Raw genomic sequence first — 57,671 nt, 5'->3', positions numbered from 1 at the left:
GTCAGTACCCAACGATCCCATTCCATCTGGTCTTGTGCATACAGGCCGGTTTGCTCCTGTTTGTTGAGATAGCGATACGGGAAAGGTGTGCCGATTAGCGCGTCATTGCCGTATTGCGGATTAACCGCATTCAACGGGAATGCTGAGCCAAAAGCCGCATTAATATCATTTCGCATGCGCTGATAATCAACGCCCAGCAGCAATGTATGATCAAGCTGGCCGGTGGCAAATTTAGCCTGAGCCTGATTATCTACCGCAAACTGATTCAGTTTCTCGTCTGAAGCCGCAGACCCGCGGGTGATTTGCTGAGTGGCTGCATCAAAGCCGTTACCATAAATACTGCGGTAATCCGTGGTTAATTCGGCATAACGCAGGTTCTGCCGCACCGTCCAGGTTTCATCAAAACGGTGCTCAAAGCTGTAGCCCAGCATTTTGGTATTGCGTGAGATGCGGTTGCTCTTCTCGCCCTCATCAAAGTTGGTCGGCAGTTTATACTGGCTGCCATCAGGCCGGGTGATCGGCACCACGGTCCCTTCACGCGGGAGCCAGCCGTAGTAGCCGGTATCCGGCTCGTTCTGGAAATAGGTCAGCAGATCAAGACGGGTGTTTTCATCTGGTCGCCAGCTGAATGAAGGCGCGATGGTATAACGCTTCTGCTTGTTATTCGCCTGCTGGGCATCCTGGCTACTGGCCAGGCCTGTCAGACGGTAGCTGTACACGCCTGCGTCGTCTATTGCGCCGCCAAAGTCGAAACCGGTGGAGTAAAGGTTATGGTTGCCCATCTGGAACTGGACTTCACGCAGCGTTTCCTGAGTGGGACGCTTGCTGACTAAAGCAACGACACCGCCGGGATTGCTTTTACCGTACAGCACGGAAACCGGACCGCGCAGCAGTTCAGCCCGCTCCAGAAAATAGGGATCGATAGCGAATTCAGAGTAGTTGTCACCCTGCAGCTTCAGCCCATCGAGATACTGATTGGTGTTGGTTTCGCTAAAGCCGCGAATCGACAGCGCGTCAATGACCGCGGAACTGCCGCGGTTGCCGGTCAGTACGCCAGGCGTATAGTTAAATGCCTGCTTGACGCTGCTGACGCTGCGCATGTCCATTTCTTCACGCGTGACCACGGAAACCGACTGCGGGTTCTTTTCAATCGGCGTATCCGTTTTGGTGCCGGTGGCGCTGCGTTTCGCGGCGACGGTCGGTGCCGGGCCCCACGGACTTTCCTGCGCAACAGCGGCACCGCCGTTTGCTGAAACCACCACCGTTTGTTCGGCGAAGGCCAGGGGAGTTGCGCCACTGGATATCAGCGCAATCATCAGTGCCAAAGGACGAGGGGTAAACGACCCTGGTGTGAAACCAAAAGTGGTGGTGCGCGCAGTCATGAAGGTGTCTCTCAAATGGGGATGATTAAGCGAATCGAAACGATAATGATTATTATAACGGTTCGATAATATGCGAAGTGCAACAATCTCTGCAAGCAGAATTCCCTACTGTGGCGCTGTTTGTAGCCTGTTTACAGCGTATTTATCAGGCATAAAAAAAGGCACCGAAGTGCCTTCTTTTCACTGCTTTTGACCCGTTACTTGCCGAACATGTCTTTTATCCAACCTGCAACGCCATCGCTGTCTTTTTGCTCCTGCTGTTGCTGCTGTTGCAATTGCTGCTGTTGCTGTTGCTGCTGCTGCTGCATTTGCTGAACCTGTTGCTGCTGTTGCTGACACAGTGCATTCGGGTCCAGTGCCCAAACCGGCAATGAGCGCCAGGTACTGCTGCCTGAGCCACAAACAAAGTTGCCCGCTGAGTCGATATTCATCATCGTCACGTCTTCCGGCGGCGTCAGTTGCAACGGCATCGGTGCCTGGTTATCAAGATAGCGACGGTAGATCTGCATCGCACCGCTGGCACCGTACAGCTTGGTCGGCTGGTTGTTATCACGCCCAACCCAGGTGATCGCCACCTCTTTACCATCGACACCGGCGAACCAGCTGTCTATCAGGTCGTTAGTGGTCCCTGTTTTGCCTGCCAGATGCGCATTAGGGAAGCGAGCGCCCAGGGCGCGTGCCGTACCGTGATCGGCAACCTGCTGCATCGTGTACAACGTTAAATAGGCAGCCTGCGCAGGCTCTACCCGTTGCGCCTGCGGGAAGCTCTGGTACAGCACCGTTCCGTCTTCGGCAATAACAGAACGCACAGCTGACAGGTCCGCACGATTCCCTCCGCTGGCAATCGACTGAAACGCCTGGGCCACTTCAATCGGCGTCAGGTTGAGTGCGCCCAGCAACATTGCCGGCACCGGGTTGAGCTGATCTTTAGGTACACCCAGTTTGGTCCAGGTATCCACCACCGCATTCAGCCCCAGCGTCATGCCAAGATTCACCGTCGGCACGTTCATGGAGTTGGTCAACGCATCCACCAGCATGACTTTGCCACTGAAGCGGCGGTCGTCATTCATGGGTTTCCAGATGCTGCCATTGGGCTGTTTCAGCGCAATAGGCTCATCGGCAATCCAGCTATTGAGTCGATATGTATTTGGCTGGCTCAGTGCGGTGAGATAGGTGGCCGGTTTTGCCAGTGAACCAATAGAACGGCGGGCCTGTAACGCACGGTTATACCCGGCGAACTGCGGATCGGCCCCGCCGACCATCGCGCGGACTTCACCGCTGAAACGGTCAACGACCACCATCGCGGTTTCCAGATCTTTCAGACCGCGCTGTTTTTTCAGGGTTGGAATGCCGTCGATAACCGCTTTTTCAGCGGCATCCTGCGAGACCGGATCTAAGGTGGTGAAAATTTTCACCCCCGACAGATCTTTAACCTTGTCGCCCAGTTTTGCCTGAAGTTCATTACGCACCATCTGCATAAACGCAGGCTGTGGCGTAATCACACCGCCTTTCGGCTGCACGCCTAACGGACGCGCCGACAGCATGTCATACAGTTCCTGGTCGATGACTTTCTGCTGCTGCAACAAGCGCAGCACCAGATTGCGTCTTTCCAGTGCCAGTTTCGGGTTACGCCATGGGTTATAGAGCGAAGCGCCTTTTACCATGCCGACCAGCATTGCCTGCTGATCCAGACTCAGCTCATCCACCGGACGGCCAAAGTAGTAAAGGCTGGCCAAAGGGAAACCACGAATCTGATCGTTACCTGCCTGACCGAGATACACTTCGTTAAGGTAAAGCTCCAGAATGCGATCTTTGCTGTAACGCGCGTCCATGATCACGGCCATATAGGCTTCACGCGCTTTACGCCACAGCGAACGCTCGTTGGTCAGGAACAGGTTTTTTACCAGCTGCTGAGTCAGCGTACTGCCACCCTGAACCGCCTTACCTGCCGTGATATTCGCGACAAAGGCACGGCCAATGGAGTACGGGCTGATACCATCATGCTCGTAAAAATGGCGATCCTCGGTGGCGATTAACGTATCGACCAGCAGATCCGGGAAGCCCGCACGGGGCACGAACAGGCGCTGTTCACCATTAGGCGACTGCAGCATGGTGATCAGACGCGGATCAAGACGGAAGAAACCAAAATCGCGCCCGGTTTCAACGTTTTTAATCTCGCTGAGTTCATCTTTGCTAAAGGTCATACGGGCATGAATCTGCCCCTCTTTGCTGTCCGGGAAATCAAATGGACGGCGCAACAGTTCGATAGTGTTGCCCTTAACCGAGAACTCACCCGGGCGCGTAATACGTGAAACTTCACGGTATTGCGTGCCTTCAAGCAGGGCGACCATTTCGCTTTTGTTGTAGGCCATGCCGGGTTCAAGGCTGACCATACGACCATATACGGTTGCGGGCAGTTGCCACACTTTACCGTCAATGCGGCTGCGAATTTCCGAGTCGAGGTATACGCCCCACGCGGCCATTACCACCACAAATACCAGGAACAGCTTAATTAACCATCCCAGCCAACGGCGTTTGCCGCGCGGCGGTTTTCCACCTTTACCTTTACGTGGCACCGGCGCTTCCTCCTCGTAGTCATCATCAAAATCGTCCTGAGCAACATCGTCATCGATGTCTCTGCGCCGCCCACGGCGGGCGCTGCTGCGCGGAGGCAGCGCTTTTCCTTTGCGCCCAATAGGTTCGCGATCGTTCCCAGACATTCGTTTTATTCTCCAGGCATAGCTTACGGCTGCGCCGCTACTCTAACTGCTTTCTTCACTGTCGCATGGCAGAACCCTCTGAATTAATCAGAGGTTCCACCCTGTGACGTCTTCTTTTTTGTCCGTCTTGTCGGCAAGGCGGAAGCCGGATCGTCAGGCCAGGGATGCTTGGGATAACGCCCTTTCATCTCTTTTTGCACGTCCTTATAGGCACCACGCCAGAAAGCGGCGAGGTCACGGGTAATCTGCAAGGGCCGCTGGGCGGGCGATAACAGCTCCAGTACCAGTGGAATGCGCCCTTCTGCCACGCTTGGGTTGCTGGCTTCGCCGAACATTTCCTGGATGCGCACCGCCAGCGCAGGCGGTTTATCTGCATCATAGCGAACAGGCAGCCGACTTCCGGTGGGCACAGTGTAATGAGTTGGCAGCACAGTATCCAGCCGCTGACGTTGTGACCATGTGAGCAAATGTAAGAGCGCGCTGACCAGATTCACCGCCTGTAAACTTTTCAGATCACGCACCGTGGTCATCTGGGGCAGAAGCCAGTGTTCAAGCGTCTCGATCAGGCTGGCGTCGTCAACCTCAGGCCAGTGTTCCTCTGGCAACCACTGTGCCGCACACTGGATGCGCAGACGCAACTGTTCTGCCTCCGGCGTCCAGCCCAACACCGATAGCCCTTTTTTGCCAATCCAGCGTAGCATTGCCGCCTGCAAGACTTTTGCGTCGGGACGGGCTAGCGGCTGGGTTTTCAGTATCAGTTCGCCAATCTGCTCGCGGCGCAACGTGCGTAACGTGCCCTTCTCCTCATCCCATTCCACCTCGGTGCGCTGTTCAATCAGCTGCGGACAGCGCTGCGTCAGTGCCTCGATATCAACGGGAATCGCCATCAGGATACGCGCGTCGGGCGCGCTACTGCCCTGTAACAAGGTGGGGGCAATTAACCATTCATAACGCGTCAGCGCCTGCTGTTCGTCCAGCATCGCGCCCAGGCCGTTAGCTAACTGATAGCGGCCGCTGTTATCGCGGCGACGTGCCAGACGGTCGCTGAAGCCGGCGGTCAGCAGGGCGGCAAAATGGTCTTCGTCTACCCGACCGCCCTTTACGCCGATGCGTTTTTGCCAGTGCTGTGCGCGGCGCTGCCACTGTGGCAATGGACGATAAAGCGCATCACGCAGATCGGCTCCGGCACTGCGAGGCGGATCTTCCAGAACCGCCACCAGCAAGGCCGCGCTGGCAACGGCGTCAGGGTCACTGCCTGCTGCACATAAAATAGCGCTGAGCCGGGCGTCGCTGCCCAGCTGCGCCATGCGTCGTCCCTGGGCATTGAGGTGGCCCTGCTCGTCCAGAGCCCCAAGCCGCACCAGCTGCTGCTGCGCCGCACGCAGGTGCTTTTCCGGCGGCAGATCTATCCACTGCAATTGTTCGATACGGGTACAGCCCCACTGCAGCAACTCCAGCCACAACGACGCGAGATCGCTGTGCAAAATTTCTGCTTCGCTTTGCGCGGGCGCGCGTGAGGCCTGTTCCTGTGGCGTCAGATGCAAACAAATACCGGGCATGACACGTCCGGCTCGTCCGGCTCGCTGGGTCATGGATGCCTGACTGATGCGCTGAGTCTGCAAGCGCGTAACGCCGCTGCGAGCGTCAAACTGGGCTTTTCGCTCCAGGGCGCTGTCCACGACCAGCCGGATGCCTTCAATGGTTAAGCTGGTTTCGGCAATGTTGGTCGCCAGCACCACTTTGCGGCGTCCGCTGGCGGCAGGCAGGATGGCCCGTTGCTGGGCCGCAAGAGGAAGTGCACCATACAGCGGCGTTAAATCCACGTCGTCGTCAACGCGCGTCTCCAGTTCCCGTTTTACCCGCTCAATTTCGGCGATGCCGGGCAGGAACAGGAGCAGCGAGCCCGTTTCGTCGCGCAGTAACTGTGCGACTTCACGCGCGACCGCATCATCAAAACGCAAGGTCTGGCTCAGCGCCGTATAGCGCCGTTCAACCGGATAGCTGCGCCCTTCAGAAGTAATCAAAGGAGCGTCCGGCAACAGTGCCGCCAGCCGCGCATTATCAAGCGTCGCCGACATCAGCAGGATTTTTAGATCTTCACGTAACCCCTGTTGCACATCCAGTAGCAGCGCCAGCGCCAGATCGGCCTGCAGGCTCCGCTCATGAAATTCATCCAGGATAACCAGCGACACGCCCTCCAGCATCGCATCCTGTTGCAGCATTCGGGTCAGAATGCCTTCGGTCACCACTTCAAGCCGGGTCATTGGCCCTGTGCAGTTTTCGCCGCGCATACGGTAGCCCACCGTCACGCCGGGTTGTTCACCCAACTGCTCGGCCAGACGTTGCGCCACGTTGCGCGCGGCTAAACGGCGCGGCTCCAGCATAATAATGCGTCCCGGCAAGGCCTTGTGCTGTAAAAGCTGAAGTGGCAGCCAGGTGGATTTACCTGCGCCCGTGGGCGCGGCCAGCAGGATGTTTGAGGCATCATTAAGCGCACTCAGAAGGTCAGGCAACACCGCGCTGACGGGTAAATCACTCACCGCAAACTCCGCGAATGGCTATGTTAAGATGGCGCGCATTGTAGCACTCATCCGTGAGGATTGCCGGAGACCGCCATGGCGTTACAACGCTTATTTTTTGCTATTACCCCGCCTGACACGCTGCAGCAGCAACTGGTGCACTGGCGGGCACAAACCTTTCATGCGGAGGCGGGCCGCCCGATTGCGGCAGCGAACCTTCACCTGACGCTGGCTTTTCTGGGCGATGTGTCGGCTGGAACGTCACAGCAGTTGCAGGCCCTGGCGTCACGTATAAACCAGCCAGCATTTGACGTTGCGTTAGACGATGCAGGTCACTGGCCGCGCCCCGGCGTCGTGTGGCTGGGTTGCCAGCGCCCCCCGCGCGGCTTGTTGCAGTTGGCAAGCCTGCTGCGCGCTCAGGCCGCGCGACATGGCTGCGAACAACCGGCTCAGCCCTTTCATCCCCACGTCAGCCTGTTGCGTGCGGCGACCCAGCCTGTCGCCCTGCCGCCACGTGGCTTTCACTGGCAATTTACGGTCAGTCAGTTTTCCCTTTTTGCCTCAGAGTACGCGCAAGGCCGGACACGCTACCGCACGCTGGCCAGTTGGCCGTTACTCTCTTAATCAGGAGCCTTATGCTTTTTTCTCCCGCTCTTAAACCCGCGCGTCTTATTACTCGCTATAAGCGTTTTCTGGCCGATGTTGTGACGCCCGAAGGCGAAACGCTGACGATACATTGCGCGAATACCGGCGCAATGACCGGCTGTGCCACGCCGGGCGATACCGTGTGGTACTCCACGTCTGACAGCCTGACGCGCAAATACCCGCACAGTTGGGAAATGACCGAGACGCAGCAAGGCCACTGGATCTGTGTCAATACGCTGCGCGCCAATCAACTGGTACGTGAAGCGCTGGACGAAAACCGACTTTTACCGCTGGCGGGCTACGCGAAATGTCAGGCGGAAGTTAAATACGGCAGTGAAAAAAGCCGAATTGATTTCCTGCTCAAAGCAGAGGAGCGACCTGAGTGCTATATTGAGGTGAAATCCGTAACGCTTTTACAGGAAGGTAAAGGCTATTTTCCGGATGCGGTGACGATTCGAGGGCAGAAACACCTGCGTGAGCTGAGTAAGGCTGCCGCAGAAGGTCATCGGGCCGTTTTGTTGTTTGCCGTTCTGCACTCGGGGATTGAGGACGTTTCCCCGGCGCGTCACATTGATGCTGCTTACGCAGAACAACTGGTACAGGCTCAGCTGAGTGGCGTGGAGATTTTGGCTTACCGGGCAGAACTGTCATCAGCAGGAATGTTTCTGACGACCGCCATTGACGTAACATTGTAATATCATTGGCATCGTTCTGTGATATGACTATCTTCTGTCAGGGGCTAACTACGCTGTTCCTCACAGGCTTGTCAAGATGCGATCAGGAATAATTGCCAACCTTGACTGCTTCTGTTATTTATAGCGGCCTGTTTTTTCCCCGTTGGGGGATCGATGTACCCAAGAGAGGGTCATCATTAAGGTTAGCGTGTATGCGCTTACCGATGGCAATCAAAGGGTATAGTGCGTGTTATCCAGGAGAGAAACAACATGCAAGAAGGGCAAAACCGTAAAACATCGTCCCTGAGTATTCTCGCCATCGCTGGGGTGGAGCCTTATCAGGAGAAGCCAGGCGAAGAGTATATGAATGACGCGCAACTGGACCATTTTCGCAAGATTCTGGAAGCCTGGCGCAATCAATTGCGGGACGAAGTCGATCGCACCGTTACACACATGCAGGATGAAGCTGCAAACTTCCCGGACCCGGTTGACCGTGCCGCTCAGGAAGAAGAGTTCAGCCTGGAACTGCGTAACCGCGACCGCGAGCGTAAGTTAATTAAGAAGATCGAAAAAACGCTGAAGAAAGTCGAAGACGACGACTTCGGCTATTGCGATTCCTGTGGCGTCGAGATCGGTATCCGCCGTCTTGAAGCGCGTCCTACTGCCGATCTGTGCATCGACTGTAAGACACTGGCAGAAATTCGTGAGAAGCAAATGGCGGGCTAATGTTGCCGTCTGACTGCAGCCACACGGCGGGAAAAGGCCATCTTTTTCCGCCGTCTGGTTCATAATGCCTATGTCATTCTCATCCTGCGTTGGGCGCTTTGCGCCATCCCCTTCCGGTGAACTCCATTTCGGCTCCCTGATTGCTGCGTTAGGCAGTTACCTCAGCGCTCGCGCACAGCATGGTCGCTGGCTGGTGCGTATTGAAGATATCGATCCGCCTCGTGAAGTCGCGGGTGCCGCAACGCGGATTCTGCAACAGCTGGAGCATTACGGCCTGAACTGGGATGGTGAGGTGATGTGGCAGTCACAGCGGCATAACGCCTATCGTGACGCACTACAGTGGTTGAGAACGCAGCGTCAAAGTTATTTCTGCACCTGTTCGCGAAGCCGCATTCAGCAAACTGGCGGCTTTTACGATGGTCACTGTCGGGACCGGCAACATGGCCCCGATAAGGCAGCCCTGCGCCTGCGCCAGCATGCACCTGTCTATCGTTTTCAGGATCGGCTCAGGGGCGAGGTCGTCGCCGACAGGCGACTGGCTGAAGAAGATTTTATTATTCATCGTCGTGATGGGCTGTTTGCTTACAATCTGGCGGTGGTCGTGGACGATCATCATCAGGGCATCACAGAAATTGTGCGTGGGGCTGATTTAATTGAGCCAACGGTACGGCAGATTGCGCTTTATCAGCAATTCGGCTGGATGCCGCCGGACTATCTGCATTTGCCCCTGGCGATCACCGCTGATGGTCACAAACTTTCTAAACAAAATCATGCGCCCGCGCTGCCTGATGGGGATACACGTCCCTGCCTGGTACAGGCTTTACGCTTTCTGGGGCAGCCGGTTGGCGAAGGTTGGAAGGACAAAACGCAGGAGAAACTGCTGTCTGAGGCTGTGAAGCAGTGGAATATCGCTTTGATACCTCATGATAACGCCCTGATAACGGATGCATAGACAACAGCATTCTCAAATGATTCACAACAGGCTATGATTAGCCGCTGATTTTACCTACACCCTAATTGTCACTGTCGAGGTGTCCCATTTTTACCCGAGTAGCTAATTTTTGCCGGAAAGTCCTGAAGCGTGATGACGAGGAAGCACCAGCAGAGGTTGAACCTGAGAGTCATATGACCATCATTCCTCGTGAAAGCCACACCATCTCACGTAAAGACATCAGCGAAAATGCCCTCAAGGTGCTATATCGCCTGAATAAAGCCGGTTATGAAGCCTATCTTGTTGGCGGTGGCGTACGCGATTTGCTGCTGGGGCAGAAGCCGAAAGACTTCGACGTGACCACAAACGCCACGCCGGAGCAGATGCGTAAACTGTTCCGCAACTGCCGTCTGGTTGGTCGTCGTTTCCGTCTGGCGCACGTGATGTTTGGCCCGGAAGTGATCGAAGTGGCAACGTTCCGCGGTCATCATCAGATTGAAGAGACCACCGACGATCAGAACAACTCTCAGCGTGCCCAGAGCGGTATGCTGCTGCGCGACAACATTTTTGGCAACATCGAAGATGATGCCCAGCGTCGCGATCTGACCATCAACAGCCTCTATTACAGCGTGGCCGATTTTTCGGTGCGCGACTATGTTGGTGGGCTGAACGATCTGCAACAAGGCATCATTCGCCTGATTGGCGACCCGGAAACCCGTTATCGCGAAGATCCTGTGCGGATGCTGCGTGTCGCGCGTTTCGCTGCCAAACTGAATATGCGCATTGCGCCTGAAACGGCCGAGCCGATTCCACGCCTGGCGTCGTTGCTACGTGACGTGCCCGCCGCGCGCCTGTTTGAAGAGTCGCTAAAGCTGCTGCAGGCCGGCTATGGCTACAGTACCTGGCTTAAACTGTGTGAATACCAGTTATTTCAGCCGCTGTTCCCGACGCTGGCGCGTAACTTTACCGAGAACGGCGACAGCCACATGGAACGCATGCTGGCGCAGGTGCTGAAGAACACCGATAACCGTATTCAGAATGATATGCGGGTTAATCCGGCGTTTCTGTTTGCCGCGATGTTCTGGTATCCCCAGCTTGAAGCCGCCGAACGCATTGCGCAGGAAAGTGGCCTGACCTATTACGATGCCTTTGCCCTGGCCATGAACGATACGCTGGATGAAGCCTGCCGTGCGCTGGCGATCCCTAAACGCATCACATCGTTAATTCGTGATATCTGGCAGTTGCAGTTACGCATGTCTCGTCGCCATGGTAAGCGAGCCTGGAAGCTGATGGAGCATCCGAAGTTCCGCGCCGCTTACGACCTGCTCTCTTTGCGGGCTGAGGTAGAAAACAACCCGGAACTGCTGCGTCTGAGTAAGTGGTGGGGCGAATTCCAGGTGGCCGCGCCGCCACAGCAGAAGACCATGCTGAATACGCTGGGAGACGATCCGGCACCACGCAGCCGCACGCGTCGCCCACGTCGCCGTTCAACGGCTCCGCGTCGTGATAACAATAGCGCGTCATGACACGTGTGTATCTGGCACTAGGCAGTAACCTTGCCGATCCGCTGCATCAGATTGATGCAGCGCTGTCAGCGCTGGATGCACTCCCTGATACACAGCGCGTGGCGACCTCCGCTTTTTACCGGACGCCGCCCTATGGCCCACCGGACCAGCCCGATTATCTCAATGCGGCCGTCGCTCTCGATACCGCGTTGTCTGCCGAGGCGCTGCTGGACCAGACGCAGCGCATTGAGCAGGAACACGGTCGCGTTCGCAAGGCCGAGCGCTGGGGACCACGCACGCTGGATATTGATATCATGTTGTTTGGTACAGCCAGCCTCAACAGCGACCGTCTCACCGTGCCGCATTATGATTTGCTTAATCGCGCATTTATGCTGGTTCCGTTGCTGGAGATTGCCCCCGATCTGAGCCTGCCAGACGGTCGGTCGCTCAAACCAATCCTGGCCCAGTTGGACCGTTCCAGCATCCGACCATGGCACAGCTAAGCACCTAATCACACTTCATGGATTCCGCTCTGCAACACTATCCAGTAAAATGCGCCAATCTGAATTTCTGAGTTGAGAGCACCATGAAACCCACCACCATTTCTCACCTGCGTCAGTGGAAAGAAAGCGGCAAAAAATTCGCCACCCTGACCGCCTACGAGTTTAGTTTTGCCCGACTGTTTGCCGATGAAGGCATTCAGGTCCTGCTGGTGGGCGATTCACTTGGAATGACCGTGCAAGGCCATGACTCAACGTTGCCCGTTACGGTAAATGACATTGCCTACCATACCGCTGCAGTGCGCCGTGGCGCGCCTCAGTCGCTTTTGCTGGCTGACCTGCCCTTTATGAGTTATGCCACGCCTCAGCAAACCTTTGATAACGCGGCGCAGTTGATGCGCGCCGGTGCCAATATGGTGAAACTGGAAGGCGGCGCATGGCTGGCGGACAGCGTACGAATGCTGACGGAGCGCGCCGTTCCGGTTTGCGGGCATCTGGGATTAACGCCGCAGTCCGTGAATATTTTTGGTGGCTATAAAGTGCAGGGCCGCGATGAAGCGAGCGCAGAGCAGCTTCTGGCTGATGCCCTGGCCCTGGAGGCGGCGGGTGCACAGCTGCTTGTGCTGGAGTGCGTCCCTGTTGCGCTGGCACAGCGCGTGACCCAGGCACTGGCGATTCCGGTTATTGGTATCGGCGCAGGCAATGTCACTGACGGTCAGATACTGGTCATGCATGACGCCCTGGGCATCACTGGCGGACATGTTCCCAAATTTGCTAAAAATTTCCTGGCGGAGACGGGCGATATTCGGGCGGCCATTCGCCAATATATTGCCGAAGTTGAAGCAGGACGCTACCCCGCCGTGGAACACAGTTTCCAGTAATTCAGGAGAATTGCCGTGCTGATCATCGAAACTCTGCCCATGTTACGCCGCGACGTTCGTCGCTGGCGCGAGCAAGGTAAACGCATCGCGTTGGTGCCGACTATGGGCAATCTGCACGAAGGACATTTGACGCTGGTCGACGAGGCACGTGAACGGGGTGATATCGTGATCGTGTCCATATTCGTTAACCCCATGCAGTTTGATCGTCCTGACGATTTGGCCCGCTATCCGCGCACGCTTCAGGAGGATTGCGAAAAGCTGAACCGCCATGCGGTCGATGTGGTGTTTGCCCCCTCACCTGCGGAGGTTTATCCTCAGGGATTGGCCAATCAGACGTTTGTGGACGTCCCGGTGTTGTCATCGCTGCTTGAAGGCGCGAGTCGTCCCGGCCATTTTCGCGGCGTCGCGACCATCGTCAGTAAATTATTCAATCTGGTTCAGCCCGATATTGCCTGCTTCGGTGAGAAAGATTTTCAGCAGTTAGCCATCATTCGTAAAATGGTGGCGGATATGGGTTTCGACATTGAGATTATTGGTGTGCCCACGGTGCGCGCCAAAGACGGTCTGGCACTCAGTTCACGCAATGGTTATCTCACTGATGATGAACGCAAGCTGGCCCCCGCGCTGAGCCAGGTGATGAATGAGATGGCAGCCCGACTGGCTAATGGCGAGCGGCAGATTGACGATATTATTGATGCCGCGAATCTGTCGCTGCAGGAAAAAGGCTTTCGCCCGGACGGTCTGGCAATCTGTGATGCAGAAACGCTACAGCCTCTGACGGTGGACAGCCAGCGTGCTGTGGTTTTAATGGCGGCCTGGCTGGGGAACGCACGGCTGATCGATAATCAACAGGTCGACCTCACGCAGTAAAGGCTGCGGGTTGCAGGTCGTATTTTTGGCTGTTTAACAAGGTTTCTGACTATGATTCGCACGGTTTTACAAGGCAAATTGCATCGCGTGAAAGTGACGCAGGCGGACCTGAACTATGAAGGCTCCTGCGCCATCGATCAGGATTTCCTTGATGCTTCTGGCATCCTGCAATATGAAGCCATTGATATTTATAACGTCACCAACGGTCAGCGTTTCTCCACCTATGCCATCGCGGCCGAACGTGGCTCGAAAATCATTTCGGTAAACGGTGCAGCGGCTCGCTGTGCCTGCGAAGGCGATATCCTGATTATTTGCTCCTATGTGCAGGTCGATGATGCACAAGCCCGCCAGTGGCAGCCCAACGTGGCCTACTTTGAAGGGGATAATCAGATGAAGCGCCTCGCAAAAGCGCTGCCGGTACAGCTGGCATAGGTCAGTTGGCTTAGATCAGTTGGCATAAAAAAAGCAGCGATATCGCTGCTTTTTTTTGCCCGTTACTGCATCAGGTGCGCAATCCACGCCCGCGCTGGATCAGGAAGTACACCGCGATATAGAACACCACGATAAAGGCAATCAGAACCGATAAGGTCAGGGCCAGTGGCACGTCGTGGATACCGAGAAAGCCAAAGCGGAAGCCGCTTATCATGTACACCACCGGGTTCAGCTTTGAAATCGCCTGCCACACTGGCGGTAACAACGTCAGCGAATAAAATACGCCGCCCAGGTAGGTTAATGGCGTCAGCACAAAGGTCGGAATCAGGCTGATATCGTCAAAGGTGCGGGCAAACACCGCATTGATCAGGCCCGCCAGCGAAAACAGCACGGCAGTGAGCAGCAGCGTGATGGCAACCATCATCCAGGAGTGCACATGGAACGGCACGAAAAACAGCGAGACGGCCGTGACCAGCACACCAACACAAACCCCGCGTGCCACACCGCCACCGACGTAGCCCGCAATAATGATGTGCGTCGGCACCGGTGCCACCAGCAGCTCTTCGATATTGCGCTGAAATTTGGCGCTAAAGAACGAGGAAGCCACGTTGGCATAGGCGTTGGTGATCACCGACATCATGATCAATCCAGGCACAATAAACTGCATGTAGCTGAACCCATTCATATCGCCGATGCGCGCACCGATAAGGTTACCAAAGATAATAAAATAAAGCGTCATGGTGATGACGGGCGGCACCAACGTCTGAATCCAGATACGGGCGAAACGGTTCACCTCCCTGGCCCAGATGCTCTTTAACGCCACCCAGTACAAATGTGTCATGCTTTAGCTCCTGTTTTTCCTTGCGTCAGGCCGACGAACAGCTCTTCCAGACGATTCGCTTTGTTGCGCATACTCAGTACCTGTACGCCCTGGGCGCTGAGCTGGCTAAATACACTGTTCAGCCCCTGCTCGCGTAGCACTTCCACTTCCAGCGTCGAGGTATCAACCAGCCGGTACTGGAAACCTTCCAGCGACGGCAACGGACTGCGCGGGGCCAGATCCAGGATGAACGTTTCTGATTTCAGCTTTGAAAGCAGAGATTTCATTGAGGTGTTTTCTACCAGTTCACCATTTTGAATAATGCCGATGTTGCGGCACAGCATTTCGGCCTCTTCAAGATAGTGGGTGGTCAGGATAATGGTGGTGCCCTGGGCATTAAGATCTTTCAGAAATACCCACATTGAGCGGCGCAGTTCAATATCAACCCCGGCAGTGGGTTCATCCAGAATCAGCAATTTAGGCGAATGCATCAAGGCACGGGCGATCATCAGGCGACGTTTCATCCCGCCGGACAGCATCCGTGCCCGCTCATTGCGTTTTTCCCACAGGTCGAGCTGTTTCAGATGCTTTTCCGCACGCTGAAGCGCTTCGCGGCGCTCAACGCCATAGTAACCGGCCTGATTCACCACGATCTGCATGACCGTCTCAAACGGGTTGAAGTTAAACTCCTGTGGAACAAGGCCCAACTGGCGTTTGGCATTGACCACGTTTTTTTCCAGATCGTAGCCGAAGACGCGTACGCTTCCCTCAGACTTATTCACCAGCGAACTGATAATGCCGATAGTGGTTGATTTACCCGCGCCGTTAGGTCCCAGTAGTGCATAAAAATCACCGGCTTCGACGTTGAGATCGATGCCCTTGAGCGCCTGTACGCCGCCGGGATAGGTCTTGGTCAGCCGGGAAAGTTCCAGTGCATAGGTCATTCTGAATACATACCCTGTTTTGTGGCATTGTAATGCCGTTTGAATTTAGGAAGCCTTCGCCTATAGTACGCGCACGCAAATGCGCAGTAACAGGTTGCTTAACGCCATGACAGATATTGATACCCTGATCAGTAATAACCGCGAATGGTCCACATTACTGGTCAAAGAAGATCCCGGCTTTTTTGAGCGACTGGCTCAGGCGCAAAAACCGCGTTTCCTTTGGATTGGCTGTTCAGACAGCCGCGTACCCGCCGAACGTCTCACCGGCCTTGAACCCGGCGAACTGTTTGTTCATCGCAACGTTGCCAACCTGGTGGTTCATACCGACCTTAACTGCCTTTCTGTCGTGCAATACGCCGTTGAAGTGCTGGAAGTTGAACACATCATCGTGTGCGGCCACTATGGTTGCGGCGGTGTGCAGGCCGCAATGGATAATCCAGAGCTCGGTCTTATTGATAACTGGCTGCTGCACATTCGCGATCTCTGGTACAAGCATAGCGTGTTGCTGGGAGAACTCCCGCCGGATAAACGCCTGGATAAACTCTGCGAAATCAACGTCGTTGAGCAGGTTTATAATCTGGGGCATTCCACTATTCTGCAATCCGCCTGGAAGCGCGGACGCAAAGTTTCGCTGCATGGCTGGGTTTACGGTATCCAGGATGGCTGCCTGCGTAACCTTGATGTTACGGCAAGCAGCCGGGAAAACCTTGAGCAACGCTATCGTCACGGCATGGCCAATCTGTTGGTTAAGGGCGATTTTTAGCGCCAGTAACCGCTGTGCGCGACAAGCCTACACGAAATGAAGGGCGCGGGCCTTGGAAGAATGTGCGGTAAACGGCATTCAGTCTTCGAGCGGCACCACTTTGCCAATGTAAGGCAGATGGCGATAATGCTGCGCATAGTCAATGCCAAAGCCCACGACAAACTCGTCAGGAATGGAAAAGCCCACGTATTCAACCCTGACGTCGACTTCACGGCGTTCAGGCTTGTCCAGCAGGGTACAAATCGCCAGTGATTTTGGCTCACGCAGACGCAGGATCTCGCGCACTTTGGAAAGCGTGTTACCGGAGTCGATGATGTCTTCGACAATTAATACGTCTTTACCCCGAATATCTTCATCCAGATCTTTGAGGATTTTAACATCCCGGGTCGTGGACATACCGCTGCCGTAACTGGATGCGGTCATAAAATCGACTTCGTGTGGCACGTCAATGACGCGGCATAAATCAGCCATAAACATGAACGAGCCACGAAGTAGCCCCACCAGCACCATATCACTGCCGCTGTCGCGGTAATGGGCGGTAATCTCTTTGCCCAGTTCAGCAATGCGCGCGGCGATTGCCTCTTCAGGGATCATTACGTCAACAGTATGTTTCATTGCCTTCTGCCTGGTAGCTCACAAAGCCACGCAGTTTATCATAGTAGAACTGAGTACTGACGCCGCACGGAAATAGCAAACGTTTACGTGCGGTAAAATTCTTCACCTGCGTTCAGGCAGTTGCATCATCAGCATTACCTTAGAACAATACGGCATTTAGCAGCATTAATTACTGCATGATACGATTTTAACAACATATCGTTATGCGGTTAACGACCTTATTGGGAGATCTCAATGGCCTCACCCTCAAGTAAGAAAACGCACGTTGGCGATCGTCAACTGCATCCTGAAACGCAGATGCTGAATTATGGCTACGATCCTCGCCTGTCTGAGGGGGCGGTTAAGCCGCCGGTGTTTCTTACCTCAACCTTTGTTTTTGACAGCGCAGAAGAAGGCCGCGACTTTTTCGATTACGTTTCAGGCCGCCGTCAGCCGCCAGAAGGCAAAAGCGGCGGACTGGTCTATTCCCGCTTTAATCATCCTAACAGTGAGATCGTTGAAGACAGGCTGGCAATCTATGAACAGGCAGAAAGCTGTGCCTTGTTCGCCTCCGGTATGGCAGCCATTTCGACAACGCTGTTAACCTTTGCAAGGCCCGGTGACGTCATTTTGCATTCTCAGCCGCTGTATGGTGGTACGGAAACGCTGCTGAGTAAGACACTGCATAATCTGAACATCAACGCGGTTGGCTTTAGTGACGGGCACGATGAGGCCAAAGTGCGCGATGCGGCACATAGCGCGATGGCGCTGGGACGTGTTGCGCTGATTCTGGTGGAAACACCGGCTAACCCGACTAACAGCCTGGTCAATATTGCCCTGATGGCACGCATCGCCGACGACATTGCGCGGCAACAGGGTTCACGTCCGGTGGTCGCCTGTGATAACACGCTGCTGGGCCCGATTTTTCAGCAGCCTTTGACGCTGGGTGCAGATCTCTCGCTTTATTCTCTGACCAAATACGTGGGCGGGCACTCCGATCTCATCGCTGGTGCGGTGATGGGTAACAAAACACTGATGACGCAAATTCGTGCCCTGCGTAGCGCGATTGGCACACAGTTGGACCCGCACTCAAGCTGGATGATTGGCCGTTCGCTGGAAACGCTGTCGTTGCGCATGGAGAAAGCGTTTCACAATGCCGAAGCCGTCGCCGCCTTTTTGCGCCCTCATCCCAAAGTCGCAGGGCTGCACTGGTTACCCTACCTGGATGCAGAAAGCCCTGCAGGCAGAACGTATCGTGAACAGTGCAGCGGCGCCGGATCAACGTTCTCTTTTGACATTGTTGGCGGACAGCCCGCGGCGTTTCGCTTTCTCAATGCGCTTTCACTGTTTAAACAGGCCGTCAGCCTGGGCGGCACCGAATCGCTTGCCAGCCATCCCGGCACCACCACCCATTCTGGCGTGCCTGATGCAGTGCGTCAGCGGATTGGCATCACCGACGCGACGATACGATTATCTATCGGCATCGAAAACGCCGGCGACCTGGTAGAGGATATCCGGCTGGCCCTTGAACGTGCCTGAGATCAGGTCACGGTAAAACCCAGCATCATTCCGGTATCTTCATGCTCCAGCAAATGACAATGGGCCATATACGCATGATCGGCGGCGGCAAGGTGGTTGAAACGGACCAGCACTTCGCTGCGCCAGCCGTCGACATTCACCATGTCTTTCCAACCCTGACGATGAGCGGCAGGCGGTTTACCGTTTTCTGAAAGAATGCGGAACTGTGTACCGTGAATATGGAAAGGATGCAGCATGCTGTCGCCTTCGCCAGAAATGGTCCATTTTTCGAGGGTGCCCTGCTTCACGTCAAAGGCTGGCCGGGTCATATCAAACGGCAGGCCGTTGATTTTATTTCCGTTGTGAAAATCATAGGTCGCCGCAGCCTTCTCACCCTGGTCCATATTCTGGTGATCCATCGTCTGCACATCGCCATCATGTTTCATCCCACTCGCATCGTTGCCCATCGCCATATCATGGTGCGCCCCTTTCCCCATGGCTTTCTCACCATAGCGCGCCATCAGCGCCTGCATCCCCTGTTGATCCAACTGCGGATCCATACTGAGCTGCAGCCAGCGCGTTGTCAGGTTTTCTGTTTTCGGCACGGCCGGCAGCGTCGCTAACTGGTCAGGTAAGGTTGCGCTGGCCATGATCCGCAGCGGCAAGATATTCACCAATGGTAAGGGGTGATCGAAAGGTGCCAGCGTCATGCCCATTTGCGTGACGGGCAGCGTAACGATATCAAAGGCGTTGCCGTCTGAGGTATCGATCATGATCTCAAAGCGTTCACCCGGCAGCAGCGGGAGCGAGTCTAGTTTGACCGGCTCAGACAGCAGTCCGCCGTCGCTGGCGATAACATACAAAGGGCGCTTGTCGCTGGCAGCAATATGCAGAGAACGGGCATTACAGCCGTTAAGCAGCCTCAGACGGAGCCAGCCACGCGGGACGGCATGCTGGGGATACTGCACGCCATTGGTGAGCATCATGTCGCCAAACCAGCCTACCGCCGCGCGCATGACATCCAGTTGGTAATCAATACGCTCGCCCGACGGCGTCAGCTGCTTGTCCTGAAAAATAAGCGGCAAATCGTCCGTGCCCCACTGGCTGGGCAGACGGAGCGTGCCTGACGCCTGATCGTCCAGCACGATTAACCCCGCCAGCCCTTGTGCGACCTGATGACCGGTTTTGCCATGCAGATGGGGATGATACCAGCAGGTTGCCGCTGGCTGATCCGGGGTGAACGTAACCTGACGCATCGCGCCCGGCGCAATAATGCCCTGTGGGCCGCCGTCGACCTCGCCGGGGATTTCCAGGCCGTGCCAGTGCAGCGTCGTCGCCTCCCTGAGCCGGTTATGGATGTTAATGGTGGCCGTCGTCCCCCTTTTCAGGCGAATAGCCGGCCCCAGCAGGCTGCCGTTGTAGCCCCAGGTGGGCACCGCTTTCCCCTGCCATTGCGTGGTGCCCTCCATCGCCGTCAGGCTGTACTGGCCTTTGGCATCCGCCTCCAGCAACGCGGGGATGGGAAGCGGCGGTCGGCTGGCTGCCATGAGCGAGCGGCTCCAGAGCGGTAGCGCACCCGCAGCGCCCAGTGCCGCGCTGAGTTTCAAAAAGTGGCGACGTTGCATAATCAGCATCCTTGTAACGAAATGACCTGAAGCCTAAACCCTGCCCTTATGGCAAGGTCAAGCCCTGCCACACAGAATGCCCCGAAAAACGTAAATTGATCGAAAATCTTTACATAACTGTGCTAACGTCTCTAAGACTCCTATCAGATGAGAATAACTATGAAGAAAAGCATCAAGATCCTGCTGCTGGCGGGACTCTTCGGCTTCTCCTCCACCAGCTTTGCCCTGAGCGAATCCGAAGCAGAAGATCTTGCCGATCTCACTGCCGTATTCGTTTATTTAAAAAATGATTGTGGCTACCAGGATTTGCCCGATGCGCAGATTCGTAAGGCGTTGGTGTTTTTTGCCCAGCAGAACCGCTGGGATTTAAGCAATTACAACAACTACAACATGAAGGCACTCGGCGAAGCCAGCTATCGTGATTTAAGCGGTATCGCTATTGCTAACGACAAAAAATGTAAGTCGTTGGCCCGAGACTCTCTCAGCCTGCTTGCCTATGTAAAATAGCGCGCCAGCCCGCTCTCCCGCCAGACATTTGCCCGTGCAACGACTATCATAGTTAGCTATGATGTCCCGCCGATTTTCAGGGTGATGTCACGAAAGGAGAGCCCCATCATGGCCCAAAATGAGATGTGGTATGAAACACTTCATACCGGCTTTGGCCAGTATTTTACCGTCGATAAGCAGCTTTATCGTGATAAAACGGCCCACCAGGATTTAATCATCTTTGAAAACGCGGCAATGGGTCGCGTCATGGCGCTGGATGGCGTGGTGCAAACCACTGAACGTGATGAGTTTATCTATCACGAAATGATGACGCACGTGCCGTTGCTGGCTCACGGTTCGGCGAAAAGCGTGCTGATCATTGGCGGCGGCGACGGTGCCATGCTGCGCGAAGTGTCCCGCCACTCTGCTATCCAAAAAATCACCATGGTCGAGATTGATGCTGGCGTGGTCACCTTTTGCCGCCAGTATTTGCCCAACCACAGTGCCGGGGCTTATGACGACCCGCGGCTGAATCTGGTGATTGATGACGGTGTTAATTTCGTTAATCACACGACTGAAAAGTTCGACGTTATTATCTCTGACTGCACCGATCCTATTGGTCCTGGCGAAAGTCTGTTTACCTCTGAATTTTATGCGGGCTGTAAAAACGCCCTGAATGAAAACGGTATTTTCGTTGCCCAAAACGGCGTGTGCTTCCTGCAGCAGGATGAGGCGGTTAACAGCCATCGCAAACTCAGTCACTATTTTCAGGACGTCAGCTTTTATCAGGCCGCTATCCCGACTTACTACGGCGGCATCATGACCTTTGCCTGGGCAAGCGACAATCCGGCGTTACGCCAGCCCGATCCTGCCATACTGCAAGCGCGTTTTGAGGCCTCTGGCCTGAACTGCCGTTACTATACACCGGCAATCCACACTGGCAGCTTTGCCCTGCCACAATATCTGTTGAATGCACTGGAAGACCCGCGCTGACTGGGCATTTATAAGGGGGTGAGTAAAATTGCAAAAGCTAAAACTACATGGCTTCAATAACCTGACCAAAAGCCTGAGTTTTTGTATCTACGATATTTGCTATGCAAATACTGAAGCTGAACGTGATGGTTATATTGCTTACATTGACGAGCAATACAATGCCAATCGCCTGACAGAAATTCTGACCGAAACCTGTTCGATCATTGGCGCGAATGTTCTCAATATCGCGCGTCAGGATTATGAGCCACAGGGTGCCAGCGTAACCATTCTCGTGAGTGAAGAGCCCATCGATCCCAAAGATATTGATACCTCTGAGCATCCGGGGCCGCTGCCAAATTCTGTGGTCGCGCATCTGGATAAAAGCCATATTTGTGTCCATACCTACCCAGAGAGCCACCCTGAAGGCGGCCTTTGCACCTTCCGTGCTGACATTGAAGTGTCGACCTGTGGCGTGATTTCCCCCCTTAAGGCACTCAATTATCTGATTCACCAGTTGGAGTCAGATATCGTCACTGTGGATTATCGCGTACGGGGTTTTACACGTGACGTGAACGGCGTGAAACATTTTATCGACCATGAGATTAATTCTATTCAGAACTTTATGTCTGAGGACATGAAGGGCATGTACGACATGGTTGATGTTAACGTTTACCAGGAAAATATCTTTCACACCAAGATGTTATTAAAAGAGTTCGATTTAAAACACTATCTTTTCAATACCCGTCCTGAAGATCTTACGCCTCAGGAACACAAGCGTATTACCGACCTGCTGTGGAAAGAAATGCGCGAGATTTACTACGGAAGAAATATTCCGTCAGTGGGATTAAAAACGTACTAATCAACATACCGCTGCAACGGCCCCGTGATTGGGGGCCATTTTCTCCCCTCTTGCCTGACCGTAACGCCTCCTGCCATTCGACTCAAACACGACTTATTTCTCGCCGAAAACCAGGTTAGCGCTGTTGTGACGGATTTTTCGTCATTTCACTGCCTTCATCGGGCTATCTGCTGCGGTGTGTACCGCTTCCTGTTCGCAGAACCTGTCTTATCTTTTCCTCTGTTTTATCGCGGTGAACCCTGCCACTCTCCGGCATCGCTTACCTTTTCCAGCGATAACGAATGAATTAATACAAACAGACAGGACTAAACACCAAATCTCATCGTTATCTCCGCCAGGAAACATTAATTTATTTAACCTTAAAAACTATCATGCCAATCGTTAAACTGAAGCCTTACGCATGTGCTTCGATCCCAGCCCCGCCTGAAATTCCTTGAACCTCGTCACAGTAAGGACGCGAAAAACATAAGCTTAATTTGTCATTAAAACTAAGCAACATCAGTAGGATTGCAAAAATTATGATAAAAAACCTTAACTATCATTAAGATAAAAAAAATCCTTTTAAAAACTAAAATAAAACATAAAAATCGCTTAATGATCACAACACCCTGTGCTATACATTAGAAAATTTTACGATTTGCAGGTACTTGTTGGTGAGGAGAGTGATATGAGTCACGAATGTTCCGTCCTAAACATAAATGAACTTAACGTTTATGTGGAGTTAACAAAATGCAGCGTTCCTACGCGTAACAGGACCATCCTGATCAATGGTGCGCTGGCAACGTCTTCTTCATTTCGCAACTGGAAACGGTTCCTGGCAGACAAATCCGATGTGATTACCTTCGATTTACCGTTTTCCGGCAAATCGAAGCCTTTCAACGAGCAGGACTGTAATATCGTCACGCTGGATGATGAAGTGGCCATCATCCGGGAAATTATTTCAATCTATAAGCCGAACATTATCGCTTCCGCCTCATGGGGCGGCGCATCCACGCTGAAGCTGTTACATAACGGCGAAGAGGGCCTGGAACACGCCATTATTGCGTCTTACTCTTTCGAATTTAACGATCGTATGCGCACCTACGTTAAGCAGGCAAACCTGTACTCGAAAGAGAAAAAGTTTGTCGATCTTGCCCATTTGATGAATGAGGAAGTGGGTGCGTATTTGCCGAATAAAATGAAATTCTGCAACTTCAGGCACCTGACCACGCTGGATGAGATTGAGTACCGGCAGGGGCGTTTCCACCTGGAGCAAATCTCTAACATTCGCAATCATGACTACAAGCGCATTATCGATAATTCGGCATGTCAGTTTCACTTCATCAATGGCGATCTGGATATTCATACTCCACAGAAAAACATTGAAGAGATATGCGGGGAATCAGATAAAACACGCTTTTATCAAATCAGAGATGCGGGACACTTTTTAGACCTGGAAGGAAAGGTCAGCCGGGAGCGAACCGCCGCCGCCTTTAATACCATTTTTAGTCAAATTGGTGTCTGAAATGAAAGTGATTATTGGCGCTCTGGGCTCGGCAGGTGATGTTTTTCCCTGTATTGAAGTGGGTTCGATCCTGAAAGAGAAACATCACGATGTTTACCTGCTCGCTAACGACTATTTCAGGTCAGAAGCGGTGTCTCGCGGACTTTCCTTTGTTGCCGTCGGCGATAAAGAAACCTACGTGAACGCAGTACAGGATCGATCCTTATGGGAAAAAAAGCATTCTCTAAAACGGATTTCGTACTATATGGCGGAACAGCAGGAAGCCATGTTCGATGCCATGAGCGCCCTTGTCGACGATGACTGCATCATCATTCATTCTTTATGGTGCTTTGCGGCGAAAGCCGTAAGCGATAAATATCAGATAAAGAAATACGCAATCAGCCTGACCAATTCAAATTTAAAATTGCAGCCCGGACGACTCATCAACTCGCTGGAAAAAAGCTTTAAGGTAAATTTGAACTGGAAGCTGGCCTTATTTCAACGAGCGCTGGTTTCACCCACGCTTCAGGACACGATAGATAAATTACGCCGCGACAATAACCTGCCCGCTTGTCGTAATATTTATGCCGATTGGGTAAGCAGCGAACAGCATACAATCGTGTTATATGAATCCTGGTTCTATCAAAAAAAGGCGCGCGACGGATTTTATGCGGGCTTTCTGCTTAACAAAAGTCGCGCATCCTCGGATGACGATCGCATTACTGCTTTTATCGACTCGCGCACGGTGGTCTTTTTTACCAGTTGGGCGCTGGCGGAGAAAAAATCGGTTGCCCCGATATTGCAGGATTTAAAGGATGAGGGACTGAAGTGCGTTCTTGTTACGCCAACGGCAAAAGCGTTATCGGTAAAAGATGACGTTATGACCGTGCCTCAGTTGAATATTGCGCTGGCAGAAACGTGCTTATTTGCCATTCATCATGGCGGTATTGGTACGACCGCGCAGTTACTCAAAAATGGCGTGCCCCAACTCATCTATCCTCGCGCGTTCGATCAGTTTGAAAATGCCCGTGCCCTGGAGCGGTTGGCCTGTGGACTGAAAGGAAAAGGGATCGGGGAGATCAGAAAAATGGCGGCGCTTTCACGTCAAAAGAAACACAATTGCGACTTTTATGCCGCGCAACTTGATCAACAAAACAATAAAGGCCAGGAACTGGAACGCTTTCTGACCCGTTAAACTATCTGGCTAATGCCGCCAACTTGCCAGACATCCGCTACGATGTCTGGCAAGCGGGAATCAGACCTGAAAGGCCGCCGTTAACACCCGCAGGCTTCTGGCCTGTTCTGTCAAAGACTGTGAGGCAGAAGCCGACTGCTCGACCAGTGCAGCATTACTTTGCGTGACGCTGTCCATCTGGGTGACCGCTACGCTGACCTGGGAAACGCCTTGCATCTGCTCTACCGATGCCAGCGCCAGGCCATCCATATATTGCGCCAGCGACGCGACCTCACTTGCGGCTTTCAGAATACTGTGTGCGGTATTATCCGCAGCCTTAACGCCTTTCTCTACACCATTGACCGCTTCTTCAATCAGGTTACCGATTTCACGTGAGGATGACGCGCTGCGTTGTGCCAGCGTGCGCACTTCGGTAGCCACGACGGCAAAACCGCGACCATGCTCGCCTGCCCTTGCTGCTTCAACGGCCGCATTCAGCGCCAGAATATTGGTCTGAAACGCAATGCTCTGAATCACCGCGGTAATCTCTTTGACTTTCGCGGCGCTGACCGAAATGCTGTGCATTGTCTGACTCATTTCATTGACCGCTTTCTCACTGGCGCGGGTCAGCGATTCTGTCTCACGAGCCGAAGAGGCCGTGGATTCAGCCACAGAGGTGTTATTACGAACGGTGGCGGTGATTTGCTCCATACTTGCTGCTGTCTGTTGTAATGCCGCCGCCTGCTCTTCGGTGCGGGAAGACAGCTCGGTATTTCCCTGGGCGATTTCGCTGGCCGCAAGCTCAACCGACGCGGCGGAGTCTTTGATCTGGGAAACCAGCGTACGCAGGTGATTTTGCATATTTGCCAGCGCCGCCAGCAGCTTGCCGGTTTCATCGTTGCGATCAACGGTGATAACGGAGGTCAGGTCACCTCGGGCAATCGTATCGGCTGTATTCACCGCCAGCGTCAGAGGGCGGGAAATGCTGCGTGAAATAAGCAAGCCCAGAATCAATGAAATGCCCGCCGAAAGAATTAACCCGCCAATCAAGGTCATTCTTGTCTTTGTGCGCTCATTCATCAATTCATCTTCACGTGATTGCAGCAGGGATTTTTCGGTGACAATCATTGACGCAATCACCGTGCGCATCGCATCCATTTGGATTTTTCCTTCACCGCTGGCAAAGATGTCGAAAAAGCTCTGCTGACTCATGCTGCCTTGATTAAGGCGTTCACGCGCATCAATCACCTTTTGCGCATACGTCTCCAGCCAGTTTCGTTGCCTGCTTTCCAAATCCGCTAAGCGCTTCTGCTGTTCAGGATTATCCTGAACCAGTTGATGAATACTCTCGATATATTGGCTGAAGGCCTGTTTCCCTTCATTAAACGGCGCCAGCATCGGTGTTTTCCCACTGAGCGAAAAACCGCGCACACCGGTTTCCATATTAAGCAGATTTTCGGTCGTTTTGTTCAATCCCTCAACGACTTGATAAGTATGAATATTGAGCTTACTGGCCTGCGTCACCCGACCAAAACCGGCATAAAACAGGCTGCAAACAACAATCATGACGAGCGTAATGGTGCCAAACGCAATATAGAGTCGTGTTCTGATAGATGTATTGCTGAGCATAATTTCTCCGCGAGTGGAAAAAAACAATTAAATTCCATTAATTAACTGAGACTAATGGCAAAACACATTAATAAAGCAGACGTATAAATTTAATGAAAAGCCTGCCCACTCAACCGGAGGCAGAGTGACGCTAACAGACGCGCATTAATGTTCAGTTGATTATTAACGCTGTTTCGGAAATTGCCACTGCGTTACAAATTTAATTTTCAACAACAGTAAAAATCACAAGAAAACTTATCTATTCGGGCTGTAGGGCAGTAAATAAATAAGCAGGCAAACAAAATAAAAAAACCATACAATCAAAAAGATAAAATCGAAACGATAATGAAAATCTTTTCGGATCAGGTCTTGCCGGGAATCGTCGAATTTAATTTGGCTTAAAGGAAGCGCATTATTAATCAATTTTTTGTTACAACCTGACAGTGGCGCATCAGCACACCAGACATATTTTTATAAACCGTTATTTTTAATAAAACACAGCATTGTGTAAGGCATTTAATATTGTCTGTCACCCTGACGTTAATACAAATAAGCCCTACCTTCTGCTCTCTAAAACCGATTTTAGCCTGCACATCGACTGTAAAGTCGCCGAGGTGCAGGTTGATACTCACTGTCTGCGATACAACTCCTCAATATAGTGGAGTGCTTCGCAAAGGGTGTTGTCGGTGCCAAATCCGCCCGCCTTGGTAATGACCGGCAAATCATCAATGTCACTGTTAACAAAGGTGCCGCAAGGAATACAGGGGGCAACCTCGCTCTGAATACGATAACCTTCTGCACCCAGGGCGTTAGCCACGGCAATAGCGATATCGCCGCCGGTGAGGAAAAGGCCGCCTGTGCGGGCACGGTCAAGGATAGCTAAGGTGATTTCGCCGATACGTCGGCTCAGCGTTTCACCTAACACTTCCCGGCTCATATCGTATTGCGCGGTCAGCGCGTCTATCTGGTTGCGATCGTCAACGTTACTGCTGGTCTGCAAAACACAATGCCTGTTCTGCATCAGTATCTGGCAGGCCTGCGTCACAATGTCATGACTCTCGTCTTCAGGTGCCAGAAGCGTTTTTACATCAATCCTGACAACCTCAACACGTCCCTGACGCTGTGCCTGCTCCACCTGACGTCGGGTCATTTCACTCATCGACCCCGCCACCACCAGCACCGGCAAGCTTTGATGCATATTCATGTAACTTTCCGCCGGAAGCGCATTTGCCAGTCCCGCCGCCCCCACTAACAGGGGACGTTTTTTCAGCGCTAAGGCCGCCTGGGCAATCAGATTCAGATCGTTATCACTTTCGGCATCCATGACCACTATGCTGTATTCCTGCCGGGCCACACGTTCAAGCAGAACGTTCAGGTTGCCGCTTCGTACCTCATCCAGCGATATTTCATTCACCGGCAGGCAGGTCTGTAAGCTGATAAGCGTACGAATGCGCGATGAGATAATCGGCGTGCGCGGATCGCTGGCAAACTCCGTCTCCAGTAACGGACGCTGGTGCACCAGACATTCGCCATTGCGCGTTGTCCGGCCTGCCGAAGGTATCGCAGCGGCAACTATCGCCAGCGTAGCACCACTTGCCGCCATGACCGCTGCAATCTCTGCCCCCGGATTCCCCCGAAAGGTTGAGTCGATTTTTTTATAGATCAGCACGTCATTTTGCGCCTCATCCTGCCTGGCAGAAAGCGCCTGGGTAACGGCCATCGTCGCCTGCTCAGCGCTGAGCGCACGACTATCTGTATTGATGACGAGTACGTCAGTCCGGCGCGACGGTTTCTGTTGTGGCGTCAGCATCACTTCCGTGCGCGCCCCTTTTTTTGCCAGTTGGACGCCCGTGTCGTTTGCGCCAGTAAAATCGTCGGCGATGACGATCATTTTCATAATGGTTTCTCCGTGGAAGACAGTGATCGTTGCTGATTACCCTTGGCCACCCATGAGGTCAGCATGGGCGTTAAAATTGCGGTAACAATGACAGAGGTGGCGACCAGCGGCGTCGCTGTGGCGACCACATGTGCCAAAGCGGGATCGGCCTGGGCGATGGCGATGGGCGTGGCAACAGCATTGCCAGCCGTGCTCGACGCCGCTGCGCCGGCAATGCCGCTGCCACCTAACAAACGATCAATCTTAATATTAAAGAAACCGCCGACGAGCGTGGTTAACCCACCCAGTAAAATGCCTGCCAGGCCACCTTTGAGCAACATGGCAAAATCAATACTGGCACCTAAAGCAAAGGCAAAGAAAGGAATTAACAGCGGGCCGCCCTTAGACAGGAAATCACGCATTTGCGGGTCGAGATTACCGAGCAACATGCCCAGCAGCATAGGGATGATCACCACCACCACCGACATCACCGGTATGTTTGCCATGCCTGCCGCGCCCAGGGCAATCATGGTTAATATCGGACCGTCATTAAGGGCGATCACGGGCGTCGCCCCGACTTCATTGTCGCGACCAAACTCACCCGCCAGCGCGGCATAAAGGCCGCCATTGCTGTTGCTCATCGCCGCAATAACAGCGACCGAGGTCAGTCCCCACAACCCATCAGCACCAAAACACTTATCGACAGCAAAGCCCATCGCCACAGCGACAAGAAACTTACTTGCCGTGACACCGACACCTGTCAGCAGGGCTTTTGGCGCAGCGTTGAGAGAGATTCCTGCGCCCATGCAAAACAAAAATGCGCCGATCAGGGCGGGCGCACCGTCTTTAAAAAGGGCACTGGTAAACCCCCCCACCTGTAAGGCTTCTGGGGCCAGTGTGTTAACCATCGCCCCCAGGACCAGGGGCACAACCATCATACCGCCGGGGATTTTCTCAATGGTTGCTTTAATATCCATATCATCACCAGAATGATTAATTATAATCATAATGATGATATTAAATCATTTAATGAAAAGATGTGGCGTGAGTCGCAGAATAAAATGCAGTTATTTGAGCATAATCAATCAATATAGCAGGAGGAGCGCGGGTAACAAGATGGACTCAGCGATCATGTGTTTTGCATAAACCGTCGCCAGGCGGCAATGACCGCCAGAAAATCTTCCATACCGCAAAAGCACAGGCTTTCCTCGTCGTAGTAATTCATGCCCTCTTCCATTTCATCACCTTCAAAATTCAACGTATTCGCACGGACGATGACCTCTTCGTCGTCCATCCAGAGCGTATATTCACGCCCGGTACGCTGCCACTGGCGCTGGCTGCCTTTAAGCTTCAGGGCTTCTGCTTCCACCTCATCAAGCACGCTGGCGTCATGCTCAACTTCTTCATTGAACCAGTGGCCCAGTGCTTCATGCCCCATCGACATCCGGACTTTTACCTTGCCCGTAACGTCCCGTAGAAATTCATACTCCATGATCTTATCTCTTTGTCAGTAACTCGCGCTGTTATACCGCTATTTTGATTGCTGTGCACCTGCTTAGCGCACACATCCTGATTCCTGATAATCGTCTTGTGAGACATAAAAAAAAGAGGAACGCCAGGGCGTCCCTCTTCGATGGATCAATAAATGTCAGCTATCAGACGGCAGTCTGGAAAATCACGCCATCTGCTTTGTCAGTGTACTGGCTCAACTGGTCAAAGTTGAGATAGCGATAGGTATCACTGGCTGTTTTATCCACCTGCGCCATAAACTGCTGATACTCGTCCGGCGTGGGTAGCTTACCTAACAGCGATGAGACCGCAGCCAGCTCGGCAGACGCCAGGTAGACGTTTGCTCCTGTTCCCAGACGGTTCGGGAAGTTACGGGTTGAGGTCGATACCACCGTTGCGCCATCGGCGACGCGTGCCTGGTTACCCATGCACAGTGAACAGCCGGGGATCTCGATACGCGCGCCACTCTTACCGAATACGCTGTAGTAGCCTTCTTCCGTCAGCTGTGCCGCATCCATTTTGGTCGGTGGAGCGACCCACAGACGGGTTGGCAGCTGGCCTTTATGGCTGTCCAGCAACTTACCTGCCGCACGGAAGTGACCAATGTTGGTCATGCACGAACCGATAAAGACTTCATCAATCTTTTCGCCCTGAACTTCAGACAGCAGACGCGCGTCATCAGGATCGTTTGGCGCACACAGAATCGGCTCTTTGATCTCAGCCAGATCGATGTCAATCACCGCAGCATATTCTGCATCGGCGTCGGCTTCGAGCAGCTGTGGATCGGCCAGCCATTTTTCCATGCCGTCAATACGACGCTCAAGCGTACGACGATCGCCGTAGCCTTCTGAGATCATCCATTTCAGCAGAACAATGTTGGACGTCAGATACTCTTTGATCGGCGCCTGATCCAGCTTGATAGTACAGCCTGCAGCGGAGCGCTCAGCAGAGGCATCCGTCAGTTCAAATGCCTGCTCGACTTTGAGATCCGGCAGACCTTCGATTTCAAGGATGCGGCCGGAGAAGATGTTTTTCTTACCTTTCTTCTCAACGGTCAACAGGCCCTGCTTGATGGCATACAGCGGAATGGCATGAACCAAATCGCGCAGCGTAATGCCTGGCTCCATTTTACCTTTGAAGCGGACCAGCACAGATTCAGGCATATCCAGTGGCATAACGCCGGTAGCCGCCGCGAAGGCAACCAGGCCAGAACCTGCCGGGAACGAAATACCGATAGGGAAGCGCGTGTGGGAATCCCCACCGGTGCCCACGGTATCTGGCAGCAGCATGCGGTTTAACCAGGAGTGAATAACGCCATCACCCGGACGCAGTGAAACACCGCCACGGTTCATGATGAAGTCTGGCAGCGTATGGTGAGTGCTTACATCCACAGGCTTAGGATAAGCCGCTGTGTGACAGAAGGACTGCATCACCAGGTCAGCAGAGAAGCCCAGGCACGCCAGGTCTTTCAGCTCATCGCGCGTCATTGGTCCGGTGGTATCCTGAGAACCCACCGACGTCATTTTAGGTTCGCAATAGGCACCCGGACGCACGCCATCCACGCCACAGGCACGGCCAACCATTTTCTGCGCCAGTGAGTAGCCACGTGAGCTTTCCGCGACGTCTTTCGCTACACGGAACACATCGCTGACAGGCAGGCCAAGCGATTCACGCGCTTTGCTGGTCAGGCCACGACCGATGATCAGTGGAATACGGCCGCCGGCACGCACTTCATCAATCAGAACGTCTGTTTTCAGTTCAAAGCTTGCCAGCAGATCGCCGGTTTCATGATGACGGACTTCGCCTTTAAACGGATAGATATCAATGACATCACCCATATTCAGGTCGTTAACGTCCACTTCAATTGGCAGCGCGCCGGCGTCTTCCATCGTGTTGAAGAAGATAGGGGCAATTTTGCCGCCTAAGACAACACCACCGCCTTTTTTGTTAGGCACGTTAGGGATGTCATCACCCATAAACCACAGCACCGAGTTGGTGGCAGATTTACGTGATGAACCCGTACCCACAACGTCACCTACATAAGCCAGAGGAAAACCTTTGGCCTGCAGCGCTTCGATCTGTTTAATCGGTCCGATATTACCCGCTTCATCCGGCTCAATACCTTCACGGGCATTTTTTAGCATCGCCAGGGCATGAAGAGGGATATCCGGACGTGACCAGGCATCAGGTGCCGGAGACAGGTCGTCGGTATTGGTTTCGCCAGTGACTTTGAAAACCGTAACGGTGATTTTTTCTGCCAGCTCAGGACGTGACAGATACCATTCGGCATTAGCCCAGGACTGCATCACCTGCTTCGCATGGGCATTGCCCGCTTTCGCTTTTTCTTCAACGTCGTAAAAGCTGTCAAACATCAGTAACGTATGAGAAAGCGCTTTTGCTGCAATCGGTGCCAGTCTGGCATCATCCAGTGCTTCAATCAGAGGATGGATGTTATAGCCGCCCTGCATGGTACCGAGCAGTTCGATGGCTTTTTCAGGAGATACCAGAGGAGAGGTTGTTTCGCCTTTGGCGACAGCAGCCAGGAAACCTGCTTTAACATACGCCGCTTCATCGACGCCGGGTGGTACGCGGTTGACCAACAAATCGGTCAAAAATTCTTCTTCACCCGCAGGTGGATTTTTTAGCAGTTCAACCAGCGCGGCCATCTGGGAAGCATCTAATGGCTTAGGTACAATCCCCAGGGCAGCACGCTCGGCAACGTGCTTACGGTATTCTTCTAGCACGACGTTCTCCTCGCTCTCATTGTATGGGTTTCCGGTGCACCCTGATGACAACGCATTCCATGAGTAGGGTAAGGTGCCCGGTTCCGCGTGGGGCAGCATAGCAGGATTTAGCCGCCTTGTTAATCTGTTTACAAAAAAGCAACATTAGTGTTTTCTTCAGCAGAATGAGCTGCCTAATGCGGTGTAAACGAAAAAAAGCAGGGCGTAAAGCCCTGCCTGTTAACAATGGAATGCCGCGCCCGGATTAGCGATCGATCATGCCAAATTCAGCGCTGGCATAGCGCGCTCCACTAACGTTTTCCGGCGCAAACAACCCATCCAGATAATCACTATCGGTGCCTTTCACGACGACTGCCGCAGCCGCGCAGTTTTCTTCAAGATGGTGGACCTTACTCGCTCCCGGAATCGGCACGATATCCTCGCCCTTGCCTAAAACCCACGCCAGCGCCAGCTGCGCCGCAGAAATACCATAACCCCGTGCGACCTCTGTCAATTGATCAACTAACTTTTGGTTATGTTCCTGTGCCTGCTGTTGAAAGCGCGGCAAACTGCGGCGGAAATCACTTTGGTCAAGATCCGCCACGGGTGCCAGCTTGCCGGTCAGGAAACCCCGTCCTAGTGGACTGTAAGGTACAAAACCCACATTCAGTTCACGACAGGTGGCAAGAATGCCCTGCTCGGGATCGCGAGTCCAAAGTGAGTACTCGCTTTGTAAAGCCGATATGGGATGTACCGCACAGGCACGGCGAAGCGTTGCTGCGGACACCTCTGACAGTCCGAGGTAACGCACTTTACCTTCTTGAATCAAATCCGCCATGGTGCCCACAACATCCTCAATCGGCACGGCAGGATCAAAACGATGTTGATAAAGCAGATCAATATGATCGGTGCCCAGACGCGTTAACGATCCCTCGACGGCTTCGCGAATATGCTGCGGCTGGCTGTTCACGCCGGTCATGTTCTCCCAGCCCTGACCTGCACCGGTAATATTGAAACCAAATTTCGTCGCAATCGTCACGCTATCACGGCGGCCTTTAATGGCTTTGGCAATCAGCGCTTCGTTGGTAAAGGGACCATAGATTTCGGCGGTATCCAGAAAGTTGACGCCCAGTTCAAACGCGCGGGACAACGTATTCAATGCCTGCTGCTCATCGGTGTTGCCGTAGGCAAAGGTCATTCCCATACAGCCCAGTCCGAGCGCCGATACCCGTAAACCCTGATTGCCTAATTGACGTTGTTGCATGACATCTTCCTCATTATTGTTGCGGTGTTATTGTTATAATCCTCAACAATCACAACAACAATTGCGCTATTTTTGCCGATTCAGTGAGGAAAACTCATCAATGACACTCTCGCGGGCAACCCTGCAGGAACTGGAAATGTTCAGCGCCATCGCGCACCACCGTAGCTTTCGTAAGGCTGCACAGGCGCGTAACGTTACGCCGTCGGCGCTGAGCCACGCCATGCGCCATTTTGAGCAACGACTCGGCGTAAGGCTGCTTAACCGCACCACACGCAGTGTCTCACTGACCGAAGCGGGCGAATATTTTCTGCAGCGTATTCAGCCCGCGCTGGTCGATCTGTCGCAGGCGGTAGATGAACTTAATGACTGGCGTGCCCGTCCGCATGGCACGCTAAAGCTCAATATGCCGCGTTCTGCAGAAGCGCTGTTTTTTGATAGCTTGATTCTGCCGTTTATCCAGCAGTACCCGGACATCACACTGGAAATTGACAGTAACGATGCGCTGGTCGATATCCTGGAAGCGGGTTTTGATGCAGGTATTCGCTACGGCGATGTGCTGGCACAGGACATGATCGCCCTGCCCTTTGGTCCGGCAATGCGCACCCTGGTGGTCGCAAGCCCGGCGTTTATCGAACGTCATGGTACACCGCAAACACCGGATGAACTGCTTCAGTTTCCCTGTATCGAACGGCGTTTTCCCAGTGGCCGACGCTATCGCTGGGAATTCTGGAATGCAGGAAAAAAACAGGAGATCGCCGTGCGTGGCCCATTGGTACTGGACAACAACACGCGGATTTTGCAGGCCACTGTCGCGGGCGCAGGCATCGCATTTCTGCAACAGGCAGCCGTGAATCCCAGCCTGCAACGTGGCGAACTCGTTGAGCTATTAAGTGACTTTACAGGCAATGCGGAAGGATTCTGGCTTTACTATCCCGGCAGGCGCTATGTCTCAGCACCTTTACGTCATTTTATTGACTGGCTACGTTTTAATAATAACGAAGTGAGTAATTAACCCAATTTCATGACAAGGTGATAACAGTGACGAGATTATTTTAAACCACTCACCAGGAAATTAATGTTAAGAATCACGTCAGGCATAATCAATTAAACATAGCGACTTTCATTAATCATTAAAGTAGAAAATAATAACCATAAATTAGTTAAAAGCACAGAGACAATAAAATAATCAATGCGTAGACTGCGGTTGGGCGCCTGAGGCTTTTTGCTTTGGGTGAGAACCTGAGGTGGAAAGAGGAAGGAACCGCTCACATTCACTATTCAACGAATGCAAGCGGGGGAACCACCCTAACACCTCAACACTGTCAGGGTAGTCCCTCACTCGATAAAAATCAAGAGAGGTGCCACCATGAAGTCGAAATACGGTTTACTTGTTATTAGCGGGTTAATTCTTTTAGGTTTGAGCTTATCGAACCGAAGTTCATTATGTGAACTTCGCCTCAGAATAATGAGCGCTGAACTTTCGGCTGTCTTGAATTACGAAACCAGGCAGTAAAAACTTCGTTAATGGCGGGGGTAACTCCGCCATTTTTGCCAGTGTGAATGTGTTAGCGCAGGCGCCCTTTCCTTTATTCGTTTACTTATCCGAATTAAAAGAAACCATAAAAAAACGGCCCCATAAGGGGCCGCTATTTCTGTCCTGAGACTTATTTCTTTTTCGCTTTCGCGTTAGGCAAATCAGTGATGCTGCCTTCAAAGATCTCAGCCGCCAGTCCTACTGACTCATGCAGGGTTGGGTGGGCATGAATGGTCAGTGCGATATCTTCTGCATCACAGCCCATTTCAATAGCCAGACCAATTTCACCCAGCAGCTCACCGCCGTTGGTGCCGACAATGGCACCACCGATAACGCGGTGGGTTTCTTTGTCGAAAATCAGTTTGGTGATGCCGTCTGCACAGTCAGAAGCAATCGCACGGCCTGATGCCGCCCACGGGAACGTAGCGGTTTCATAGCTGATGCCTTTCTCTTTCGCTTCTTTCTCGGTCAGACCGACCCAGGCAACTTCTGGCTCAGTATAGGCAATGGATGGGATCACTTTCGGATCGAAGTAGTGCTTCAGACCTGAAATGACTTCTGCAGCCACGTGGCCTTCATGCACGCCTTTGTGCGCCAGCATCGGCTGACCGACGATATCGCCGATCGCGTAGATGTGCGGCACGTTGGTACGCATTTGCTTGTCAACGCGGATAAAGCCACGGTCGTCGACTTCAACGCCAGCTTTGTCAGCGTCCATGCCTTTACCGTTTGGCACACGACCAATCGCCACCAGAACGGCATCATAACGCTGGGCTTCGCCTGGCGCTTTTTTGCCTTCCATTGAAACGTAGATACCGTCGTCTTTAGCTTCAACGGCGGTGACCTTGGTTTCCAGCATCAGGTTAAATTTCTTGCTGATACGCTTGGTGAAGACTTTAACCACGTCTTTATCCGCAGCCGGGATAACCTGGTCAAACATTTCAACCACGTCGATCTCTGAACCCAGCGCATGGTAAACGGTGGCCATTTCCAGACCGATAATGCCGCCGCCCATGACCAGAAGACGCTTAGGCACTTCTTTCAGCTCCAGCGCATCGGTAGAATCCCACACGCGTGGATCTTCATGAGGAATGAATGGCAGTTCGATTGGACGTGAACCTGCAGCGATGATGGCGTTATCGAAGTTAATCGTGGTTGCCCCACCTTCACCTTCGACGACCAGTGTATTCGCACCGGTAAATTTACCCAGGCCGTTAACCACAGTAACTTTACGACCTTTGGCCATGCCTGACAGGCCGCCAGTCAGCTGGTTAATGACTTTCTCTTTCCAGCTGCGGATTTTGTTGATATCCGTTTGCGGCTGACCAAACACAATGCCGTGTTCTTCCAGCGCTTTCGCTTCTTCAATCACTTTAGCAACGTGCAGCAGCGCTTTAGACGGGATACAGCCTACGTTCAGACAGACACCGCCGAGGGTGCTGTAGCGCTCAACCAGTACGGTTTCCAGACCTAAGTCAGCGCAACGAAAGGCTGCAGAGTAACCTGCAGGACCTGCCCCAAGTACCACGACCTGAGTTTTAATCTCTGTACTCATCATGACCTCTTATTGGATTTCCGGCGGGTCAGACGCTGAGCCTATCCCATTAGGCTAGTTAACTGGCCATATTGCGTATGCTGCTGCAAACCCACGGCTATCGGGTTTGCGCGGCAGTGACTCAATCTGACTACGCCAATTATGCCTAATGGAATAGGCTCATAATGTCCTTATTCCACCGGGACATGTTCACCGCAAGAGTTTACAGAATTGTTAATAAACTGCCAACCGCGGTGCCCTGAATGTTACAAAAAGGCCGGCATTTGCCGGCCTTTTGCGCGTTTTACATAACCAGACGACGAATATCTGACAGCATATTGCCAACAATGGTAATGAAACGTGCCCCATCTGCACCGTCAATAACCCGGTGATCGAAGGACAGAGAGATTGGCATCATCAGACGCGGTGCAAACTCTTTACCGTTCCATACTGGCTCCATCGCTGACTTCGACACGCCAAGGATGGCCACTTCTGGCGCGTTAACGATCGGCGCAAAGTGGGTGGTTCCCAGGCCGCCAAGGCTGGAGATGGTGAAACAGCCGCCCTGCATATCGCCAGCGGTCAGTTTGCCATCGCGCGCCTTTTTAGAGATCGCCATCAGCTCACGAGACAGCTCAGTGATGCCCTTTTTGTTCACGTCTTTAAACACCGGAACAACCAGGCCATTTGGCGTATCAACTGCCACACCGATGTTGATGTACTTTTTCAACGTCAGCTTCTGCGCATCTTCAGACAGTGAACTGTTGAAGCGTGGCATCTGCTCAAGCGCCGCAGCGACCGCTTTCATGATGAAGACAACAGGTGTGTATTTCACATCCAGTTTACGCTTCTCAGCTTCGGCGTTCTGCTGTTTACGGAAGGCTTCCAGCTCGGTGATATCGGTTTTATCGAAGTGCGTAACGTGCGGGATCATCACCCAGTTACGGCTCAGGTTCGCACCCGAGATTTTCTGGATACGGCCCAGTTCTACTTCTTCGATTTCACCAAACTTGCTGAAGTCAACCTTCGGCCATGGCAGCATGCCGGGCAGGCCACCACCGCTGGCAGCAGCTGGCGCGGCTTCTGCACGTTTCACCGCATCTTTCACGTAAGCCTGAACGTCTTCTTTCAGGATACGGCCCTTACGGCCCGTGCCTTTCACCTTCGCCAGATTCACGCCGAATTCACGTGCCAGACGACGAATGACCGGCGTGGCATGTACATAGGCATCGTTCTCGGCAAACTCACCTTTGCTGTCTGCTTTCGCAGCAGCAGGAGCCGCAGGCTTAGATTCCGCCGCCGCCGCTGGCGCAGGTGCTGCCTCTTTTTTGGCAGCCGGTGCAGCGGCTGGCGCTGCGCCTTCCACTTCAAACACCATAATCAGCGAGCCGGTGCTGACTTTATCGCCAGTAGCGACTTTCAGCGCTTTGACCGTACCGGCGAAAGGTGCAGGAACTTCCATCGATGCTTTATCGCCTTCCACCACAATCAGTGACTGCTCAGCCTCGACTTTATCGCCCACCTTCACCAGCACGTCGGTGACTTCGACTTCATCGCCACCGATATCCGGTACATTGACGTCTTTTGCGCCAGCCGCTGCTGCTGGCGCAGCCGCCGCGTCTTCTTTTACTTCTGGCTTAGCATCAGCAGCAGGCGCAGCGCCTTCTGCTTCAAATACCATGATGTGAGAACCGGTATTCACTTTATCGCCGGTGGTAATAATGATCTCTTTCACCACGCCCGCGAACGGCGCCGGAACTTCCATCGATGCTTTGTCGCCTTCAACCACAATCAGCGATTGCTCAGCTTCTACCTTGTCGCCCACTTTTACCAGGATCTCGGTGACTTCAACTTCGTCGCCGCCGATATCCGGTACGTTAACGTCTTTGCTGGCGCTGGCAGGTGCAGCGGCTGGCGCTGCGTCTGCTTTTTTCTCCTGCGCTGGCGCGGGTGCGGCTTCTGCAGCATCGTCTGCGTCAAACATCATGATCAGCGAGCCGGTTTCTACTTTGTCGCCGGTCGCGATTTTGATCTCTTTCACCACACCGGCCTGCGGCGAGGGAACTTCCATCGAGGCTTTATCGCCTTCCACGGTGATCAGCGACTGCTCGGCTTCCACCTTGTCGCCAACCTTGACCAGAATTTCGGTGACTTCAACTTCGTCTGACCCGATATCTGGTACCTTGATTTCAATAGCCATTACTCTGTTACCTCTTAAGCCAGACGCGGGTTAACTTTATCGGCATCGATCTTGAACTTCACGATCGCATCCGCCACGACTTTCTTATCGATTTCGCCACGTTTAGCCAGTTCACCCAGCGCGGCAACCACAACGTAAGATGCATCCACTTCAAAGTGGTGACGCAGATTTTCACGGCTGTCAGAGCGGCCAAAACCATCCGTACCCAGCACGCGGTAATCGCTTGACGGCACATAGCTGCGAACCTGCTCAGCAAACAGCTTCATGTAGTCGGTTGACGCCACGGCAGGTGCTTCGTTCATCACCTGAGCGATGTAAGGCACGCGAGGTGCTTCCGTTGGATGCAGCATGTTCCAGCGCTCACAATCCTGACCATCGCGGGCCAGTTCGGTGAACGAGGTAACGCTGTAAACGTCTGAACCGATGCCGTAATCGCTCGCCAGGATCTGGGCGGCTTCACGTACATGGCGCAGAATAGAGCCTGAGCCCAACAGCTGAACTTTACCTTTGCTACCGTCCACGGTTTCCAGCTTATAGATACCTTTACGGATACCTTCCTCGGCACCTTTCGGCATCGCTGGCATGTGGTAGTTTTCGTTCAGCGTGGTGATGTAGTAATAGATATTTTCCTGCGCTTCGCCGTACATACGGACCAGGCCATCATGCATGATGACGGCTACTTCGTAGGCATATGACGGATCGTAGGAGATACAGTTTGGAATCGTCAGAGACTGAATATGGCTGTGACCATCTTCATGCTGCAAACCTTCACCGTTCAATGTGGTACGGCCTGATGTACCGCCGACCAGGAAGCCGCGTGCCTGTTGGTCGCCCGCCAGCCACATCAGATCGCCAATACGCTGGAAGCCGAACATCGAATAATAGATGTAGAACGGAATCATCGGCAGGTTGTTGGTGCTGTAAGAGGTCGCCGCCGCCAGCCAGGATGAACCTGCGCCCAGCTCGTTGATCCCTTCCTGCAAAATCTGACCTTTCTCGTCTTCTTTATAGTAAGCCACCTGCTCGCGGTCCTGCGGCGTGTACTGCTGACCGTTCGGGCTGTAGATACCAATCTGACGGAACAGACCTTCCATACCGAAAGTACGTGCTTCATCAGCAAGAATCGGTACCAGGCGATCTTTGATCGACTTGTTCTTCAGCATCACATTCAGGGCACGCACAAATGCGATAGTGGTCGAGATCTCTTTATTCTGCTCTTCAAGCAGCGCACCGAACTCTTCCAGCGCTGGCATTTCCAGCTTTTCAGTGAACTTCGGCTGACGTGATGGCAGGTAACCGCCTAACTTCTCACGCTGGCCGTGCAGGTAGTTGTACTCTTCAGAGCCTTTATCGAAGGTGATGTAAGGCAGAGATTCGATCTTGTCGTCTTCTACCGGCACGTTGAAGCGATCGCGGATATAGCGAACGCCATCCATGTTCATCTTCTTGACCTGGTGCGCGATGTTTTTACCTTCGGCCGTGTCGCCCATACCATAACCTTTAATGGTATGTGCCAGAATCAGCACCGGCTTGCCCTTGGTGTCTTGCGCTTTTTTCAGGGCCGCATAGATTTTCTTCGGATCGTGACCGCCGCGGTTCAGTGACCAGATCTCATCGTCTGACCAGTCTTTCACCAGGGCTGCGGTTTCCGGATATTTGCCGAAGAAGTGCTCACGCACATAAGCGCCGTCGCGGGATTTAAAGGTCTGGTAGTCGCCATCAACGGTTTCGTTCATCAGCTGGATCAGCTTACCGCTGGTGTCATTGCGCAGCAGTTCATCCCAACGACCGCCCCAGATAACCTTGATCACTTCCCAGCCAGCACCGGCAAAAATGCCTTCCAGCTCATTGATGATCTTGCCGTTACCGGTTACCGGTCCATCCAGGCGCTGCAGGTTACAGTTGATGATGAAGACCAGGTTATCCAGTTTTTCACGGGTGGCGATGGTAATCGCACCTTTCGATTCTGGCTCATCCATCTCGCCGTCGCCCAGGAAGGCATAAACGGTTTGGCCCGACGTCTCTTTCAGGCCACGGTGTTCCAGATATTTCAGGAATTTAGCCTGATAAATTGCATTCAGTGGACCCAGGCCCATTGAGACGGTCGGGAACTGCCAGAATTCCGGCATCAGTTTTGGATGCGGATAAGAAGACAGACCTTTACCGTCAACTTCCTGACGGAAGTTATCCATCTGCTCTTCAGTCAGACGACCTTCAAGGAAGGCACGTGAGTAAATGCCTGGCGAAATGTGGCCCTGGAAGTAAACCAGATCACCGCCATCTTTTTCGCTGCGCGCCCGGAAGAAGTGGTTAAAGCACACTTCATAAATGGTGGCGGAAGACTGGAAGGAGGAGAGGTGACCACCCAGTTCCAAATCTTTTTTCGATGCACGCAGCACTGACACGATGGCGTTCCAGCGGATGGCGGAACGGATACGACGTTCAAGTGAGGTGTTGCCCGGATAGTCCGGTTCATCTTCAACGGCAATAGAGTTGATGTAGTTACTGATTGCGGCAGCACCGCCAGCAACTTTCACACCGCCTTTGCGGGCTGCACTCAGTACCTGATCAATCAGATACTGTGCACGTTCAACACCTTCTTCACGGATGACCGATTCGATCGCCTGTAGCCAGTCACGAGTTTCAATCGGATCCACGTCATTGTGTAAACGTTCTGACATGGGGGGTATTCCTTATCTGTGTCTAATACGTTGAAAAATCGGGAGCCTGTTAACGTCAGGGAGACAGGCTCGTCGCACATGTCCGCACGATCTTTGCCGCACGTTATTCCTTACGTTGCTGTAAACGACGCAGGGAGCGTTCTCGACGGCTCTGCTCCCGACTTCTGTCCAGCAAGATTTCCTCAATGAACGCCAGGTGACGGTGTGAAGCCTCGCGTGCTTGTTCCGGCTCACGAGCCACAATCGCCTCAAAAATTCTGGCGCGGTGACCGCTCACTTTCGCCAGCATTTCCCGGCGCGAGTAGAGCAATTCAAAATTCTGTCGAACGTTCTGTTCCAGCATAGGGCCCATTGATCGTAGCAAATGCAAAAGCACGACATTATGGGCGGCTTCTGTGACAGCGATCTGATACTTCATCACTGCGTCTGCTTCAGCGTCGAGATCGCCGCTGTCCTGCGCCTGCTGTATATGAAGATGACAGTCGCGAATACGCTGTAAATCTTCTTCTGTGCCACGCAGTGCGGCATAGTAAGCCGCGATACCTTCTAAAGCATGGCGCGTTTCCAACAGGTCAAACTGAGATTCCGGATGTTCTGCGAGAAGCTCAACGAGAGGATCGCTCATGCTCTGCCAGAGATGCTTCTGTACGAATGTTCCGCCGCCCTGACGGCGAAGTAACAATCCTTTCGCTTCTAAACGCTGGATTGCCTCGCGGAGAGACGGACGTGAAACATCGAATTGTTTGGCGAGTTCGCGCTCGGGAAGCAACTTCTCTCCCGGCTGAAGCGTCCCTTCCATGATCAGGGATTCAAGTTGCTGCTCAATTGCATCGCAGAGTTTGGGTTGACGAATCTTACTGTAAGCCATCTTCCCTTCTTAAATGTGCCTGTCTGACAAAGTAAATTGGTAATACCAATTCAAAAAAGGTGCCCGTAAAGTAACAAAGTATTCACCTTGTGTCTATACGGCATCTGTGACATTAAAGTGAAGGAATGCGGCGTGGCTGCCATAACTGTAGAGTTAAAAAGTGGAAAGCCGGGCGTTAGCGGAATGTTAATTTTTTTAACTTTTACTAAAAATTACATAACGTCGTCAGTTAAACCGATTTAGCTGGCTGTGCGGTTTTTGACCGGGCCGGAGCCTTTTTTATTTATCGCCAATCGCTATGGATTCCACCTGGTTGCTTCTTTTTCAGGCAACTCGTGACCGCTAAAGCGAAAGCAGGTGCAAAGCCCTGCGCTTATCACTATTCTGGTCCCCAGGCTACAACTGGCTTCATTACGCAAGTCAGATACCCTAAAAATATCAGTCGTTAATGTAATCAATTCTTTACAGTCAGCTTGCACTGCAGCGAAGAATAACAACATCACGAGGTGTGTATGGAACAACAGCACGGCGAATCGCTGAAGCGCGGTTTAAAAAACCGCCATATTCAGTTGATTGCCCTGGGTGGTGCAGTGGGAACCGGCCTGTTTCTGGGCAGCGCGTCGGTCATCAAATCGGCAGGGCCAGCCGTTATTTTAGGCTATGCCATTGCCGGATTTATCGCTTTTTTAATTATGCGCCAACTTGGTGAAATGGTGGTTGAAGAGCCGGTAGCCGGTAGCTTCAGTCATTTCGCCTATAAATACTGGGGTAACTTTGCTGGTTTTGCATCGGGCTGGAACTACTGGGTTCTGTATGTGCTGGTGGCGATGGCCGAGTTGAGTGCCGTCGGTAAATATATTCAGTTCTGGTGGCCTGATTTTCCTACCTGGGCCTCAGCCGCGATCTTCTTTGTGCTGATCAATGCCGTTAACCTGACCAACGTAAAAGTGTTTGGTGAGATGGAATTTTGGTTCGCCATTATCAAGGTGATTGCGGTTATTGCGATGATCCTGTTCGGCGGCTGGCTGCTGTTTAGCGGTACCGGCGGTCCACAGGCAACCGTGCGCAACCTTTGGGAGCACGGCGGCTTTCTGCCTAATGGCCTGGGCGGACTGGTGATGGTCATGGCGATTATCATGTTTTCGTTTGGTGGGCTGGAACTGGTGGGAATTACGGCGGCGGAAGCGGATAACCCGGAAACCACGATCCCTAAGGCGACCAATCAGGTGCTGTGGCGTATACTGATTTTCTATATCGGCTCGCTGGCGGTACTGCTTTCTTTGATGCCGTGGACGCGCGTAACCGAAGACACCAGCCCTTTCGTGTTTATTTTCCATGAACTGGGCGATGCGATGGTCGCGAATGCCCTGAACGTGGTCATCCTGACGGCCGCCCTGTCGGTCTATAACAGCTGCGTTTACTGTAACAGTCGTATGCTGTTTGGTCTGGCTCAGCAGGGAAATGCGCCTAAAGCACTGCTGAACGTTGACCGTCGCGGCGTACCGGTAATGAGTATTCTTGTGTCAGCCGTTGCGACTGCCCTGTGTGTGCTGCTCAACTTCCTGATGCCGGGTGAAGCGTTTGGTCTGTTGATGTCGCTGGTCGTTTCTGCGCTGGTTATCAACTGGGCGATGATTAGCCTGGCGCACCTGAAATTCCGTAAAAAGAAAAATCAGCAGGGCGTGACGACCCGCTTTAAGGCCGTTCTGTATCCACTGGGTAACTGGATTTGCCTGGTTTTCCTGGGCGGAATTCTGGTCCTGATGGCGATGACACCGGGCATGGCCATTTCCGTATGGTTAATCCCTGTCTGGCTGGTCATCCTTGCTGTTGGTTATGTAGTTAAAAATAAAACGCAAAAAGCCTGATAGCGCTGCCCACCCGCGCGCATGTTTAAGCGGGTGGGCAGTCGTTAAACCCGACGCTGTTCACACTTCTCTCTCCATGGCTGTTTTGTCCATCATCGCAACGATTTATTGCCGCTCATCCTGCTGATTAAACATTAATAATCCTTTTCTGTTTAATCCTTCTGCAGGAAACAATAATGACAGGTAAAACGCTCTCGTTCAGAGAAAAGCTGGGCTACGGCATGGGTGATGCCGGGTGCAATATGATTGGCGGTGCCGTCATGTTGTTTCTCAGCTATTTCTATACTGATGTATTTGGCTTAGCCCCGGCATTGGTCGGTGTACTGTTACTCTCTGTCCGGATTCTTGATGCCATCACCGATCCGATAATGGGCGCCATTGCCGACCGCACCAAAAGTCGCTGGGGACGCTTTCGCCCCTGGCTGCTCTGGGTATCGGTGCCCTATGTCATATTCAGTGTGCTGATGTTTACCACACCTGACTGGAGCTACCACAGCAAGGTTATTTGGGCGTTTGTCACCTATTTTTTCATGTCCCTGACCTACACTGCGATTAATATCCCCTATTGCTCGCTGGGCGGCGTCATTACCAACGATCCCGGTGAGCGCGTGTCCTGTCAGTCCTATCGCTTTGTGATGGTGGGCATTGCCACGTTGATCCTCTCGCTGTCACTGCTGCCCATGGCTGAGTGGTTTGGTGGCGAGAATAAAGCGCGCGGCTATCAAATGGCGATGGGCGTACTGGCGCTGGCGGGATTAGCGATGTTCCTGTTCTGTTTCGCCAACGTCCGTGAACGTATTCACCCTGCCGTGCCGACAAATGATGACCTGAAACACGATTTGCGTGACGTGTGGAAGAATGATCAGTGGGTGCGCATCCTGCTGCTGACGTTCTGCAACGTCTGCCCTGGGTTTATTCGTATGGCGGCAACCATGTACTACGTCACCTGGGTGATGGGCCAAACCACCCACTTTGCTACGCTGTTTATCAGCCTTGGTGTGGTGGGCATGATGCTGGGCAGTACGCTGGCAAAAGTGCTGACCGATCGTTGGTGTAAGCTGAAAGTCTTTTTCTGGACCAATATTGCCCTCGCATTGTTCTCCAGTGGTTTTTACTGGCTCGATCCGCATGCCACCGTCACGGTGGTCATCGCCTACTTCCTGCTGAATATCCTGCATCAGATTCCTTCGCCTTTGCATTGGTCCCTTATGGCCGATGTGGATGACTACGGTGAGTGGAAAACCGGCAAGCGCATTACCGGCATCAGCTTTTCCGGCAACCTGTTCTTCCTCAAGGTGGGCCTGGCGGTCGCAGGTGCCATGGTTGGTTTTCTGCTCTCGGCTTACGGCTACGATGCCGGAGCGAAACAGCAATCCGCGCATGCCATCAGTGGGATCGTGCTGCTGTTTACCGTTATTCCGGGTATCGGTTATTTGATTACCGCCGGCGTAGTACGGCTGATGAAAGTGGATCGCAGCTTAATGCAAACCATCCAACGCGATCTTGCCCTGCGCCGTACAGCGGTACAGACGGGACACGATCAACACACCAGCGAGATCCAGACGGGAGCAGTGAAATGAGCGAGAACTGGCCTAACCCTTTTATCGAACGACGTGCCGATCCTTTTATCCTGCGCCATGGAGAGCACTATTACTTCATTGCTTCCGTACCGGAATACGATCGTCTGGAAATCCGTCGTGCCAGCACGTTGATGGGCTTACGCAACGCAGAGCCGGTTGTGGTATGGCAAAAGCCTGATATCGGCCCCTTTAGCGAGTTGATTTGGGCACCGGAGCTGCACCATATTGACGGTCAGTGGGTCATCTATTTTGCCGCAGCCCCTTCACGCGACATCAAAGACGGGCTGTTTCAGCACCGCATGTACGCACTGGTCTGCGACGATGCGGATCCGCTCAGCGGCAGCTGGCAGCCTGCACGCCAGGTTTTAAGCCACATCGACAGTTTCTCGCTGGACGCCACTCACTTCGTTCATCAGGGTAAAAACTGGTATTTATGGGCGCAAAAAGATCCCAGCATTCCGGGTAATTCCAACCTCTACCTTGCGGAGTTGCGCAATCCGTGGACGCTAAAAGGTAAACCGGTGATGCTGAGCCGCCCGGAATACGAATGGGAGTGCGCGGGCTTTAGTGTTAATGAAGGGGCGGCAGCGATTGTGCATGGCGATCGGCTTTTCATTACGTATTCGGCCAGCGCAACGGATGAAAATTACTGTATGGGCCTGCTGTCTATTCAGCGTGACGCCGATCCGTTGAATGCGTTAGCCTGGCAAAAGTCAGCGCGGCCGGTATTCTCGACCAGTTGGGAAAATCGCCAGTACGGGCCAGGGCACAGTTGCTTTACACAGGATGAAAGCGGACGCGATCTGCTGGTTTACCATGCGCGCAACTATACGGAAATTGAAGGGGACCCTCTGTGGGATGGTAATCGTCACACGCGCCTGAAATATATACACTGGCGAGAAGATGGCACACCGGATTTTGGCGTGCCACCTGCCGATCACACCAGCGTGCCGTAGATGGTCAGGAGCGCAACCACCACGACTAACACCAGCGAAATACGCTTCGCCAGCGCCACCGCAACACGTGGCGTAGCGACCTTATCGCTGTGTGGATCGCGGGCCAGGGAAAACTGCGCCAGCGTGGTTAGCACATGGTACTGAGAGCGGTGCCTGTCGGTTAATGATGCAAACCAGGCAGGTAATGCTTTCTCTCCGTGGCCGAGCAGCGCATAGGCTACGCCCGCCAGCCGCACCGGAATCCAGTCAACCAGATGCAAAATGCTGTCCACGCCGGATTGCGCACGCGCCATCGGCGTACAGTGTTTTGCCAGCCAGCTTTGCCAGGCCCGTAAAAAAGCGTAACCCACCAGCAAAACCGGCCCCCACGCACCTCCCACCACAAACCAGAACATCGGTGCCAGATAAAAACGAAAGTTAATCCAGATGAGGGCGTTTTGTAACTCACGTAAAAATTCGCGTTCACTGCATTCAACTGGCACGCCGTGGATCATGGTTAATTCTGCTGCCATTGCCTGATGCGCTGCGGCTTCATCACGGCTCGCGGCCTGCAGATAGGCATGATAATGCTGACGCACCACACCGGCACCGATGCACAATAATCCCACGACAATCCAGAACACGAGTTGAGGGATACCAAACAGAATGCCTTTCAGGCTCCATACCACCAGCGCGGTCAGCACCATCACCATAAACAGCATCAACAGGGTGCGCATAACAGAAAAGTGCCGACGACCGCGGAAAAAGGGCTCAAGCCGATGATCCAGTTGCCAGTGCTCCCCCAGCTTAAACAGCCGCTCCCAACCTAAAACCAGTAACAAGGTAAATAACGTCATAGTTACTCCAGATGAATCATGATTTTCGTTGCTGTAACCGCTGCTGATAATAGGTCCAGTCAAACGCCGGGCCGGGATCGGTTTTACGCTCCGGTGCGATATCACTGTGTCCGGTAATGCGGGCAGGCGTTATCGGATAGTGCTGCATCAAGATTTGCGTGATCTGATGCAGAGCCTGGTATTGCGCTTCGGTATAGGGTTCAACATCCGTTCCTTCCAGCTCAATGCCAATGGAAAAATCGTTGCAGTTTTCCCGTCCTTCAAACTGCGATATCCCCGCGTGCCAGGCGCGCTGGTCAAAGGGCACATACTGCACAATCTCGCCATCACGCCGAATTAAGCAGTGTGCTGCGACGCGTAAATGGGCGATATCAGCAAAGTAAGGATGGGCGTCTGAAGGCAGTGTGCCCGTGAACAGTTTATCAATCCACGGGCCGCCATATTCACCCGGCGGCAGGCTAATATTATGAATAACCAGAAGAGAAGGTGCTTCGTTATGCGGCCGCGCATTATAGTGCGGTGACGGCACCTGTCGCACACCGGTCAGCCATCCTTTTTCTAATTTCATACTGGTTTCTCATCGCGGAATCGGTTTGAGAATAACATGAATTCTAAGGGATTATTGCGCCAAAATGCGCCGCGACCTACGCACCGAAACTGTTTTGTTAAGTATACTAAACAAAACACCGTTCAGGACTGGCACCGCTGTATTATTCAGGATATGGTAATCACACTGTTATCTGACTTTTGCTGGAGCTGAACGCTATGTCTGTGCGTCGCTATGATCCTGACAGTCGCCACAAGGCGCTGCTTGAACGTATTGAAAATGATATTCCTGAAACGGTTGCACGCGCATTACAGGAAGATCTTGGCGGTGAGATAGACAGCGATCGGGATATTACCGCGCAGCTGTTGCCTGCCGAAAGCCGGGCCCATGCCCAGATCATTACCCGCGAAGCCGGTGTTTTTTGTGGTAAACGCTGGGTGGAAGAGGTCTTTAACCAGTTGGGTGCCTATGACGCACTGACCTGGCATGTTGAAGATGGACAACCCCTTATCGCGGATCAGCGGTTGTTTGACATTGAGGGCCCCGCTCGCCTGCTGCTCACTGCCGAGCGTACTGCCCTAAATTTTGTGCAAACGCTGTCGGGCGTGGCCACTGAAGTCAGCCGCTATGTCGCGCTGCTGGAAGGCACACAGACACAGCTTCTGGATACGCGTAAAACCGTACCGGGGCTGCGTACGGCCTTAAAGTATGCCGTACTGTGCGGCGGGGGCAGCAATCACCGCCTTGGGCTGTCTGATGCTTTTTTAATTAAAGAGAACCATATTATTGCCAGTGGATCGATTCGCCAGGCGGTGGAAAAAGCCTTTTGGCTCTATCCGGATGTCCCGGTGGAAGTGGAAGTCGAGTCGTTAAAGGAGCTACAGGAAGCCCTTGAGGCGGCAGCCGATATCATCATGCTGGACAACTTTACGCTGGATGAGATGCGCGAAGCGGTGACGGTAACGGCAGGTCGCGCGCTGCTCGAGGTCTCCGGCAATGTCACTGATACGACACTCCGCCAAATCGCCCAGACCGGTGTGGACTATATTTCCGTCGGTGCACTGACCAAACATGTGCGTGCCCTCGATCTTTCCATGCGCTTTCAAGCGAGCTAATGGTTTTCGCCGTGCCGCTGGCACGGCCTGTTTTGTGCAGTTTCTTCCACTGTTTAAGCTGTATTGCTGTAATCCGCTTTCTTTCCTGCCTGCGCTTTTCCACTCTCCTGATCTGCTGCTGTTATCGCCGCCACAGGCTTTTTACACTGCGGCCTTCTTACACAGGAGGCAATGGAATGATCTATCAACGTGGTTTCACGCTGGTTGAATTAATGATTGTGGTTGGCATCGTGGCAATTCTCAGCGCTATTGGGCTGCCTGCTTATCAAAACTATCTGCAGCGCGCCGCGCTAACCGACATGTTGCAAACGATGGTGCCCTTTAAGACAGCCGTTGAACTGTGTGCCATTGAGCGCGGCGGTCCTGATCAGTGCCAGGCCGGGCAACGCGGTATTCCGCAGGGAACCACATCGCGTTATGTGTCGGCCATCACCGTGGTCAACGGCATGATTACCCTGACCGGGCAGGAAAGCCTTAACGGATTAAGCGTTGAGATGCTCCCCGTATGGGACAGCACCCAGGGCACCATCGTGTGGCAGCGCACCTGTACCAGCAATAACACGACTCTGCGTGATAACTGTCAGGAACAATTCCGCTTTGCCGATCGGGGAGGCGCATATGCAAAAACCTGATGATGCGATTAGGCTGATCTGCCAGCGCTACCGAGCGATTGTCCTCGATCACAATACGACCCACTTACGCCTTGCCGTTGCCGAAAGCATTCCGGCGGGCCTGCTTGAAGCCTTACAGTTTGCCAGCCCGTGTAAAACCGAAGTGGAATGCTGGCCACAGGCCCGACTGGAACAGTTTGAATCGACGAATAAACCGCTAATGGCAAAAGAAAAAGCGCCAGGGGAATCGACGATTGATGCCGCCAGTCAGCTTTTGCGCCAGGCTACACTGCGTCGTGCGTCGGATATTCATATCGAACCTTACCAGAACGGCTTGCGTATTCGCCTGCGCATTGACGGGGTCCTGCATCCCCTGCCCCCGCAGTTTGATACGCAACCGGCTGCACTGCTGGCGCGGCTGAAAATTCTGGCCGGTCTGGATATTGCCGAACGGCGCCTGCCTCAGGATGGGCAATTTAGTTGTGATATTGAAGGCAGGTCGGCCTCTTTTCGGCTCTCAACCTTGCCCATTCAGGGCGGCGAAAAAGCCGTGGTACGCCTGCTGCAGAGTGAAGGCGCAGCATTGTCACTGGATAAGCTGGGACTGCCTGTCGCGCAGCTACGCCTGCTGACCTCATCACTGATGCAGCCGCAAGGGTTGATTCTGGTAACAGGCCCAACCGGTAGCGGCAAAACCTTTACGCTTTATAGCGGGCTGAGCGCCATCAACCAGCCGGATAAGAACCTTTGCAGCGTGGAAGATCCTGTTGAGATCCCGCTTCCGGGTATCAACCAGACCCAGATTAATCCAAAGTATGGCCTTGATTTCAACCGCGTGTTACGCGCTCTGCTTCGCCAGGATCCTGACGTCATCATGGTGGGTGAAATACGTGATGGTGAGACGGCGGAAATTGCCGTTAAGGCAGCGCAAACCGGTCATCTGGTTCTCTCGACCCTGCACACCAACTCGACGGCGGAAACGTTGACTCGCTTACGTCAAATGGGCATTCCGGGCTATCTGCTGGGTTCGGCACTCCGCCTGATCGTTGCACAACGGCTGGTAAGACGCTTATGTCCTCGCTGCCGCGAACCGGCGCAGGCGGTGGCCCACTTTCCTGCGTCACTCTGGCCTGGTACCTTACAAACCTGGCAAGCACCGGGTTGCGATCACTGCTTTTCGGGTTATTTTGGTCGGCTGGCCTTATTTGAATTACTGCCCGTAACGGCAAAGTTACAAAACGCTATCGCCGCCGAAATGCCGGTCGAAGGCTTACTGGACCTGGCCAAACAGCAGGGCATGCGCACCCTGATGACATCCGGTCTGGAAGCCGTCAGCCGCGGTGAAACCTCGCTGGAAGAGATGCAGCGCGTGATCGGACTGGATAATGACTAGCCTCTGTTTGTATCGCTGGCATGCGGTAGACAGCAGCGGAAGGTTGCAAACAGGCCACCACCTTGCACCTGACTGCGACAGGCTGTTTTCTGATCTGGCGCAACGTCATTTACTGCCCGTGAGCTGGAAACGGGAAAAAGTGATACGCCGAAGTGACTGGAAGTGGCAGCATAAAATCGATTTGATTCGCCAGCTCGCCACGCTGCTTAAGGCGGGCCTTCCTCTGTCACAGAGCCTGAGCCTCCTTGCTGAAGGGCATCCTCAGGCAGCCTGGCGTGCCCTGATGCTGGCTTTGCAACATCACGTGTTAGCAGGCGAGCCCTTTTCCCACGCCTTGCGTCAGTGGCCGCAAATATTTCCGCCACTTTATCCCGCCCTGATGGAGGTCGGTGAGCTGACCGGCCAGTTGGACATCTGCTGCGAACAACTCGCACAGCAGCAAACGCGCCAGCAACATTTACGGGACAAGGTGATTAAAGCGCTGCGTTATCCGCTGTTTATCCTGGCCGTCGCGCTGGCTGTCACCTGCGGCATGCTGCTGTTTGTCTTGCCGGAGTTTGTTTCGGTGTATGCCTCCTTTGACGCCCCCTTGCCTGCTTTCACCGCTGCTGTTATTACGCTCTCTGAGATATTGCAGGCATGGGGATTACCGTTGACCGGGTTGATTATTCTGCTGGCCGTGGGAGGGCAACAGTGGCGTCGGCACGCTGAAAACTGGCAGCGTCGCGAGCAGCGAGCTTTGCTGCGCATTCCCGTGATCGCCGGGCTATGGCGGGGAAGTCAACTGACACAAATCTACAGTGTTTTGCAGTTGACGCAGCAGGCAGGACTGACGCTGCTGCAAGGGCTTGAGGCGGCGAAGGTCACGCTCTCCTCGCTGCTGTGGCGGGAAGCTATCGAGGCACTTCAGCATCATATTGCTCAGGGCAATCCTCTGCACCAGGCGCTAAACAATCATCCCTTATTTAGCCCACTCTGCAGTCAGTTGATTCGCGTAGGTGAAGAAGCAGGCGCACTGGATGTGATGCTGGTACGTCTGGCTGAATGGCATGAAGGACAGACGCTGACGCGTGCTGATAATCTTGCAGCCTCGCTGGAACCCATCATGATGGTAGTAATTGGCGGCATTGTGGGCACATTGGTGATTGCCATGTACTTACCCGTGTTTGGATTAGGAGAAGCGATGCAGTAAAGGCGCAGCCTCACCCTTACTGCATGCATAACAGGTTGCCTTAACGGGTAAAGGTTCGGTTTTCCTGCTCGGCTACCCGGATAAAAGTCGTGCGTTTGGTTAACTCTTTCAGACGCTCAGCGCCAACATACGTACAGGCAGAACGGAGACCGCCGAGAATGTCACGAAGGGTTTCCTCCACCGGCCCGCGTAACGGCAGCTTCACCGTTTTTCCCTCTGCCGCGCGGTATTCTGCGACGCTACCGGCATGACGTTTCATTGCCGACTCTGAGCTCATGCCGTAAAACAGCATGAAACGCTCGCCATTTTCTTCGACGATCCGGCCCTCACACTCATCATGCGCGGCCAGCATGCCACCCAGCATGACGAAGTCTGCTCCGCCGCCAAAGGCTTTCGCGATATCGCCCGGTACGCTACAACCCCCGTCGCTGACAATTTGCCCGCTCAGGCCATGGGCCGCATCGGCGCACTCAATGACCGCAGAGAGCTGTGGATAGCCTACGCCGGTTTTGACGCGCGTGGTGCACACCGAGCCGGGCCCAATGCCGACCTTAACGATGTCTGCACCAGACAGGATTAACTCTTCCACCATCTCGCCGGTCACGACGTTCCCTGCACAGATCGTTTTACCAGGGAAGGTTTCCCGGGCGCGCTTCAGGAAATCGACAAAGTGTTCAGAATAGCCATTGGCGACGTCGATGCAGATGAACTGCAACTCGTCGGAGATCGCCATAATCGCGATCAGTTTATTGAGATCGGCATCCGAGGTCCCGGTAGAAACCATCACATACTTCAGCACTGCACTCGGTACGCGTTGCACGAATGTCCGCCATTCCTCTACGCTGTAATGCTTGTGCACAGCCGTCAGAATATTAAAACCGGCCAGCGCCTCCGCCATCAGAAAGGTGCCAACGGTATCCATATTGGCGGCGATAACCGGCACACCGCTCCAGCTAAGACCGGAATGCTTAAAGGTAAAGCTGCGATCCAGCTCAACCTGAGAACGGCTTTTCAGCGTTGAGCGCTTGGGGCGAATCAATACATCTTTAAATCCCAGTTTCAAATCTTCTTCAATGCGCATACATCCTGTCCTGGTAAGAGGTTATAAACTGTCGTGCATGAAGCCATCACGGTTCCCGCGATCTCATGATACGCGCCATTCCAGCCGCAACAAGACTGCGAATTTCACTTTATTTACGCTACAATCCATTAAATTCAACTGCGTATTTTTGTTGTGACCCAGCGCGCATATTTATCCTGTGATGACGCGTGACCGGCGTGATACTGAGCGACTAAGAGAGTTTGTGTGAGAGATTCCCCCTACACTGTGGCGCTGACTGGCGGAATTGGCAGCGGCAAAAGTACCATTGCCGAGTATTTTGCTGCGTCAGGTGTCGATATCATTGATGCGGATGTCATTGCTCGTGAAGTCGTCGAGCCAGGCACGCCCGCTCTTCAGGCTATTATCGCTCGCTATGGCGACGCTATTGTGAACGAACAGGGCGCACTACATCGCTCACGTTTAAGAGAGATCATTTTTGCCACGCCCGATGAAAAACGCTGGTTAGACGCGCTGCTTCACCCTCTGATCAATGCACGCACCCAGCAGCTTAAAGCGCAGGCCGTTTCGCCCTATGTTTTGTGGGTGGTGCCTTTGCTGGTTGAAAATCAGCTGCAGCGGCAGGCCGATCGCGTGCTGGTCGTCGATACCGATGAAGAGACGCAGCTTAAACGCACGCTGCAGCGCGACAATGTCTCTCTCGATCAGGCTAAACGTATTCTTGCGGCACAGGCCACGCGCCAACAGCGTCTCGCCTGTGCGGACGATATTATTGATAACAGTGGCGCACCTGAAAATGCGCTGCCCCAGGTTGCCCAACTCCATCAGCTTTATCTGAAGCTTGCGGCAGCGAAACAGGATTAACCCATGAGTACAGTCGTTCTGTTTGAACATCCACTGAATGAAAAAATGCGTACCTGGCTGCGCGTGGAATTTTTGATCGACCAGTTGCATGACATTATGCCGTTGGAAAACACCGCGACGGCACTGACTTTTTTCCGCCTGATTGGAGAACTGCTGGATATCTTCGAGCGTGGCGATATGCGCACCGAATTGCTGAAAGAGCTTGAACGCCAGCAAGCGAAACTGCGTGCATGGGCCGATGTGCCCGGCGTAGATATGTCCGTGGTGGATGCATTACGTGACAAGCTGAAAGCGCAGTCTGTTCTGCTTAACAGCGCGCCTCGTATGGGACAGCCATTGCGAGAAGATCGTCTTATCGCCCTGGTTCGCCAACGACTCAGCATTCCCGGCGGATGCTGTAGCTTTGATTTACCCGGCCTGCATATCTGGCTGCATTTGCCCCAGGCGACGCGCGACGCGCAGGTGACACGCTGGATGGAAACCCTTATCCCGTTGCACAGTACCCTGGCGATGCTGCTTGATTTGATTCGCCAGTCGGGAACCTACCGTTTACAAACCAGTTTGAATGGGTTTTATCAGGATAATGCTGAAGGCGCGGATTTATTGCGACTGCAGCTGGAAATGGAGGATGCACTGTATCCTCAGGTTTCGGGCCATAAAAGCCGTTTTGCGATACGTTTTATGCCATTGGACAGCGAGCATGGCGAAGTGCCAGCGCGCCTTAACTTCCAACTGGCCTGTTGTTAGAGGTGAAAATGCAGGAAGAGATAATGACGGTGGAATGCCCGCAGTGCGGTAAAACAGTGATCTGGGATGAACTCAGCCCATGGCGGCCATTTTGTAGTAAACGCTGTCAGTTAATCGATCTGGGCGAGTGGGCTGCAGAAGAAAAGCGCATTCCCAGCAGCGATGATTTGAATGACAGTGATAACTGGAGCGAAGAAGACCGTTGAGTAAAACCGTGGGGCGTGATTGCCCCACCGTATTACAGTTCGTCCGCCACCAGACGAGCTATCAGCTCATGATTCGCTGCCGGAAACTCTTCGGCGACCAGCGCATGTTGTTCGACCCAACGTTGCGGTTGTCCCTCTTTGCCCCAGGGCTCACCTTTCCAGCCTTCCACCAGGAAAAAATGCAGCGTTACGCGCAGATCGTCGTAGGTATGATCTTTCGTGCCAATAGCGCGCGCCTGCGTCACTTCAATACCGGTTTCTTCTAACAGTTCGCGCACTAATCCTTGCTCGGCGCTCTCACCTGCTTCAATTTTTCCGCCGGGGAATTCCCACTTATTGGCCATATACGAGGACGCCGCACGCTGGGCAAGAAAAATCTGTTTACTGGCATTGCGAATGATGCCGACCGCAACCTGCAGGTGCTTCATGAAAATATCCCGGAGAGTGAGTGAAAGAGGGCTGATTCTAAAACATGTTAAGCAGGTTGTTAACCGCTCAGGCATCCGAATAGCAAACTGAAAGGCAAAAAAAAGGAGCCATTGGCTCCTTTTTAGTTCCACATGTCCCGTCCTGAATAGCGTTGACACATTTTCCACTGGTTTTGAGGAGAATGTGATGAAACAGTATGTTAAACGCACTCAGCGGGATTACTCTCTGTCTTTTAAGCTGGCAGTCGTGGAGCAGGTTGAAAAAGGCGAGATGACTTACCGCCAGGCTCAGGAACGCTACGGCATCCAGGGATGTTCCACCGTGCTCATGTGGTTACGTAAATACGGTCATCTGGACTGGCAGTCATCCCGGCAGCGCACCACCCGTGGAGGAAACATGACAAAATCTCTCCCCCTCACACCTGAACAGCGAATCAAAGAGCTTGAGCAGCAACTGGCTGAATCCGAAGTTAAAGCGCAGTTTTTTGAAGCTGTCGTGAAGGTGATGAACACCGAATTCGGTGCCACACTCACAAAGAAGCAGTTAGCGTCCTTATCGCGAAAGCACAGACACAATCCCTGAAACTGACTGTCGTCAGGGTCTGCCGGTATTTAAAGATAAGCCGTCAGGCCTGGTATCAGGGATGCCGGCGTGAAATGCGCAGGGCTGAAAAGGCACACCGCATTACTGAAGAAGTCAGACTTATCAGGTTACAGCAGCCCCGCCTGGGTACCCGGAAACTGCAGCATATTCTTAACGAGCGGGAAGATGCCGCATTGCATATCGGGCGGGACAGTCTGTTCGCTGTGCTGCGGGAAGCCCGGTTACTGGTTCATCCGGCAAGGGCTTATCATAAAACAACGAACAGCCGTCATCATTTTTACAGACATCCGAATCTGCTGAAAGCGGGGCCGGAGCAGACGGTAATCTCCGGTCCGGAGCAGGTATGGGTTGCCGACATCACCTGGCTTCCGGTAAGAACAGGTATGGCCTACATCAGTCTGGTAACGGACGCTTTCTCACGAAAAATCGTGGGGTATCATGTTCATGAAAGTCTGCATACGGAACACGTTATTAAGGCGCTGCAAATGGCACTGAGGGAGCGGCAGGGAAAGGGCCGCCTGATCCACCACTCAGATCGCGGACTTCAGTACTGTTCGGCAATGTATCAGTCAGTGCATAAAAAACACGGTCTTGTCTGTTCAATGACGGACGGCTACGACTGCTATCAGAATGCGCTGGCAGAAAGGGTTAACGGCATACTGAAAAATGAATTACTGATTACGCGTCCGGCAGACGTGGTGCAGGCAGGCAGGATGGTCAGTGAGTCAGTCAGGATCTATAACAGCCAGCGTCCTCATCTGTCATTAAAATACAAAACGCCTGATGAGGTACATCAGGCGTTTTAAAAGATAAAAAAAGTGTCAACCTATGCCAGGACTAGTCA

At 53.2% G+C, this 57,671-nt stretch carries 49 protein-coding genes (1 of these 49 running past the window's edge); 28 read left to right on the top strand and 21 right to left on the bottom strand.

What is annotated here, in order from left to right; all coding sequences use genetic code 11:
* From fhuA to hrpB, 3 genes are all read right to left on the bottom strand, one after another.
* Positions 1-1,382, bottom strand: partial view of a ferrichrome porin FhuA gene (gene fhuA, locus CMR03_RS16735; RefSeq protein WP_096012096.1) — the 5' portion only. 820 nt of this gene lie to the left of the window's left edge; only the first 1,382 of its 2,202 coding nucleotides appear in the window; it begins with the start codon at positions 1,380-1,382; its stop codon lies beyond the left edge, outside the window.
* A 197-nt stretch (positions 1,383-1,579) separates the two neighbouring features.
* Positions 1,580-4,102: a bifunctional glycosyl transferase/transpeptidase gene (gene mrcB / locus CMR03_RS16730; RefSeq protein WP_096012095.1), complete on the bottom strand. Its 2,523-nt coding sequence runs from the start codon at positions 4,100-4,102 to the stop codon at positions 1,580-1,582.
* Between the two features lie 83 nt (positions 4,103-4,185).
* The gene (gene hrpB, locus CMR03_RS16725; RefSeq protein ID WP_096012094.1) at positions 4,186-6,642 is read right to left on the bottom strand and encodes an ATP-dependent helicase HrpB; all 2,457 of its coding nucleotides are present in this window, start codon (positions 6,640-6,642) and stop codon (positions 4,186-4,188) included.
* Positions 6,643-6,717: 75 nt separating this feature from the next.
* On the opposite strand from hrpB, the gene thpR reads away from it, so the two are divergent.
* The 9 genes from thpR (at position 6,718) to panD (ending at position 13,785) form a co-directional block, all read left to right on the top strand.
* Complete coding sequence (gene thpR, locus CMR03_RS16720; protein ID WP_096012093.1) at positions 6,718-7,245, top strand: RNA 2',3'-cyclic phosphodiesterase; 528 nt, start codon at positions 6,718-6,720, stop codon at positions 7,243-7,245.
* 11 nt (positions 7,246-7,256) lie between these two features.
* Positions 7,257-7,961 carry a DNA/RNA nuclease SfsA gene (gene sfsA / locus CMR03_RS16715; RefSeq protein ID WP_096012092.1) on the top strand — a complete coding sequence of 235 codons (705 nt, stop codon included), beginning with the start codon at positions 7,257-7,259 and terminating at the stop codon, positions 7,959-7,961.
* Positions 7,962-8,210: 249 nt separating this feature from the next.
* A complete protein-coding gene (gene dksA / locus CMR03_RS16710; protein WP_006117731.1) occupies positions 8,211-8,666 on the top strand; it encodes an RNA polymerase-binding protein DksA in 456 nt (151 codons plus the stop codon).
* 70 nt (positions 8,667-8,736) lie between these two features.
* Positions 8,737-9,618 (top strand): tRNA glutamyl-Q(34) synthetase GluQRS, encoded by an 882-nt coding sequence (gene gluQRS, locus CMR03_RS16705; protein WP_096012091.1) that lies wholly within the window; start codon positions 8,737-8,739, stop codon positions 9,616-9,618.
* Positions 9,619-9,704: 86 nt separating this feature from the next.
* Positions 9,705-11,123, top strand: a complete 1,419-nt coding sequence (pcnB, locus tag CMR03_RS16700; protein ID WP_208625032.1) for a polynucleotide adenylyltransferase PcnB — start codon at positions 9,705-9,707, stop codon at positions 11,121-11,123.
* Positions 11,120-11,605, top strand: a complete 486-nt coding sequence (gene folK / locus CMR03_RS16695; RefSeq protein WP_096012090.1) for a 2-amino-4-hydroxy-6-hydroxymethyldihydropteridine diphosphokinase — start codon at positions 11,120-11,122, stop codon at positions 11,603-11,605. Before pcnB ends, folK begins: the two co-directional genes overlap by 4 nt.
* 83 nt (positions 11,606-11,688) lie before the next feature.
* Positions 11,689-12,483, top strand: coding sequence for a 3-methyl-2-oxobutanoate hydroxymethyltransferase (gene panB / locus CMR03_RS16690; protein WP_096012089.1), 795 nt, complete (start codon positions 11,689-11,691; stop codon positions 12,481-12,483).
* 15 nt (positions 12,484-12,498) lie between these two features.
* Entirely contained in the window at positions 12,499-13,353 is an 855-nt protein-coding gene (panC, locus tag CMR03_RS16685; RefSeq protein WP_096012088.1) for a pantoate--beta-alanine ligase, read from the top strand.
* A 51-nt stretch (positions 13,354-13,404) separates the two neighbouring features.
* Positions 13,405-13,785, top strand: a complete 381-nt coding sequence (gene panD, locus CMR03_RS16680) for an aspartate 1-decarboxylase (RefSeq protein ID WP_063878446.1) — start codon at positions 13,405-13,407, stop codon at positions 13,783-13,785.
* A 70-nt stretch (positions 13,786-13,855) separates the two neighbouring features.
* Here the strand turns inward: panD and CMR03_RS16675 are convergent, their stop codons facing one another.
* Together CMR03_RS16675 and CMR03_RS16670 are read right to left on the bottom strand one after the other, a co-directional pair.
* Positions 13,856-14,626, bottom strand: a complete 771-nt coding sequence (locus tag CMR03_RS16675; protein ID WP_063878445.1) for an ABC transporter permease — start codon at positions 14,624-14,626, stop codon at positions 13,856-13,858.
* Positions 14,623-15,549, bottom strand: a complete 927-nt coding sequence (locus tag CMR03_RS16670; RefSeq protein WP_096012087.1) for an ABC transporter ATP-binding protein — start codon at positions 15,547-15,549, stop codon at positions 14,623-14,625. The genes CMR03_RS16675 and CMR03_RS16670 overlap by 4 nt, the downstream gene beginning before the upstream one ends.
* Before the next feature lie 106 nt (positions 15,550-15,655).
* Here CMR03_RS16670 and can point away from each other — a divergent pair, with 106 nt between their 5' ends.
* Complete coding sequence (can, locus tag CMR03_RS16665) at positions 15,656-16,312, top strand: carbonate dehydratase (RefSeq protein WP_172823888.1); 657 nt, start codon at positions 15,656-15,658, stop codon at positions 16,310-16,312.
* A 78-nt stretch (positions 16,313-16,390) separates the two neighbouring features.
* Here can and hpt read toward each other — a convergent pair whose 3' ends face one another.
* Positions 16,391-16,927 carry a hypoxanthine phosphoribosyltransferase gene (gene hpt / locus CMR03_RS16660; RefSeq protein WP_096012086.1) on the bottom strand — a complete coding sequence of 179 codons (537 nt, stop codon included), beginning with the start codon at positions 16,925-16,927 and terminating at the stop codon, positions 16,391-16,393.
* Between the two features lie 234 nt (positions 16,928-17,161).
* Between hpt and CMR03_RS16655 the strand changes: the two genes are divergently transcribed.
* A complete protein-coding gene (locus tag CMR03_RS16655) occupies positions 17,162-18,445 on the top strand; it encodes a cystathionine gamma-synthase family protein (protein WP_096012085.1) in 1,284 nt (427 codons plus the stop codon).
* Between the two features lie 2 nt (positions 18,446-18,447).
* Here the strand turns inward: CMR03_RS16655 and cueO are convergent, their stop codons facing one another.
* Positions 18,448-20,049 (bottom strand): multicopper oxidase CueO, encoded by a 1,602-nt coding sequence (cueO, locus tag CMR03_RS16650; protein WP_096012114.1) that lies wholly within the window; start codon positions 20,047-20,049, stop codon positions 18,448-18,450.
* A 159-nt stretch (positions 20,050-20,208) separates the two neighbouring features.
* Between cueO and CMR03_RS16645 the strand changes: the two genes are divergently transcribed.
* From CMR03_RS16645 to CMR03_RS16625, 5 genes are all read left to right on the top strand, one after another.
* Positions 20,209-20,556 carry a YacC family pilotin-like protein gene (locus CMR03_RS16645; RefSeq protein WP_063878440.1) on the top strand — a complete coding sequence of 116 codons (348 nt, stop codon included), beginning with the start codon at positions 20,209-20,211 and terminating at the stop codon, positions 20,554-20,556.
* A 108-nt stretch (positions 20,557-20,664) separates the two neighbouring features.
* Positions 20,665-21,528 carry a polyamine aminopropyltransferase gene (gene speE, locus CMR03_RS16640; protein ID WP_063878439.1) on the top strand — a complete coding sequence of 288 codons (864 nt, stop codon included), beginning with the start codon at positions 20,665-20,667 and terminating at the stop codon, positions 21,526-21,528.
* Positions 21,529-21,556: 28 nt separating this feature from the next.
* Positions 21,557-22,366 carry an adenosylmethionine decarboxylase gene (speD, locus tag CMR03_RS16635; RefSeq protein ID WP_013024649.1) on the top strand — a complete coding sequence of 270 codons (810 nt, stop codon included), beginning with the start codon at positions 21,557-21,559 and terminating at the stop codon, positions 22,364-22,366.
* Positions 22,367-23,033: 667 nt separating this feature from the next.
* Entirely contained in the window at positions 23,034-23,870 is an 837-nt protein-coding gene (locus CMR03_RS16630; protein WP_063878438.1) for an alpha/beta fold hydrolase, read from the top strand.
* A 1-nt stretch (position 23,871) separates the two neighbouring features.
* On the top strand, positions 23,872-25,044 hold the full coding sequence (locus CMR03_RS16625; RefSeq protein ID WP_096012084.1) for a nucleotide disphospho-sugar-binding domain-containing protein: 1,173 nt from the start codon (positions 23,872-23,874) through the stop codon (positions 25,042-25,044).
* A 60-nt stretch (positions 25,045-25,104) separates the two neighbouring features.
* Here CMR03_RS16625 and CMR03_RS16620 read toward each other — a convergent pair whose 3' ends face one another.
* The 6 genes from CMR03_RS16620 to CMR03_RS16590 form a co-directional block, all read right to left on the bottom strand.
* Complete coding sequence (locus tag CMR03_RS16620; RefSeq protein ID WP_096012083.1) at positions 25,105-26,652, bottom strand: methyl-accepting chemotaxis protein; 1,548 nt, start codon at positions 26,650-26,652, stop codon at positions 25,105-25,107.
* Positions 26,653-27,259: 607 nt separating this feature from the next.
* Positions 27,260-28,528: a D-threonate kinase gene (gene dtnK / locus CMR03_RS16610; protein ID WP_167385756.1), complete on the bottom strand. Its 1,269-nt coding sequence runs from the start codon at positions 28,526-28,528 to the stop codon at positions 27,260-27,262.
* Entirely contained in the window at positions 28,525-29,484 is a 960-nt protein-coding gene (locus CMR03_RS16605) for a 2-keto-3-deoxygluconate permease (RefSeq protein WP_128604203.1), read from the bottom strand. Before CMR03_RS16605 ends, dtnK begins: the two co-directional genes overlap by 4 nt.
* A 152-nt stretch (positions 29,485-29,636) precedes the next feature.
* Positions 29,637-29,999, bottom strand: coding sequence for a protein YacL (gene yacL, locus CMR03_RS16600; protein WP_063878433.1), 363 nt, complete (start codon positions 29,997-29,999; stop codon positions 29,637-29,639).
* Positions 30,000-30,162: 163 nt separating this feature from the next.
* Positions 30,163-32,760 (bottom strand): bifunctional aconitate hydratase 2/2-methylisocitrate dehydratase, encoded by a 2,598-nt coding sequence (gene acnB / locus CMR03_RS16595; RefSeq protein WP_096012079.1) that lies wholly within the window; start codon positions 32,758-32,760, stop codon positions 30,163-30,165.
* A gap of 244 nt (positions 32,761-33,004) precedes the next feature.
* Positions 33,005-34,003, bottom strand: a complete 999-nt coding sequence (locus CMR03_RS16590) for an aldo/keto reductase (protein WP_096012078.1) — start codon at positions 34,001-34,003, stop codon at positions 33,005-33,007.
* Between the two features lie 100 nt (positions 34,004-34,103).
* On the opposite strand from CMR03_RS16590, the gene CMR03_RS16585 reads away from it, so the two are divergent.
* A complete protein-coding gene (locus tag CMR03_RS16585; RefSeq protein ID WP_096012077.1) occupies positions 34,104-35,015 on the top strand; it encodes a LysR family transcriptional regulator in 912 nt (303 codons plus the stop codon).
* 652 nt (positions 35,016-35,667) lie between these two features.
* On the opposite strand, the gene lpdA is transcribed toward CMR03_RS16585, so the two are convergent.
* The 4 genes from lpdA to pdhR form a co-directional block, all read right to left on the bottom strand.
* Positions 35,668-37,092: a dihydrolipoyl dehydrogenase gene (gene lpdA, locus CMR03_RS16580; RefSeq protein ID WP_063878429.1), complete on the bottom strand. Its 1,425-nt coding sequence runs from the start codon at positions 37,090-37,092 to the stop codon at positions 35,668-35,670.
* 283 nt (positions 37,093-37,375) lie between these two features.
* Positions 37,376-39,271: a pyruvate dehydrogenase complex dihydrolipoyllysine-residue acetyltransferase gene (aceF, locus tag CMR03_RS16575; RefSeq protein ID WP_096012076.1), complete on the bottom strand. Its 1,896-nt coding sequence runs from the start codon at positions 39,269-39,271 to the stop codon at positions 37,376-37,378.
* Positions 39,272-39,285: 14 nt separating this feature from the next.
* Complete coding sequence (gene aceE, locus CMR03_RS16570) at positions 39,286-41,952, bottom strand: pyruvate dehydrogenase (acetyl-transferring), homodimeric type (protein WP_096012075.1); 2,667 nt, start codon at positions 41,950-41,952, stop codon at positions 39,286-39,288.
* 103 nt (positions 41,953-42,055) lie between these two features.
* Entirely contained in the window at positions 42,056-42,820 is a 765-nt protein-coding gene (gene pdhR, locus CMR03_RS16565) for a pyruvate dehydrogenase complex transcriptional repressor PdhR (RefSeq protein WP_063878426.1), read from the bottom strand.
* A gap of 512 nt (positions 42,821-43,332) precedes the next feature.
* On the opposite strand from pdhR, the gene aroP reads away from it, so the two are divergent.
* The 3 genes from aroP (at position 43,333) to CMR03_RS16550 (ending at position 47,224) form a co-directional block, all read left to right on the top strand.
* Positions 43,333-44,688: an aromatic amino acid transporter AroP gene (gene aroP, locus CMR03_RS16560; RefSeq protein WP_096012074.1), complete on the top strand. Its 1,356-nt coding sequence runs from the start codon at positions 43,333-43,335 to the stop codon at positions 44,686-44,688.
* Between the two features lie 176 nt (positions 44,689-44,864).
* Positions 44,865-46,268, top strand: a complete 1,404-nt coding sequence (locus tag CMR03_RS16555) for a glycoside-pentoside-hexuronide (GPH):cation symporter (protein WP_096012073.1) — start codon at positions 44,865-44,867, stop codon at positions 46,266-46,268.
* Positions 46,265-47,224 (top strand): glycoside hydrolase family 43 protein, encoded by a 960-nt coding sequence (locus CMR03_RS16550; RefSeq protein ID WP_096012072.1) that lies wholly within the window; start codon positions 46,265-46,267, stop codon positions 47,222-47,224. The genes CMR03_RS16555 and CMR03_RS16550 overlap by 4 nt, the downstream gene beginning before the upstream one ends.
* Here the strand turns inward: CMR03_RS16550 and ampE are convergent.
* Together ampE and ampD are read right to left on the bottom strand one after the other, a co-directional pair.
* Positions 47,206-48,060: a beta-lactamase regulator AmpE gene (gene ampE, locus CMR03_RS16545; RefSeq protein WP_096012071.1), complete on the bottom strand. Its 855-nt coding sequence runs from the start codon at positions 48,058-48,060 to the stop codon at positions 47,206-47,208. The genes CMR03_RS16550 and ampE overlap by 19 nt on opposite strands.
* A 16-nt stretch (positions 48,061-48,076) precedes the next feature.
* Positions 48,077-48,628 (bottom strand): 1,6-anhydro-N-acetylmuramyl-L-alanine amidase AmpD, encoded by a 552-nt coding sequence (gene ampD, locus CMR03_RS16540; RefSeq protein ID WP_096012070.1) that lies wholly within the window; start codon positions 48,626-48,628, stop codon positions 48,077-48,079.
* A gap of 197 nt (positions 48,629-48,825) precedes the next feature.
* On the opposite strand from ampD, the gene nadC reads away from it, so the two are divergent.
* From nadC to hofC, 4 genes are all read left to right on the top strand, one after another.
* Positions 48,826-49,722: a carboxylating nicotinate-nucleotide diphosphorylase gene (gene nadC, locus CMR03_RS16535; RefSeq protein WP_096012069.1), complete on the top strand. Its 897-nt coding sequence runs from the start codon at positions 48,826-48,828 to the stop codon at positions 49,720-49,722.
* Between the two features lie 176 nt (positions 49,723-49,898).
* Complete coding sequence (gene ppdD, locus CMR03_RS16530; RefSeq protein ID WP_063878419.1) at positions 49,899-50,354, top strand: prepilin peptidase-dependent pilin; 456 nt, start codon at positions 49,899-49,901, stop codon at positions 50,352-50,354.
* The gene (gene gspE, locus CMR03_RS16525; protein WP_096012068.1) at positions 50,341-51,726 is read left to right on the top strand and encodes a type II secretion system protein GspE; all 1,386 of its coding nucleotides are present in this window, start codon (positions 50,341-50,343) and stop codon (positions 51,724-51,726) included. The genes ppdD and gspE overlap by 14 nt, the downstream gene beginning before the upstream one ends.
* The gene (hofC, locus tag CMR03_RS16520) at positions 51,719-52,918 is read left to right on the top strand and encodes a protein transport protein HofC (RefSeq protein ID WP_096012067.1); all 1,200 of its coding nucleotides are present in this window, start codon (positions 51,719-51,721) and stop codon (positions 52,916-52,918) included. The genes gspE and hofC overlap by 8 nt, the downstream gene beginning before the upstream one ends.
* Positions 52,919-52,958: 40 nt before the next feature.
* Here hofC and CMR03_RS16515 read toward each other — a convergent pair whose 3' ends face one another.
* Positions 52,959-53,999, bottom strand: a complete 1,041-nt coding sequence (locus CMR03_RS16515; RefSeq protein ID WP_063878416.1) for a GMP reductase — start codon at positions 53,997-53,999, stop codon at positions 52,959-52,961.
* A 225-nt stretch (positions 54,000-54,224) separates the two neighbouring features.
* Here CMR03_RS16515 and coaE point away from each other — a divergent pair, with 225 nt between their 5' ends.
* From coaE to yacG, 3 genes are read left to right on the top strand one after another with little or no spacing between them, the layout of a single operon-like run.
* Positions 54,225-54,842, top strand: coding sequence for a dephospho-CoA kinase (gene coaE, locus CMR03_RS16510; protein ID WP_096012066.1), 618 nt, complete (start codon positions 54,225-54,227; stop codon positions 54,840-54,842).
* A gap of 3 nt (positions 54,843-54,845) precedes the next feature.
* The gene (gene zapD / locus CMR03_RS16505) at positions 54,846-55,589 is read left to right on the top strand and encodes a cell division protein ZapD (RefSeq protein ID WP_063878414.1); all 744 of its coding nucleotides are present in this window, start codon (positions 54,846-54,848) and stop codon (positions 55,587-55,589) included.
* A gap of 8 nt (positions 55,590-55,597) precedes the next feature.
* Positions 55,598-55,795, top strand: a complete 198-nt coding sequence (gene yacG / locus CMR03_RS16500; protein WP_063878413.1) for a DNA gyrase inhibitor YacG — start codon at positions 55,598-55,600, stop codon at positions 55,793-55,795.
* A 32-nt stretch (positions 55,796-55,827) separates the two neighbouring features.
* On the opposite strand, the gene mutT is transcribed toward yacG, so the two are convergent.
* Positions 55,828-56,223, bottom strand: coding sequence for an 8-oxo-dGTP diphosphatase MutT (gene mutT, locus CMR03_RS16495; protein ID WP_063878412.1), 396 nt, complete (start codon positions 56,221-56,223; stop codon positions 55,828-55,830).
* Positions 56,224-56,410: 187 nt separating this feature from the next.
* Here mutT and CMR03_RS16490 point away from each other — a divergent pair.
* Positions 56,411-57,633, top strand: a protein-coding gene (locus CMR03_RS16490; RefSeq protein WP_425270632.1) for an IS3 family transposase whose coding sequence is annotated in 2 segments (ribosomal slippage) — positions 56,411-56,755 and positions 56,758-57,633 — 1,221 coding nt in all. Because the reading frame shifts where the segments join, the coding sequence is not laid out codon by codon here.
* Positions 57,634-57,671 lie beyond the last annotated feature (38 nt).

It is taken from the genome of Pantoea allii (assembly GCF_002307475.1).
GTDB classification, from domain to species: domain Bacteria; phylum Pseudomonadota; class Gammaproteobacteria; order Enterobacterales; family Enterobacteriaceae; genus Pantoea; species Pantoea allii.
This window is presented reverse-complemented; position numbering and strand designations above follow the sequence as displayed.

Coding starts and splice junctions, on each gene's coding strand:
- CMR03_RS16670 (WP_096012087.1), bottom strand. CDS start 15,549: ATGACCTATGCACTGGAACTTTCCCGGCTGACCAAGACCTATCCCGGC.
- mrcB (WP_096012095.1), bottom strand. CDS start 4,102: ATGTCTGGGAACGATCGCGAACCTATTGGGCGCAAAGGAAAAGCGCTG.
- CMR03_RS16645 (WP_063878440.1), top strand. CDS start 20,209: ATGAAGAAAAGCATCAAGATCCTGCTGCTGGCGGGACTCTTCGGCTTC.
- CMR03_RS16550 (WP_096012072.1), top strand. CDS start 46,265: ATGAGCGAGAACTGGCCTAACCCTTTTATCGAACGACGTGCCGATCCT.
- CMR03_RS16555 (WP_096012073.1), top strand. CDS start 44,865: ATGACAGGTAAAACGCTCTCGTTCAGAGAAAAGCTGGGCTACGGCATG.
- can (WP_172823888.1), top strand. CDS start 15,656: ATGACAGATATTGATACCCTGATCAGTAATAACCGCGAATGGTCCACA.
- aceE (WP_096012075.1), bottom strand. CDS start 41,952: ATGTCAGAACGTTTACACAATGACGTGGATCCGATTGAAACTCGTGAC.
- speE (WP_063878439.1), top strand. CDS start 20,665: ATGGCCCAAAATGAGATGTGGTATGAAACACTTCATACCGGCTTTGGC.
- hpt (WP_096012086.1), bottom strand. CDS start 16,927: ATGAAACATACTGTTGACGTAATGATCCCTGAAGAGGCAATCGCCGCG.
- gluQRS (WP_096012091.1), top strand. CDS start 8,737: ATGTCATTCTCATCCTGCGTTGGGCGCTTTGCGCCATCCCCTTCCGGT.
- ampD (WP_096012070.1), bottom strand. CDS start 48,628: ATGAAATTAGAAAAAGGATGGCTGACCGGTGTGCGACAGGTGCCGTCA.
- ppdD (WP_063878419.1), top strand. CDS start 49,899: ATGATCTATCAACGTGGTTTCACGCTGGTTGAATTAATGATTGTGGTT.
- yacL (WP_063878433.1), bottom strand. CDS start 29,999: ATGGAGTATGAATTTCTACGGGACGTTACGGGCAAGGTAAAAGTCCGG.
- CMR03_RS16620 (WP_096012083.1), bottom strand. CDS start 26,652: ATGCTCAGCAATACATCTATCAGAACACGACTCTATATTGCGTTTGGC.
- yacG (WP_063878413.1), top strand. CDS start 55,598: ATGCAGGAAGAGATAATGACGGTGGAATGCCCGCAGTGCGGTAAAACA.
- ampE (WP_096012071.1), bottom strand. CDS start 48,060: ATGACGTTATTTACCTTGTTACTGGTTTTAGGTTGGGAGCGGCTGTTT.
- CMR03_RS16625 (WP_096012084.1), top strand. CDS start 23,872: ATGAAAGTGATTATTGGCGCTCTGGGCTCGGCAGGTGATGTTTTTCCC.
- hofC (WP_096012067.1), top strand. CDS start 51,719: ATGACTAGCCTCTGTTTGTATCGCTGGCATGCGGTAGACAGCAGCGGA.
- lpdA (WP_063878429.1), bottom strand. CDS start 37,092: ATGAGTACAGAGATTAAAACTCAGGTCGTGGTACTTGGGGCAGGTCCT.
- CMR03_RS16605 (WP_128604203.1), bottom strand. CDS start 29,484: ATGGATATTAAAGCAACCATTGAGAAAATCCCCGGCGGTATGATGGTT.
- CMR03_RS16630 (WP_063878438.1), top strand. CDS start 23,034: ATGAGTCACGAATGTTCCGTCCTAAACATAAATGAACTTAACGTTTAT.
- pdhR (WP_063878426.1), bottom strand. CDS start 42,820: ATGGCTTACAGTAAGATTCGTCAACCCAAACTCTGCGATGCAATTGAG.
- nadC (WP_096012069.1), top strand. CDS start 48,826: ATGTCTGTGCGTCGCTATGATCCTGACAGTCGCCACAAGGCGCTGCTT.
- panB (WP_096012089.1), top strand. CDS start 11,689: ATGAAACCCACCACCATTTCTCACCTGCGTCAGTGGAAAGAAAGCGGC.
- dksA (WP_006117731.1), top strand. CDS start 8,211: ATGCAAGAAGGGCAAAACCGTAAAACATCGTCCCTGAGTATTCTCGCC.
- aceF (WP_096012076.1), bottom strand. CDS start 39,271: ATGGCTATTGAAATCAAGGTACCAGATATCGGGTCAGACGAAGTTGAA.
- aroP (WP_096012074.1), top strand. CDS start 43,333: ATGGAACAACAGCACGGCGAATCGCTGAAGCGCGGTTTAAAAAACCGC.
- CMR03_RS16585 (WP_096012077.1), top strand. CDS start 34,104: ATGACACTCTCGCGGGCAACCCTGCAGGAACTGGAAATGTTCAGCGCC.
- cueO (WP_096012114.1), bottom strand. CDS start 20,049: ATGCAACGTCGCCACTTTTTGAAACTCAGCGCGGCACTGGGCGCTGCG.
- panD (WP_063878446.1), top strand. CDS start 13,405: ATGATTCGCACGGTTTTACAAGGCAAATTGCATCGCGTGAAAGTGACG.
- CMR03_RS16515 (WP_063878416.1), bottom strand. CDS start 53,999: ATGCGCATTGAAGAAGATTTGAAACTGGGATTTAAAGATGTATTGATT.
- CMR03_RS16675 (WP_063878445.1), bottom strand. CDS start 14,626: ATGACACATTTGTACTGGGTGGCGTTAAAGAGCATCTGGGCCAGGGAG.
- dtnK (WP_167385756.1), bottom strand. CDS start 28,528: ATGAAAATGATCGTCATCGCCGACGATTTTACTGGCGCAAACGACACG.
- CMR03_RS16655 (WP_096012085.1), top strand. CDS start 17,162: ATGGCCTCACCCTCAAGTAAGAAAACGCACGTTGGCGATCGTCAACTG.
- zapD (WP_063878414.1), top strand. CDS start 54,846: ATGAGTACAGTCGTTCTGTTTGAACATCCACTGAATGAAAAAATGCGT.
- sfsA (WP_096012092.1), top strand. CDS start 7,257: ATGCTTTTTTCTCCCGCTCTTAAACCCGCGCGTCTTATTACTCGCTAT.
- gspE (WP_096012068.1), top strand. CDS start 50,341: ATGCAAAAACCTGATGATGCGATTAGGCTGATCTGCCAGCGCTACCGA.
- CMR03_RS16590 (WP_096012078.1), bottom strand. CDS start 34,003: ATGCAACAACGTCAATTAGGCAATCAGGGTTTACGGGTATCGGCGCTC.
- folK (WP_096012090.1), top strand. CDS start 11,120: ATGACACGTGTGTATCTGGCACTAGGCAGTAACCTTGCCGATCCGCTG.
- thpR (WP_096012093.1), top strand. CDS start 6,718: ATGGCGTTACAACGCTTATTTTTTGCTATTACCCCGCCTGACACGCTG.
- mutT (WP_063878412.1), bottom strand. CDS start 56,223: ATGAAGCACCTGCAGGTTGCGGTCGGCATCATTCGCAATGCCAGTAAA.